This window comes from Rhizobium sp. P2_G9 (assembly GCF_056403475.1).
On the sequence record NZ_JBFUFK010000041.1, the window covers coordinates 1 to 57671 of the forward strand.

General features: G+C 60.3%; 42 protein-coding genes, 2 tRNA genes and 1 pseudogene (1 of these 45 running past the window's edge). 15 read left to right on the plus strand and 30 right to left on the minus strand.

What is annotated here, in order from left to right:
- Positions 1-4: 4 nt before the first annotated feature.
- From tuf to rpsL, 4 genes are all read right to left on the minus strand, one after another.
- Positions 5-1180 carry an elongation factor Tu gene (gene tuf, locus AC1DYF_RS28955; protein WP_477880869.1) on the minus strand — a complete coding sequence of 392 codons (1176 nt, stop codon included), beginning with the start codon at positions 1178-1180 and terminating at the stop codon, positions 5-7.
- Positions 1181-1248: 68 nt separating this feature from the next.
- On the minus strand, positions 1249-3348 hold the full coding sequence (gene fusA, locus AC1DYF_RS28960) for an elongation factor G (RefSeq protein WP_477880871.1): 2100 nt from the start codon (positions 3346-3348) through the stop codon (positions 1249-1251).
- 24 nt (positions 3349-3372) lie between these two features.
- Positions 3373-3843: a 30S ribosomal protein S7 gene (gene rpsG / locus AC1DYF_RS28965; protein ID WP_477880873.1), complete on the minus strand. Its 471-nt coding sequence runs from the start codon at positions 3841-3843 to the stop codon at positions 3373-3375.
- Between the two features lie 28 nt (positions 3844-3871).
- Positions 3872-4243, minus strand: a complete 372-nt coding sequence (gene rpsL / locus AC1DYF_RS28970) for a 30S ribosomal protein S12 (protein WP_477880875.1) — start codon at positions 4241-4243, stop codon at positions 3872-3874.
- A 578-nt stretch (positions 4244-4821) separates the two neighbouring features.
- Here rpsL and AC1DYF_RS28975 point away from each other — a divergent pair.
- Together AC1DYF_RS28975 and AC1DYF_RS28980 are read left to right on the plus strand one after the other, a co-directional pair.
- Positions 4822-5112 (plus strand): transcriptional regulator, encoded by a 291-nt coding sequence (locus tag AC1DYF_RS28975; protein WP_477880877.1) that lies wholly within the window; start codon positions 4822-4824, stop codon positions 5110-5112.
- A 153-nt stretch (positions 5113-5265) separates the two neighbouring features.
- On the plus strand, positions 5266-5973 hold the full coding sequence (locus AC1DYF_RS28980) for an acid phosphatase (RefSeq protein ID WP_477880878.1): 708 nt from the start codon (positions 5266-5268) through the stop codon (positions 5971-5973).
- Between the two features lie 149 nt (positions 5974-6122).
- Here AC1DYF_RS28980 and AC1DYF_RS28985 read toward each other — a convergent pair whose 3' ends face one another.
- From AC1DYF_RS28985 to AC1DYF_RS29045, 13 genes are all read right to left on the minus strand, one after another.
- On the minus strand, positions 6123-7613 hold the full coding sequence (locus AC1DYF_RS28985; RefSeq protein ID WP_477880880.1) for a calcium-binding protein: 1491 nt from the start codon (positions 7611-7613) through the stop codon (positions 6123-6125).
- 202 nt (positions 7614-7815) lie between these two features.
- The gene (rpoC, locus tag AC1DYF_RS28990; protein ID WP_477880882.1) at positions 7816-12027 is read right to left on the minus strand and encodes a DNA-directed RNA polymerase subunit beta'; all 4212 of its coding nucleotides are present in this window, start codon (positions 12025-12027) and stop codon (positions 7816-7818) included.
- A 202-nt stretch (positions 12028-12229) separates the two neighbouring features.
- Positions 12230-16366 carry a DNA-directed RNA polymerase subunit beta gene (rpoB, locus tag AC1DYF_RS28995; RefSeq protein WP_477880883.1) on the minus strand — a complete coding sequence of 1379 codons (4137 nt, stop codon included), beginning with the start codon at positions 16364-16366 and terminating at the stop codon, positions 12230-12232.
- A gap of 251 nt (positions 16367-16617) precedes the next feature.
- The gene (gene rplL / locus AC1DYF_RS29000) at positions 16618-16995 is read right to left on the minus strand and encodes a 50S ribosomal protein L7/L12 (RefSeq protein ID WP_477880884.1); all 378 of its coding nucleotides are present in this window, start codon (positions 16993-16995) and stop codon (positions 16618-16620) included.
- Between the two features lie 63 nt (positions 16996-17058).
- Positions 17059-17580, minus strand: a complete 522-nt coding sequence (gene rplJ, locus AC1DYF_RS29005) for a 50S ribosomal protein L10 (protein WP_477880886.1) — start codon at positions 17578-17580, stop codon at positions 17059-17061.
- Between the two features lie 343 nt (positions 17581-17923).
- The gene (rplA, locus tag AC1DYF_RS29010) at positions 17924-18625 is read right to left on the minus strand and encodes a 50S ribosomal protein L1 (RefSeq protein ID WP_477880887.1); all 702 of its coding nucleotides are present in this window, start codon (positions 18623-18625) and stop codon (positions 17924-17926) included.
- Between the two features lie 2 nt (positions 18626-18627).
- Complete coding sequence (gene rplK, locus AC1DYF_RS29015; RefSeq protein ID WP_477880888.1) at positions 18628-19059, minus strand: 50S ribosomal protein L11; 432 nt, start codon at positions 19057-19059, stop codon at positions 18628-18630.
- Between the two features lie 191 nt (positions 19060-19250).
- On the minus strand, positions 19251-19781 hold the full coding sequence (gene nusG / locus AC1DYF_RS29020) for a transcription termination/antitermination protein NusG (protein ID WP_477880889.1): 531 nt from the start codon (positions 19779-19781) through the stop codon (positions 19251-19253).
- Positions 19782-19798: 17 nt separating this feature from the next.
- Complete coding sequence (secE, locus tag AC1DYF_RS29025; protein WP_477880891.1) at positions 19799-20002, minus strand: preprotein translocase subunit SecE; 204 nt, start codon at positions 20000-20002, stop codon at positions 19799-19801.
- Positions 20003-20170: 168 nt separating this feature from the next.
- Positions 20171-20246 (minus strand) — tRNA-Trp (locus AC1DYF_RS29030).
- A 137-nt stretch (positions 20247-20383) separates the two neighbouring features.
- A protein-coding gene (prfB, locus tag AC1DYF_RS29035) for a peptide chain release factor 2 (protein ID WP_477880893.1) occupies positions 20384-21515 on the minus strand; the annotation gives its coding sequence in 2 pieces (ribosomal slippage) (positions 20384-21445 and positions 21447-21515; 1131 coding nt in all).
- A 180-nt stretch (positions 21516-21695) separates the two neighbouring features.
- Positions 21696-24146, minus strand: coding sequence for a penicillin-binding protein 1A (locus tag AC1DYF_RS29040; RefSeq protein WP_477880895.1), 2451 nt, complete (start codon positions 24144-24146; stop codon positions 21696-21698).
- 184 nt (positions 24147-24330) lie between these two features.
- Positions 24331-25581 (minus strand): N-acetylmuramoyl-L-alanine amidase, encoded by a 1251-nt coding sequence (locus tag AC1DYF_RS29045; RefSeq protein ID WP_477880897.1) that lies wholly within the window; start codon positions 25579-25581, stop codon positions 24331-24333.
- Positions 25582-26246: 665 nt separating this feature from the next.
- Between AC1DYF_RS29045 and AC1DYF_RS29050 the strand changes: the two genes are divergently transcribed.
- From AC1DYF_RS29050 to AC1DYF_RS29080, 7 genes are all read left to right on the plus strand, one after another.
- Positions 26247-29174, plus strand: coding sequence for an Rne/Rng family ribonuclease (locus AC1DYF_RS29050; RefSeq protein WP_477880899.1), 2928 nt, complete (start codon positions 26247-26249; stop codon positions 29172-29174).
- 313 nt (positions 29175-29487) lie between these two features.
- Positions 29488-30249 carry a DsbA family protein gene (locus AC1DYF_RS29055; protein WP_477880901.1) on the plus strand — a complete coding sequence of 254 codons (762 nt, stop codon included), beginning with the start codon at positions 29488-29490 and terminating at the stop codon, positions 30247-30249.
- Between the two features lie 292 nt (positions 30250-30541).
- Positions 30542-30979 (plus strand): type II 3-dehydroquinate dehydratase, encoded by a 438-nt coding sequence (aroQ, locus tag AC1DYF_RS29060; protein ID WP_477880903.1) that lies wholly within the window; start codon positions 30542-30544, stop codon positions 30977-30979.
- 22 nt (positions 30980-31001) lie between these two features.
- The gene (gene accB, locus AC1DYF_RS29065; RefSeq protein WP_477880905.1) at positions 31002-31487 is read left to right on the plus strand and encodes an acetyl-CoA carboxylase biotin carboxyl carrier protein; all 486 of its coding nucleotides are present in this window, start codon (positions 31002-31004) and stop codon (positions 31485-31487) included.
- Positions 31488-31498: 11 nt separating this feature from the next.
- Positions 31499-32845: an acetyl-CoA carboxylase biotin carboxylase subunit gene (accC, locus tag AC1DYF_RS29070; RefSeq protein WP_477880907.1), complete on the plus strand. Its 1347-nt coding sequence runs from the start codon at positions 31499-31501 to the stop codon at positions 32843-32845.
- Between the two features lie 12 nt (positions 32846-32857).
- Positions 32858-33469, plus strand: coding sequence for a leucyl/phenylalanyl-tRNA--protein transferase (gene aat, locus AC1DYF_RS29075; protein ID WP_477880909.1), 612 nt, complete (start codon positions 32858-32860; stop codon positions 33467-33469).
- A 111-nt stretch (positions 33470-33580) separates the two neighbouring features.
- Entirely contained in the window at positions 33581-34471 is an 891-nt protein-coding gene (locus AC1DYF_RS29080) for a DUF2167 domain-containing protein (RefSeq protein ID WP_477880911.1), read from the plus strand.
- Between the two features lie 290 nt (positions 34472-34761).
- Here the strand turns inward: AC1DYF_RS29080 and AC1DYF_RS29085 are convergent.
- Both AC1DYF_RS29085 and AC1DYF_RS29090 read right to left on the minus strand, forming a co-directional pair.
- Positions 34762-35199: pseudogene (locus AC1DYF_RS29085) on the minus strand (DUF2155 domain-containing protein); the annotation flags it as partial.
- Between the two features lie 71 nt (positions 35200-35270).
- Complete coding sequence (locus tag AC1DYF_RS29090) at positions 35271-35666, minus strand: NADH:ubiquinone oxidoreductase subunit NDUFA12 (RefSeq protein WP_477880913.1); 396 nt, start codon at positions 35664-35666, stop codon at positions 35271-35273.
- Positions 35667-35845: 179 nt separating this feature from the next.
- On the opposite strand from AC1DYF_RS29090, the gene hxlB reads away from it, so the two are divergent.
- Entirely contained in the window at positions 35846-36406 is a 561-nt protein-coding gene (gene hxlB, locus AC1DYF_RS29095) for a 6-phospho-3-hexuloisomerase (RefSeq protein WP_477880915.1), read from the plus strand.
- A 7-nt stretch (positions 36407-36413) separates the two neighbouring features.
- Here hxlB and AC1DYF_RS29100 read toward each other — a convergent pair whose 3' ends face one another.
- Both AC1DYF_RS29100 and gatB read right to left on the minus strand, forming a co-directional pair.
- The gene (locus AC1DYF_RS29100; RefSeq protein WP_477880917.1) at positions 36414-36875 is read right to left on the minus strand and encodes an N-acetyltransferase family protein; all 462 of its coding nucleotides are present in this window, start codon (positions 36873-36875) and stop codon (positions 36414-36416) included.
- On the minus strand, positions 36872-38374 hold the full coding sequence (gene gatB / locus AC1DYF_RS29105; protein WP_477880919.1) for an Asp-tRNA(Asn)/Glu-tRNA(Gln) amidotransferase subunit GatB: 1503 nt from the start codon (positions 38372-38374) through the stop codon (positions 36872-36874). Before gatB ends, AC1DYF_RS29100 begins: the two co-directional genes overlap by 4 nt.
- Before the next feature lie 204 nt (positions 38375-38578).
- On the opposite strand from gatB, the gene AC1DYF_RS29110 reads away from it, so the two are divergent.
- The gene (locus AC1DYF_RS29110) at positions 38579-40477 is read left to right on the plus strand and encodes an autotransporter assembly complex protein TamA (RefSeq protein ID WP_477880921.1); all 1899 of its coding nucleotides are present in this window, start codon (positions 38579-38581) and stop codon (positions 40475-40477) included.
- Positions 40478-40486: 9 nt separating this feature from the next.
- Positions 40487-49456 (plus strand): translocation/assembly module TamB domain-containing protein, encoded by an 8970-nt coding sequence (locus tag AC1DYF_RS29115; RefSeq protein WP_477880923.1) that lies wholly within the window; start codon positions 40487-40489, stop codon positions 49454-49456.
- 6 nt (positions 49457-49462) lie between these two features.
- Here the strand turns inward: AC1DYF_RS29115 and AC1DYF_RS29120 are convergent, their stop codons facing one another.
- Entirely contained in the window at positions 49463-49972 is a 510-nt protein-coding gene (locus AC1DYF_RS29120; protein WP_477880925.1) for an N-acetyltransferase family protein, read from the minus strand.
- Between the two features lie 291 nt (positions 49973-50263).
- Between AC1DYF_RS29120 and AC1DYF_RS29125 the strand changes: the two genes are divergently transcribed.
- Complete coding sequence (locus AC1DYF_RS29125) at positions 50264-50518, plus strand: YjhX family toxin (RefSeq protein ID WP_477880926.1); 255 nt, start codon at positions 50264-50266, stop codon at positions 50516-50518.
- 37 nt (positions 50519-50555) lie between these two features.
- On the opposite strand, the gene AC1DYF_RS29130 is transcribed toward AC1DYF_RS29125, so the two are convergent.
- On the minus strand, positions 50556-51023 hold the full coding sequence (locus AC1DYF_RS29130; RefSeq protein WP_477880928.1) for a hypothetical protein: 468 nt from the start codon (positions 51021-51023) through the stop codon (positions 50556-50558).
- A gap of 52 nt (positions 51024-51075) precedes the next feature.
- On the minus strand, positions 51076-51333 hold the full coding sequence (locus AC1DYF_RS29135) for a hypothetical protein (RefSeq protein ID WP_477880930.1): 258 nt from the start codon (positions 51331-51333) through the stop codon (positions 51076-51078).
- Positions 51334-51560: 227 nt separating this feature from the next.
- Here AC1DYF_RS29135 and AC1DYF_RS29140 point away from each other — a divergent pair, with 227 nt between their 5' ends.
- A complete protein-coding gene (locus tag AC1DYF_RS29140) occupies positions 51561-52595 on the plus strand; it encodes a lysozyme inhibitor LprI family protein (RefSeq protein ID WP_477880932.1) in 1035 nt (344 codons plus the stop codon).
- Between the two features lie 101 nt (positions 52596-52696).
- Here AC1DYF_RS29140 and AC1DYF_RS29145 read toward each other — a convergent pair whose 3' ends face one another.
- Together AC1DYF_RS29145 and AC1DYF_RS29150 are read right to left on the minus strand one after the other, a co-directional pair.
- Positions 52697-53839, minus strand: coding sequence for a slipin family protein (locus tag AC1DYF_RS29145; RefSeq protein ID WP_477880934.1), 1143 nt, complete (start codon positions 53837-53839; stop codon positions 52697-52699).
- Positions 53840-54162: 323 nt separating this feature from the next.
- Positions 54163-54227, minus strand: a tRNA-Met gene (locus AC1DYF_RS29150).
- Positions 54228-54613: 386 nt separating this feature from the next.
- Here AC1DYF_RS29150 and AC1DYF_RS29155 point away from each other — a divergent pair.
- Positions 54614-54889 carry a DUF1294 domain-containing protein gene (locus tag AC1DYF_RS29155; protein WP_477880936.1) on the plus strand — a complete coding sequence of 92 codons (276 nt, stop codon included), beginning with the start codon at positions 54614-54616 and terminating at the stop codon, positions 54887-54889.
- Between the two features lie 23 nt (positions 54890-54912).
- On the opposite strand, the gene gatA is transcribed toward AC1DYF_RS29155, so the two are convergent.
- The 4 genes from gatA to AC1DYF_RS29175 all read right to left on the minus strand — a co-directional run.
- Complete coding sequence (gene gatA, locus AC1DYF_RS29160; protein WP_477880938.1) at positions 54913-56394, minus strand: Asp-tRNA(Asn)/Glu-tRNA(Gln) amidotransferase subunit GatA; 1482 nt, start codon at positions 56392-56394, stop codon at positions 54913-54915.
- Positions 56395-56406: 12 nt separating this feature from the next.
- Entirely contained in the window at positions 56407-56868 is a 462-nt protein-coding gene (locus AC1DYF_RS29165; RefSeq protein ID WP_477880940.1) for a GNAT family N-acetyltransferase, read from the minus strand.
- 6 nt (positions 56869-56874) lie between these two features.
- Positions 56875-57162: an Asp-tRNA(Asn)/Glu-tRNA(Gln) amidotransferase subunit GatC gene (gatC, locus tag AC1DYF_RS29170; RefSeq protein ID WP_477880942.1), complete on the minus strand. Its 288-nt coding sequence runs from the start codon at positions 57160-57162 to the stop codon at positions 56875-56877.
- An 89-nt stretch (positions 57163-57251) separates the two neighbouring features.
- Positions 57252-57671: the 3' portion of a metal-dependent hydrolase gene (locus AC1DYF_RS29175; RefSeq protein ID WP_477880944.1), read on the minus strand. 285 nt of this gene lie beyond the right edge of the window; the window shows 420 of its 705 coding nt (coding positions 286-705); its start codon lies off the right edge, out of view; its stop codon occupies positions 57252-57254.

A 57671-nucleotide genomic window follows, 5' to 3' on the forward strand; every position in this document is an offset into this window, starting at 1 on the left:
TCGATTACTCGACGATGGAGGCGACGATGCCGGCGCCGACGGTACGGCCGCCTTCGCGGATAGCGAAGCGCAGCTTCTCTTCCATCGCGATCGGAACGATCAGCTCGACGTCAACGGCCACGTTGTCGCCCGGCATGACCATTTCCGTGCCTTCCGGAAGCGTGACGATACCCGTCACGTCCGTCGTGCGGAAGTAGAACTGCGGGCGATAGTTGGTGAAGAACGGCGTATGACGGCCACCCTCTTCCTTCGTCAGGATGTAGGCTTCCGCCTTGAACTTCTTGTGCGGCTTGACCGAACCCGGCTTGCACAGGATCTGGCCACGCTCGACGCCGTCACGGGTGACGCCACGCAGCAGCGCACCGATGTTGTCGCCTGCCTGGCCCTGGTCGAGCAGCTTGCGGAACATTTCCACGCCGGTCACGGTCGTCTTGGTGGTCGGGCGGATGCCGACGATCTCGACTTCTTCGCCAACCTTGACAATGCCGCGCTCGACACGACCGGTCACGACCGTACCGCGGCCGGAGATCGAGAACACGTCTTCGATCGGCAGCAGGAACGGCATGTTGATCGGACGCTCAGGCGTCGGGATGTAGGCGTCGACAGCAGCCATCAGTTCGCGGATCGCGTCTTCACCGATCTTCTTGTCGCTATCTTCGAGAGCGGCCAGAGCCGAACCCTTGACGATCGGAATTTCGTCGCCCGGGAATTCGTAGGACGACAGCAGTTCGCGCACTTCGAGCTCGACGAGTTCGAGAAGCTCGGCGTCATCGACCTGGTCGACCTTGTTGAGGAACACCACGATCGCCGGAACGCCAACCTGACGGGCGAGCAGGATGTGCTCGCGGGTCTGCGGCATCGGGCCGTCGGCAGCCGAGCAAACCAGGATCGCGCCRTCCATCTGCGCAGCACCGGTGATCATGTTCTTCACATAGTCGGCGTGGCCGGGGCAGTCGACGTGAGCATAGTGGCGGGCAGCCGTCTCGTATTCGACGTGAGCGGTCGAGATCGTGATGCCACGGGCCTTCTCTTCCGGTGCAGCGTCGATCTGGTCATACGCCTTGTATTCGCCGAAATACTTGGTGATCGCAGCGGTCAGCGACGTCTTGCCATGGTCAACGTGACCAATCGTGCCAATGTTCACGTGCGGCTTGTTCCGCTCGAATTTTCCTTTTGCCATTTTTGGCTCCTTAATTCCCAAGCCTCTCGAAGAGGCTGTGATTTCACATCAATTCGTAAATATTCCGATCAACGCTGACCGGAATATTTGGCCTGGATTTCCTGGGCGACGTTGGCCGGAACCGGCGCGTAGTGATCGAAGGTCATCGAATACTGAGCGCGGCCCTGCGACATCGAGCGCAACTTGTCGACATACTTGAACATGTTGGCGAGCGGCACGTGAGCGTTGATCACGACCGAGACGCCACGCGATTCCTGGCCCTGGATCTGGCCGCGACGAGCGTTCAAGTCGCCGATGCAGTCGCCGACATAATCTTCCGGCGTCACGACTTCGACCTTCATGATCGGCTCAAGCAACTGTGCGCCGGCCTTCTTCGCTGCTTCACGGAAGCAGGCGCGGGAGGCGATTTCGAAGGCGAGAACCGACGAGTCGACGTCATGGTAGGCGCCGTCGATCAGGGCAGCCTTGACGCCCAGCATCGGGAAGCCTGCCAGCGGACCGGAAGACAGAACGCTTTCGATACCCTTTTGAACGCCCGGGATGTATTCCTTCGGAACGGCACCACCGACGATCTTGGATTCGAACTTGAACTCTTCGCCTTCCGGGTTCGGCCCGAAGACGATCTTGACGCGCGCGAACTGGYCCGAACCACCCGACTGCTTCTTGTGGGTATAGTCTTCGGTGTGTTCGCGGGTCAGCGTCTCGCGATAGGCAACCTGAGGCTCGCCAACATTGGCTTCGACCTTGAATTCGCGACGCATGCGGTCGACGATGATGTCGAGATGCAATTCGCCCATGCCGGCGATGATCGTCTGGCCGGATTCTTCGTCGGTCTTGACGCGGAAAGACGGGTCTTCGGCAGCGAGGCGATTGAGCGCGAGGCCCATCTTTTCCTGGTCGCCCTTGGACTTCGGCTCGATGGCGATCTGAATGACCGGCTCGGGGAATTCCATGCGCTCGAGGATAACAGGCTTCAGCGGGTCGCAGAGTGTGTCACCGGTGGTGGACTCCTTGAGGCCGGCGAGGGCGACGATGTCGCCTGCAAAGGCTTCCTCGATGTCTTCGCGCGAGTTGGAGTGCATCTGCAGCATGCGGCCGACGCGTTCGCGCTTGTCCTTGACGGTGTTGAGAACCGACGTGCCCTTTTCGAGCTTGCCCGAATAGACGCGGCAGAAGGTCAGCGAACCGACGAAGGGGTCGTTCATGATCTTGAACGCGAGCATGGAGAGCGGCTCGTTGTCGTCGGCATGACGATCGATTTCTTTTTCGGTCTTGAAGTCGATGCCCTTGATCGAGGGAATGTCGATCGGCGACGGCAGGAATTCGACGACGGCGTCGAGCAGCGGCTGCACGCCCTTGTTCTTGAAGGCAGAGCCGCAGAACATCGGGAAGAACTTGACGTCGATCGTACCACGGCGGATGAGCGCGCGAATCTGATCGTTGTCGGGCATGTTGCCTTCGAGATAGGCTTCCATCGCCGCTTCGTCGATCTCGACCACGGTCTCGATCATCTTCTCACGGAACTCTTCGGCGCGAGCCTTGAGGTCGTCCGGAATCTCGACGACGTCCCAGAGGGCGCCGAGCGACTCGTCGCGCCACACGAGCGCGTTCATCTCGATCAGGTCGACAACGCCCTTGAATTCGGTTTCAGCGCCGATCGGCAGCTGGCAGACGACGGCTGTGGCGCCGAGGCGGCTCTTGATCATCTCGACGGAGCGGTAGAAGTCCGCGCCGGTCTTGTCCATCTTGTTGCAGAAGATCATCCGCGGAACGTTGTACTTGTCGGCCTGACGCCAGACAGTTTCCGTCTGCGGTTCGACACCGGCATTCGCATCGAGCAGCGCAACGGCGCCGTCGAGCACGCGCAGCGAACGTTCGACTTCGATGGTGAAGTCGACGTGGCCGGGGGTGTCGATGATGTTGAAGCGGCGCATCTTGCCGTCACGGCCCTTCCAGAAGGTCGTGGTCGCGGCAGACGTAATCGTGATGCCGCGTTCCTGCTCCTGCTCCATCCAGTCCATCGTGGCAGCGCCGTCGTGGACTTCGCCGATCTTGTGGGACTTGCCGGTGTAGTACAGGATACGCTCAGTCGTCGTCGTCTTGCCGGCGTCGATATGCGCCATGATACCGAAATTGCGGTAGTCTTCGATCTTATATTCGCGAGCCATTTTGGGACTGCCTTCCTTCGATGATTACCAGCGATAGTGCGAGAACGCACGGTTGGCTTCCGCCATCTTATGCGTGTCTTCGCGCTTCTTGACGGCAGAGCCACGATTGTTGGCAGCGTCGAGGATTTCGCCGCAAAGGCGGTCGACCATGGTGGTCTCGTTGCGCTTGCGGGCGGCAGTGATCAGCCAGCGGATAGCCAGCGCCTGGCGGCGCTCCGGACGGACGTCGACCGGAACCTGGTAGGTTGCACCACCAACGCGGCGCGAACGGACTTCGACATGCGGCGCGATATTGTCGAGCGCAGTATGGAAGAGGCCGATCGGCTCAGCTTTGGCCTTGCTCTGGGCAGCGTCGAAGGCGCTGTAAACGATCGTTTCAGCGACAGACTTCTTGCCATCATACATGATGGCGTTCATGAACTTCGTGACGATCAAATCGCCGAACTTCGGGTCCGGATTGATCTCGCGCTTTTCTGCTTTATGACGTCGGGACATATTTCTCGTCTCTCAACTGGAGCAATTCTTACTTCGGACGCTTCGCGCCGTACTTCGAGCGGCGCTGCTTGCGGTTCTTGACACCCTGGGTATCGAGAACGCCGCGGATGATGTGGTAGCGCACGCCCGGAAGGTCCTTGACGCGGCCGCCGCGGATCATGACCACGGAATGTTCCTGCAGGTTATGGCCTTCACCGGGGATATAGCCGATGACTTCGAACTGATTGACCAGACGGATCTTCGCGACCTTACGCAGAGCCGAGTTCGGCTTCTTCGGAGTGGTCGTGTAGACGCGGGTGCACACACCACGCTTCTGCGGGTTCTCCTGCAGGGCAGGAACCTTGTTGCGCTTGACCTGTGCCTGACGCGGCTTGCGGATCAGCTGGTTTACGGTAGGCATGAAACCATCCTTAAAACTGTTTTCCTCACTCCTTGCGGAGCATGTTCTTGCCGTTGCCGGCACAGAGCACATGAACGATCATACGCAAAACCGGATCGATCCGCCTGACGTGGCAGATGACCCGAATCAAACAGAGGATGCCCGTTAAGAGCATCATGCGTGCAGCGATCGTGTTTCAACGTGCTATGACGAACCTTGTTTGGGGCGAACTCCAGGACGCGTCGTCCCGAACCAGCCAGCCCCACATCGGCTCTGATGGCGCGGGAAATAAAGCCATTCCCCCGTTACGTCAAGGCCCCGGACAAGATTTTGTCGTCAAAACCCTGGAATGCCCGCCTTGCGCGGCTTGCATGGCGTCCTGAGGCACTAATTTGGGCGTCAATGTCATCATATTCCAGAAGCGGCGGACGAAAAAGACAATATTTCATTGTCTCAGACAGCGTGAGTCCTTATCTTGCGGGGAAATGAGCGGGCGCTTTAAGCGTTTGTACCATTTCGATTCTATAGAGAGTCGCAGTCGAGTCCTGCCGGCCACGGTTTTCCATCTGCCCTGCCCGCATTCCACAGGAGAATCAGTCATGGAAGAACCCGTCAACGACAACGAGCCGCGGCACGGTTTCGTCTTCATCATCATCGGCAAGGCCTATGCGGACGCAGACGGCGAAGGCATCGACATTCATATCCTGCTGCGCGCTCCCGATGACGACACCGCCGTCCGCGATGCCCTCAATGCCCTCTCCGAAGAAGGTTTCCACGAGGCGGACCTCGACCAGATCGGCACGCTGATGGGCGAACCGGACGAGGAGCCGCATCTGTCGGCCTATCAGGGCGCTCTCGAAGGAGAGATCTCGATCATCCGCTTCAATTGAGGGCCTGATCCGTCAATCGTCGCGTTTGCTGGTATCATGCGCCATGCGGTCGCAGAGAGATTATCGATTTTCTTCGGCCGCATCACACCATTGTCATCGAGCTCAAACAATCACTTGGTAGGAACAGCGGTCCGCCTTCCAAGGGAGCTCTCCATGGCCAACATCACCAAAATCCTTGCCGCCGGCATTATCGCCTTCGGCCTCGTCTCGCCCGTCTTCGCCGAAGATGCCAAGCCCTTCGCCGATAATCGGGAAATCGATCTCACCCAGTTGCTCGCGCCGCCGCCGGCCAATGATTCCGAGCTGACCAAGGAAGAGATTGGCGAATTGCTCACTATCCAAGTCACGCGCACCAAGGCGATGGAAGAGCGCGCCATCGCCGACGCGGAAGAAGACATCTGGAGATTCTCCGACGTCATCGACAATCCGAAGTTCACCAAGGAGAACCTGCCGAAATTCGCGGCCTTCTTCGATCGCGTCGCCGCTACCGAAGGCGCAGTGGTCGATCCGGCCAAGGATGTCTGGAAGCGTCCTCGCCCGCATCTGCTCTATCCCGAGCTTGTAAAGCCGGTGGTAAAACTGTCGAAGTCGGGCTCCTATCCGTCCGGCCATGCAACGGTCGGCACGCTGATGGGCATCGTCCTCGCCGAAATGGTGCCGGAAAAGAAGGCGGCGATCATGGACCGCGCTTGGGAATATGCCCATAACCGCGAAATCGGCGGCATCCACTATCGGTCCGACATCGAGGCCGGGCGCATTGCTGGCACCGTAATCGCTGCCACGATCATGACGCATCCTGACTACAAGGCAGAATATGACGCCGCCAAGGAAGAACTGCGCAAGACGCTCGGCCTGAACTAAAACCGTCGTCTGTTGCTCGAAGCCGCCGACGCACGCCGGCGGCTTTCTTGCCACTCGTTCATGCGAGGCGACGATCTCGTCAAACTGCACGAATTCCTGCGCAAGGCGCCGCCGCAGCATTGTGTTGCAGGGCACCTTCCGCAAATATTTCAGGACAGGATGAAATCGTTGGCAGTCAGTGTAATAGCGCCCTTCAGTACGAGATCGAAGTCCGCCCCAGTCTGCCCGTCGACATCACCGTAAACTATGGTGTATTCACCCTGCTGCGTATTCACGATCGTGAAATGCACTTCCCCTTGGGCGGCCGTACCGCCCTCTCCCTTGAACTGCAATCCGCCAATGCCGCTGAAATCGATCTTGTCGTCTTGGGCTTGGGAGAAATCGGCGATGTAATCTCGGTGTCCCTGCTCGGTACCAATCGCCTGGGCATTGTTGAAGACGAACGTGTCTGCACCGGTGCCGCCATAGAACTGCTGCACGCCCGTACCCGCAACCAGCGTATCGTCGCCCGAATTGCCCGCGGCCCAGCCGTCGGCAGAGCCCAGCTTGATCGTGTCATCGAAGGCTGAGCCGGCGATCGCCTCGATGCTCTTCGTCGTTTCCGTATTGCCAAATCCATCGTCGATGATCTGGCCGCCGGACTTCGTCATATCGACATTGACGCCATGCTCGCCGATATTGGTGGACCAGTAGAAACTCACCACATCAACGCCGCCACCCCCATTATAGCTGTCCTTGCCGGCCAAACCATGGAACTCGTTAACTGAGCCATCGCCGACGAAGGTGTCATTTTTCGCCGTGCCGTCGACATCCCAGATGTTCTTGACCGTGTCCTTGTCGCCGAAGCCATCAATGATATAGCCCTTGTCGAGCCGGGCATTGATGCCGGCATCTGCGCCATAGACTGCGTCGCGGTCATAGCGCGCGGTATTCTCGCCGGCGCCTCCGTCGATGACATCCTTGCCCTTCAGGCCCATGAAGGATTCGTCCGCACTGCCGCCGGTCATCTTGTCATTGAAAATAGATCCGCGCAGTTCTTCGATACTGCCGGTCAGCTTGTCCTTGCCGCCCCAACTGTCCGTGATCACACCGGTTGCGAGGTTCGCGGTAATTCCATGTTTCGCGTCGGAGAAGAAATAGGTATCCTCGTAGCTAACCGTGTCGAATCCGGCACCGCCCTTGAATGTATCGTTGCCTTCCGAACCACTGGCGAATCCGCCCATCCTGCCGAAGGTGATCATATCGTTTCCATGATCGGTGCCGACGCTCATCGTGTCTATGACGGTGTTGCTGCCGTAGATCTTGTCGTTGCCAGCGGAAAGCGCGCTCAGGAAATTGAATATGCTTGGAWCGCTCGCCAGCGCGCTCGCCACGGTCTTGGCAATGTAATCTCCGCCCGTGACCGAAAGCAAAGTGCCGTCATCGGCGTTGTCGAACGTGACGGACTTGATGGAGCCTGCGGTGACGGCGTTGCCTTTTGTCTTGAGGCCGCTGCCCGTCAGCGTGACGGTGTCGCCATTCTTGTCTTCATAGACGACCTGCGTCGTCGAGTGCGACTTGAGCTCCAGGCTCGCATCGTCATAGACATCCTGCAACTGCGTGAATTGCGGCAACGCATCGCCGAATTTGAACACTGCCATCTCAACCTCCCGCCCATTGTACCAACGGCGACCCCGATCGCGCTGCTACAATAGACCGAAAGATTTCGTTAACAATTAGACCTGCTGACGCAGGCGCTATACGAGGTTGGATTTCTTGAACAAAGTACGTCGAAGCCACCAAAAAGAAAAAGCCGCCGAAATTGCTCTCGGCGGCTTTCCATTATTCTAGATTGTCGTTCGCTTACTCTGCGGCCGGAGCCTGCTCTTCCGAGTTCAGGTTCTGCAGCATCGGGGTAGCATCCGAAGCGCCTGAACCACGCTTGCGCTCTTCGAGGATCATGTCGTCGCGGGCCATGGCGATCCGGCGGATCTGGGTCATGGTGCCGCCCGTACCGGCCGGGATCAGACGACCGACGATGACGTTTTCCTTGAGACCCTGCAGCGTGTCGCGCTTGCCGGCAATCGCAGCTTCCGTCAGCACCTTCGTCGTTTCCTGGAAGGAAGCGGCGGAGATGAAGGACGGCGTCTGCAGCGACGCCTTGGTGATGCCGAGAAGAACCGGCTCGCCATAAGCGGGCTTCTTGCCTTCCTCGACCAGGCGTTCGTTGACCTCTTCCAGTTCGATCCGGTCGACATTGTCGCCCGTGATATAGCCGGAATCGCCCTGCTCGGTGATCTCGACCTTCTGCAGCATCTGGCGAACGATCACCTCGATGTGCTTGTCGTTGATCAACACGCCCTGCAGACGGTAGACTTCCTGGATTTCGTTGACCAGGTAGGAAGCCAGAGCCTCCACGCCCTTGATCGCCAGAATGTCATGCGGCGCCGGGTTGCCGTCGAGGATGTAGTCGCCCTTCTCGATGAAGTCGCCTTCCTGCAGATGGAAAGGCTTGCCCTTCGGGATCAGGTATTCGACCGGCTCGACACCGTCTTCCGCCGGCTCGATGATGACGCGACGCTTGTTCTTGTAGTCGCGGCCGAGGCGGATCGTACCATCGATTTCGGCGATGATCGCATGATCCTTCGGACGGCGGGCTTCGAACAGTTCCGCGACGCGCGGCAGACCACCGGTGATGTCCTTGGTCTTGGCGCTTTCCATCGGCGAACGGGCGAGCACGTCACCCTGGCTGACCTTCTGGCCCGGCTCGACCGAAAGAATGGCCTCGACGGACAGGAAGTAGCGGGCATCACCACCACGGCTAAGCTTCAGGATATGGCCGGACTCATCCTTGAGGACAATGGCAGGCTTCAGGTCGGAACCACGCGGGGTCGAACGCCAGTCGATGACCTGGCGCTTGGTGATACCCGTGCTTTCGTCGGTCGATTCCGTCACCGACAGACCGTCGACGACATCTTCGAACTCGATCCGGCCGCTGACTTCGGTCAGCATCGGACGGGTATAGGGATCCCATTCCGCAAGGCGCTGGCCGCGCCTGACCTTGTCGCCTTCGTCCACATGCAGGCGCGAGCCGTAGGCGACGCGCTGCGAGGAACGTTCCACGCCGCGTTCGTCCAGGATCGTCACCGAAATGTTGCGGCCCATGGCAACCAGGTTGCCGTCGGAGTTGCGCAGCACATTGCGGTTCTTGATCTGGATCGTGCCTTCATAGGACGCTTCCAGGAACGACTGGTCGACCACCGTTGCCGTACCGCCCAGGTGGAAGGTACGCATGGTGAGCTGCGTGCCCGGCTCGCCGATCGACTGCGCGGCAATGACGCCCACAGCTTCGCCGATATTGACGGGGGTACCGCGTGCAAGGTCGCGGCCGTAGCAGACGCCGCAGACGCCGGTGCGGATTTCACAGGTCAGTGCCGAACGGATGCGGACGGACTGGATACCAGCCTTTTCGATCGTGACGACATTGGCTTCATCGATCATCTTGCCGGCATCGACGATACGCTCGCCGGTGACCGGGTTGTCGATGTCATCCAGGGCCGTGCGGCCGAGGATGCGCTGGCCGATCGAGGCCACGACCTGACCGGCATCGACGATTGCCGTCATGGTCAGACCCGACTGGGTGCCGCAATCGACATGCGTGACGATGCAATCCTGCGCCACGTCGACGAGACGACGCGTCAGGTAGCCCGAGTTCGCAGTCTTCAGCGCGGTGTCGGCCAGACCCTTGCGGGCGCCGTGGGTCGAGTTGAAGTACTCGTTGACGGTCAGGCCTTCCTTGAAGTTCGACGTGATCGGCGTTTCGATGATCGAGCCATCCGGCTTGGCCATCAGGCCGCGCATGCCGCCGAGCTGCGACATCTGCTTCGGCGAACCGCGGGCACCCGAGTGGCTCATCATATAGATCGAGTTCATCTGCTTCTGGCGACCATCCTCGCGGAATTCGACAGCCTTCAGACGCTCCATCATCTTTTCGGCGACCTTTTCAGTCGCCTTGCCCCAGGCGTCGACAACCTTGTTGTACTTTTCGCCCTGGGTGATCAGACCGTCATTGTACTGCTGCTCGTATTCCTTGACGAGGTTTTCGGTCTCGTCGACGATCGTGTACTTGTCCTTCGGGATGACCATGTCGTCCTTGCCGAACGAAATGCCGGCGCGGCATGCATGGGCAAAGCCAAGCTGCATGATGCGGTCGCAGAAGATCACCGTGTCCTTCTGGCCGCAATGACGGTAGACCGTGTCGATCATCTTGGAGATGTTCTTCTTGGTCATTTCCTGGTTGCAGGTCTCGAAGGGAACGTTGACGTTCTTCGGCAGCAGTTCGCCGATGATCATGCGGCCCGGCGTCGTCTCATAGATCTTCGAAACCGGCTTGCCTTCAGCATCGATGGTCTTGAAGCGACCCTTGATTTTGGTGTGCAGCGTGACGACCTTGGTTTCGAGCGCATGCTGCAGTTCGCCGAGATCGGAGAACACCATGCCCTCGCCCGGCTCGTTCTGAGCGACGATCGAGAGATAATAGAGACCAAGCACCATGTCCTGCGACGGCACGATGATCGGTGCGCCGTTCGCCGGATGCAGGATGTTGTTGGTCGACATCATCAGCACGCGGGCTTCGAGCTGGGCTTCGAGGCTCAGCGGCACGTGCACGGCCATCTGGTCGCCGTCGAAGTCGGCGTTGAAGGCGGTGCAGACGAGCGGATGCAGCTGGATCGCCTTGCCTTCGACCAACATCGGTTCGAAGGCCTGGATGCCCAGGCGGTGCAGCGTCGGCGCACGGTTGAGCAGCACCGGATGCTCGCGGATGACCTCGTCGAGGATATCCCAAACTTCAGGCTTTTCCTTTTCAACCAGCTTCTTGGCCTGCTTGACGGTGGAAGAATAGCCCTTGGCGTCAAGGCGCGCGTAGATGAACGGCTTGAACAGTTCGAGCGCCATCTTCTTCGGCAGGCCGCACTGGTGCAGCTTGAGCTCCGGACCCGTCACGATGACCGAGCGGCCGGAATAGTCGACGCGCTTGCCGAGCAGGTTCTGGCGGAAGCGGCCCTGCTTGCCCTTGAGCATGTCGGAGAGCGACTTCAGCGGACGCTTGTTGGCGCCGGTGATGACGCGGCCACGGCGGCCGTTGTCGAACAGCGCGTCCACAGCTTCCTGCAGCATGCGCTTTTCGTTGCGGATGATGATGCCCGGCGCGCGCAGTTCGATCAGCCGCTTCAGACGATTGTTGCGGTTGATGACGCGGCGATAGAGGTCGTTGAGATCAGACGTCGCGAAGCGGCCGCCATCGAGCGGCACCAGCGGACGCAGGTCCGGCGGGATCACCGGCACGACCTTCATGATCATCCATTCCGGCTTGTTGCCGGAGTCGATGAAGCTTTCGACGATCTTCAGCCGCTTCATCAGCTTCTTCTGCTTGAGATCGGACGTGGTATCCGCCAGGTCGCTGCGCAACTCGCCGGCGATCTTCTCAAGTTCCATCGCCGCCAGCATTTCGAGGATGGCCTCGGCGCCGATCATGGCGGTGAACTGGTCCTCGCCATATTCGTCGACGGCCAGCATGTACTCTTCTTCCGAGAGCAGCTGGTTTTCCTTGAGCGCGGTCAGGCCTGGCTCGGTGACGATGTAGTTCTCGAAATAGAGAACACGCTCGACATCCTTGAGCGTCATGTCAAGCAGGGTCGAGATGCGCGAGGGCAGCGACTTCAGGAACCAGATATGCGCGACCGGAGCGGCGAGCTCGATATGGCCCATGCGTTCGCGGCGCACACGCGACAGCGTCACTTCGACGCCGCACTTTTCGCAGATGATGCCCTTGTACTTCATGCGCTTGTACTTGCCGCACAAGCATTCATAGTCCTTGATCGGGCCGAAGATGCGCGCGCAGAACAGGCCGTCGCGCTCCGGCTTGAAGGTACGGTAATTGATGGTCTCGGGCTTCTTGATTTCGCCATAAGACCAGGAAAGAATCTTCTCTGGCGAGGCGATCGAAATCCGGATGGAATCGAACACCTGTGCCGGGGCCTGCGGGTTGAAAAGATTCATGACCTCTTGGTTCATGCCTATCTCCTTGGGGGCGCCAAACCCTTAAAATGGAAGTCGGGGCTCATCTCGGGCAAGATTCACCGCTTCCGAAATCTCTTGACACCGCGTCACCGCGGAATTCCACCGATCGGTCCGTCCGAGGCGCTGGCACACGAAACGGACAAAACAGTGGCACCGCGCGCAGTTTTCTCCCGCGCGCGGCTGATAATCGTCAATTTTACTCTGCCGCGTCGGGCAGTTCGGCCGTCGCTTCTTCGACCAGTGTATTTTCGAGCTCGACTGACAGGCCGAGCGAGCGCATTTCCTTGACGAGAACGTTGAAGCTCTCCGGAATGCCCGCTTCGAACGTGTCGTCGCCGCGCACGATCGCTTCGTAGACCTTGGTGCGGCCGGCTACGTCGTCCGACTTCACCGTCAGCATCTCCTGCAGCGTGTAGGCGGCGCCATAGGCTTCGAGCGCCCAGACTTCCATTTCGCCGAAGCGCTGGCCGCCGAACTGCGCCTTACCGCCCAGCGGCTGCTGGGTCACGAGCGAGTACGGACCGATCGAACGAGCGTGGATCTTGTCGTCGACCAGGTGGTTGAGCTTCAGCATATAAATGTAGCCCACAGTCACCTGACGGTCGAACTGTTCGCCGGTACGACCGTCATACAGCGTCGACTGACCCGTTTCCTTCAGACCGGCATCCGCCAGCATCCGGTTGATGTCGGCTTCATGCGCACCGTCGAACACCGGCGTGGCGATCGAGACGCCACGCTTGGACTGCTCGGCCAGACGCAGGATAGACGCATCGTCGAGATCCTTGACCGGCTCGGCCTTCGGGCCGGTGCCCATCAGGTCGTTCATCCGGACCTTCAGCGGCTCGATATTGCCCGACGCCTTGTAGGCCTCGATCATTTCACCGATCTTGCGGCCCATGCCGGCGCAGGCCCAACCCAGATGGGTTTCAAGGATCTGACCGACATTCATGCGCGACGGCACACCGAGCGGGTTGAGCACGACGTCGACCGACGTACCATCCTCGAGGAACGGCATGTCTTCCACCGGAACAATGCGCGAGACCACGCCCTTGTTGCCGTGACGGCCGGCCATCTTGTCGCCCGGCTGGATCTTGCGCTTCACAGCGACGAAGACCTTGACCATCTTCATGACACCCGGGGGCATTTCGTCGCCGCGCTGGACCTTCTCGACCTTGTCCATGAAGCGCTGTTCGAGCAGCGACTTGGACTCGTCGTACTGGCCACGCAGCGCTTCGAGCTCGCCCTGGACCTTTTCGTCCTCGACGGCGAACATCCACCACTGCGAGCGGGGATATTCGGCGACAACAGCCTGGGTCAGGTCGGTGCCCTTCTTGAAGCCCTTGGGGCCGGCAATGCCGACATGGCCGCGAAGCATGCCGATCAGACGGCCATAGACGTTGCGGTCCAGGATCGCCTGTTCGTCGTCGCGGTCCTTGGCGAGACGCTCGATCTCCTCGCGCTCGATCGCCATGGCGCGTTCGTCCTTCTCGACGCCGTGGCGGTTGAAGACGCGTACTTCGACGACCGTGCCATAGGTGCCCGGGGGCATGCGCATGGACGTGTCGCGAACGTCGGAGGCCTTTTCGCCGAAGATGGCGCGCAGCAGCTTTTCTTCCGGTGTCATCGGGCTTTCGCCCTTTGGCGTGATCTTGCCGACCAGGATGTCGCCCGGCTGCACTTCCGCACCGATATAGACGATACCGGCTTCGTCGAGATTCTTCAGCGCTTCTTCCGAAACGTTTGGAATGTCGCGGGTGATTTCTTCCGGACCAAGCTTGGTGTCACGCGCCATCACTTCGAATTCTTCGATGTGGATGGAGGTGAACACGTCGTCGGCGACGATCCGCTCGGAAAGCAGGATCGAGTCTTCGTAGTTGTAGCCATTCCACGGCATGAACGCGACGAGCGCGTTGCGGCCGAGCGCCAGATCGCCGAGATCGGTCGACGGGCCGTCGGCGAGGATGTCGCCGCGGTTGACCTCGTCGCCCACGGTGACCAGCGGACGCTGGTTGACGCAGGTGTTCTGGTTCGAGCGCTGGAACTTCTGCAGCCGATAGATGTCGACACCGGACTTCGACGGATCGAGGTCTTCGGTCGCGCGGATAACGATACGCGTCGCATCCACCTGGTCGACCACGCCGCCGCGGCGGGCACCGATAGCGGCGCCGGAGTCACGGGCAACGATCGGCTCCATGCCGGTACCGACGAACGGGGCTTCGGCACGCAGAAGCGGCACGGCCTGACGCTGCATGTTCGAACCCATGAGCGCGCGGTTGGCGTCGTCGTTCTCGAGGAACGGGATGAGCGCCGCCGCCACCGAAACGACCTGCTTCGGCGAGACGTCCATCAGGTTGATGTGGTCGCGCGGTGCGAGCATGACTTCGCCGGCGTGACGGCAGACGACGAACTCTTCCGAGAACGAGCCGTCGGCATTCATCACCGAATTGGCCTGCGCGATGTAATACTTCGCCTCTTCCATGGCGGAGAGGTAGATGACATCGCTGGTCAGCTTGCCGTCGACCATCTTGCGGTACGGGCTTTCGATGAAGCCATACTTGTTGACGCGCGCAAACGTCGCCAGCGAGTTGATCAGACCGATATTCGGGCCTTCCGGCGTCTCGATCGGGCAGATGCGGCCATAGTGGGTCGGATGCACGTCGCGGACTTCGAAGCCGGCGCGCTCGCGGGTCAAACCACCGGGTCCAAGCGCCGAAAGACGACGCTTGTGGGTGATTTCCGACAGCGGGTTGACCTGGTCCATGAACTGGCTGAGCTGCGAGGAACCGAAGAACTCGCGCACGGCGGCAGCCGCCGGCTTGGCGTTGATCAGATCCTGCGGCATGACCGTGTCGATCTCGATCGAGGACATGCGTTCCTTGATCGCGCGCTCCATGCGCAGCAGGCCGAGACGGTACTGGTTTTCCATCAGTTCGCCGACCGAACGGACGCGGCGGTTGCCGAGATTGTCGATGTCGTCAATCTCCCCCTTGCCGTCGCGCAGGTCGACCAGCATCTTGACCACGGCCAGGATGTCGTCCTTGCGCAGGATGCGCACGGTGTCATCGACCGTGAGATCGAGACGCATGTTCATCTTGACGCGGCCGACAGCCGACAGGTCATAGCGCTCCGCGTCGAAGAACAGCGACTGGAACATGGCCTCGGCCGATTCCATCGTCGGCGGCTCGCCCGGACGCATGACGCGGTAGATGTCGAACAGAGCGTCCTGACGGTTCTCGTTCTTGTCGACGTTGAGGGTGTTGCGGATATAGGCGCCGACATTGATATGGTCGATATCGAGCACCGGAATCTCGTCGAAACCAGCATCGAGAATGACGCGCAGCGTCTTCTCATCGATCTCGTCGCCGGCTTCAAGATAGATTTCACCCGTGTTCGGGTTGACGACGTCCTCGGCGAGATAGTTGCCATAAAGCTCGTCATCGGTCGCACGCAGCGCCTTGATGCCCTTGTCGGACAGTTGGCGAAGCAGGCGCGGCGTCAGCTTCTTGCCGGCCTCGACCACGACTTCGCCGCTGTCGGCGTCGATAAGATCGGAAATGACCTTCGAGCCCCTCAGCGTGTTCGGCTGGAACGGCACGCGCCAGGCTTTGCCATCCCGGTGATAGGTCGAATGAGTGTAGAATGTCGACAGCATGTCTTCGCCGTCCATGCCAAGCGCCATCAGCAGCGAGGACACGGGAATCTTGCGGCGGCGGTCGATACGCGCATGAACGATATCCTTGGCGTCGAACTCGATGTCGAGCCAGGAGCCGCGATACGGGATCACGCGTGCAGCAAACAAGAGCTTGCCTGACGAATGGCTCTTGCCCTTGTCGTGGTCGAAGAACACGCCCGGCGAACGGTGCATCTGCGAGACGATGACGCGTTCGGTGCCGTTCACGATGAACGTACCGTTATTTGTCATCAGCGGCATGTCGCCCATATAGACGGACTGCTCCTTGATGTCCTTGATGGACTTGGAGCCGGTATCCTCATCGATATCGAACACGATCAGGCGCAACGTCACCTTGAGCGGCGCTGCATAGGTCAGGTCGCGCTGGCGGCATTCGTCGACGTCGAACTTCGGCGGCTCGAATTCATAGGAGACGAATTCCAGCATCGCCGCGCCCGAAAAGTCGGTGATCGGGAAAACGGACTTGAAAACAGCATTCAGCCCCTCGTCCGGCCGACCGCCTTCCGGCTCTTTGACCATGAGGAACTGGTCGTAGGACGCCTTCTGCACCTCGATGAGGTTGGGCATCTCTGCGACTTCGGGAATCTTTCCAAAAAACTTGCGTACGCGCCTACGACCATTAAACGAAAGGGTCTGAGCCATCGTCGCTCCTTATCAATTTGCATCCGGGCCTGCAACGGACGCAGCACGCTGGCCAGGCGGCTCCGTCTATCATGGATCATTCAATCTCGTTCCACTTCCCAAGACGCCAGGCCGGATTGCCATGCGCTCGGTTCGGAACCATCCTCTTGAAGAACCCATTACCCAAAAGCCGATTTACCGGCTTTTGGGTAATCAGTACCACCAGATCATGGATGAGAGTGGGCGGTGCGCCCACTCTCAAACACAACAAATTACTTGACGTCGACCTTGGCGCCGGCGCCTTCAAGCTTCTTCTTGATGTCTTCGGCTTCAGCCTTGGAGACTGCTTCCTTGACCGGCTTCGGAGCGCCGTCAACCAGGTCCTTGGCTTCCTTGAGGCCGAGGGCCGTGATCGCACGGACTTCCTTGATGACGTTGATCTTGTTGGCACCGGCTTCGACGAGGATAACGTCGAATTCGGTCTTTTCTTCAACGACGGCAACCGGGGCAGCAGTACCGCCAACAGCAGCAACAGCCACCGGAGCAGCGGCGGAAACGCCCCACTTTTCTTCGAGCAGCTTGGAGAGCTCAGCAGCTTCCAGGACGGTCAGGCTGGAGAGGTCGTCAACGATCTTTGCGAGATCAGCCATTTTCATATTTCCTTACGTTTGGTTCGAACTTGGTTCTAGTTGATGTGACAGCGAAGTACCGCCTCAAGCGGCTTCTTCGTCCTTCTTGGCATATGCCGCGAAAACGCGCGCAAGCTGGGCTGCCGGAGCCTGAACGACAGCAGCGATGCGGGTAGCCGGGGTTTGGATCATACCCAGCAGTCTCGCACGCAGTTCGTCCAGCGACGGCAACGTCGCAAGTGCTTTTACGCCTTCGGCATCGAGAGCCGTCGCGCCCATGGCTCCGCCGATGATGACCAGCTTGTCGTTGGTCTTGGCGAAATCAGAGGCGATCTTGGGAGCCGTAATCGGATCATTCGCATAGCAAATGAGCGTCTGGCCCTTGAAAAGATTGTTGATCTTTTCAGACTCCGTGCCCTGAAGAGCGATCTTGGCCAGGCGGTTCTTCGCGACCTTGACGGTGCCACCCTGTGCGCGCATCTTCGAACGAAGATCGTTCATCTGCGCGACGGTGACGCCGGCATAACTCGCCACGACCACCGAACCGGAAGCCTTGAAGACTTCGTTCAGTTCCGAGACGAATTCGCGTTTTTCCGCTCTTTCCACTGTCTCACTCCAGTTAAGCAGGACCGCTATTGTTATATGTGCGGACCCTGCCGGTTTGCCTTTGCCGCTTGGGATATCGATCCCAAGCAACGCTTGAGGATCCTGTCCCCCCGCGCCTGTCTCCTTCCGGAAACAAGGGCACAAGGCATCCAAGGTTCGAACCGTTCTTTGCGAGCATTCACTCGCGGAAACCGGATCTTACCCGTCTCATGCAGGCGAAGTGATTAAGGATAAACCACCTGCAATCTCGGACAGGAAATACGATGGGGGTTAGCCCATCATTCCCGGCCCGAAGGCCGGGAATTCTTGACGGAAGCCTGATGGAAGGCTCCCCGAAACCAAATCAGGCAGACGCCGTCAGCGTTGCCGGAWCGACCTTCACGCCCGGACCCTGGGTCGAGGAGATGGCGATCTTCTTCAGATAGTTGCCCTTGGCACCGGTCGGCTTGGCCCGGATCACCGCATCCGCGAAAGCGCGGATGTTCTCGGCGAGCGCCTTGGCGTCGAACGAGGCCTTGCCGACGCCGGCATGGACGATACCAGCCTTCTCGACGCGGAACTCGACGGCGCCGCCCTTGGACGCCTTGACGGCGCCGGCGACATCGACGGTAACCGTGCCGACCTTCGGGTTCGGCATCATGCCGCGCGGGCCGAGCACCTTACCGAGACGACCGACGAGCGGCATCATGTCCGGGGTTGCAATGCAGCGATCGAAATCGATCTTGCCGCCCATGACGGTTTCGAGCAGGTCTTCGGCACCGACAATATCCGCACCGGCAGCCTTGGCTTCGTCAGCCTTGGCGCCACGGGCGAACACGGCGACGCGGACGTTCTTGCCCGTGCCGTTCGGCAGGTTGACGACGCCGCGGACCATCTGGTCGGCATGGCGCGGATCAACGCCGAGATTCATGGCGATCTCGATCGACTCGTCGAACTTGGCGACCGCACGTTCCTTGACCATGGCGACAGCTGCGTCGAGGCCGTAGGACTTGTTGGGATCCACGCCTTCGCGGATCTTCTGGAGGCGCTTTGCAATCTTCGTCATGATCAACCCTCCACCGTCAGGCCCATGGCGCGGGCGGAGCCTTCGATCATGCGCATCGCGCCTTCAACGTCGGCAGCGTTCAGATCCTTCATCTTGGCTTCGGCGATCTTGCGGACCTGGTCGCTGCTGAGCGAACCTGCCTTTGCGCCCTTGCCCGGAGTCTTGGAACCGGAGGTGATCTTGGCTTCCTTCTTGAGGAAATAGGACACCGGCGGCGACTTCATCACATAAGTGAAGGACTTGTCCTGGTAATAGGTGATGACGACCGGAATCGGCATGCCCTTTTCCATTTCCTGCGTCGCTGCGTTGAACGACTTGCAGAATTCCATGATGTTGATACCGCGCTGACCCAGCGCGGGGCCGATCGGCGGGGACGGATTGGCCGACCCGGCCTTGACTTGCAGCTTGAGGCTGCCAGCGACTTTCTTAGCCATTTCTCTGCCTGTTCTCTCTGATTCTTCGCTCCGCAATGCGGAGTCCAGAACCGGTTATAGCCGGATGCCCGGCTCGAATGCCGGCGCATCGCCGGCGGCTGCGGTTGCGTGGTACGGCTTTTGAATGACCCGGCTAAGGCCCTCGCCTTCCACGCGCAAATAGGCGACGGCTAGCCGTCGCCTAAGCTCAATCAGACCTTTTCGACCTGACTATATTCCAGCTCGACCGGGGTCGCGCGGCCGAAGATCGACACTTCGACCTTGAGGCGCGACCGCTCCTCGTCGACATCCTGAACGATGCCGTTGAACGAGGCGAACGGACCATCGGCAACGCGAACCTGCTCGCCGATTTCGAAAGACACGGACGGCTTCGGATGCTCGACACCATCCTGCACCTGATTGAGGATGCGTTCTGCCTCGGCGTCGGGGATCGGAACCGGCCTGGAGTCGGAACCGAGGAAACCCGTGACCTTCGGCGTGTTCTTGATCAGATGATAGGCTTCATCCGTCAGGTTGGCGCGCACCATCACATAGCCCGGGAAGAACTTGCGCTCGCTGTCGACCTTGCGGCCACGGCGCACTTCCACGACCTTCTCGGTCGGAACGACGATCTTCTCGAACAGGTGACTCAAGCCTTTCTGGCGAGCCTTGTCCTCGATCGACTCCGCAACCTTCTTCTCGAAATTCGAATAAGCGTGGACGATATACCAGCGTGCCGCCATCTTTATCTCCACTCAGCTCAGAACAGATTGACGTTCAACAGCGTGCTGATGACCCAACCCATCAGCCAGTCGGCGGCAAAAAAGAAGACAGCCGCAATCCCGGCCATGATGAACACCATCATGGTGGAAATCGTCGTCTCGCGCCGCGTAGGCCAAGTAACTTTTTGCGTCTCGGAGCGCACTTGCTGCAGAAACGTAAAGGGATTGGTTTTGGATGCCATTGACTGCTCACGCCATAACGGCGCGTAAAGCTGACTGATTCAGCCCCACGCACCGCGTGTCTGTTTGAACCCTACATAAACTCCGATTCCCCTTTGCACAAGGGGTTGACGAAGTTTTTCACATATGCCGTTGCTGCAGCCATCGCCGCGCATTCGCCATCGTCCGATTGGCAGGGGCAGAGGGGCTCGAACCCCCGACCTGCGGTTTTGGAGACCGCCGCTCTACCAACTGAGCTATACCCCTTCACCCTTCCCCGCCGAAAAATCGAACCGGAGACAGGACTGCGGCTTGTTATTCAATTTGAATTCGAATGACAAGCTATTTTTGAGAAGAAAACGTCCGCCGAAGGATTTCCGGCGGACGGAGTTCTGTAAATAACCTTACGCCAAGTCGTCGACCACGGCATCCGCACCACCGGAGATGCGATGCGCCAGCGCCGCTTCCATGAACGGATTGAGCTCGCCGTCGAGCACATCGCCGGGCGCTGTGCTTTCCACACCGGTCCTCAGGTCCTTGACCAGCTGATAGGGCTGCAGGACGTAGGAGCGAATCTGGTGGCCCCAGCCGATATCGGTCTTCGATGCGGCTTCGGCATTGGCCGCAGCTTCGCGCTTTTCCAGCTCGGCTTCATACATGCGCGAGCGCAGCATTTCCCAGGCCGTGGCGCGATTCTTGTGCTGCGAACGTTCCTGCTGGCAGGCAACGACGATGCCGGTCGGGATATGCGTGATACGCACCGCCGAATCGGTCGTGTTGATGTGCTGGCCACCGGCGCCGGAGGCGCGGTAGGTATCGATGCGGCAATCGCTCTCGTTGATGTCGATCGTGATCGAATCGTCGACCACCGGATAGACCCAGATCGAAGAGAACGAGGTGTGCCGACGGGCATTCGAATCATAGGGCGAAATGCGCACAAGCCGGTGAACGCCCGATTCGGTCTTCATCCAGCCATAGGCATTGTGGCCCTTGACCAGGATCGTCGCCGACTTGATGCCGGCTTCTTCGCCGTCATGCATTTCCAGCACCTCGACCTTGAAGCCCTGACGCTCTGCCCAGCGGGTATACATCCGGAGCAGCATGTTGGCCCAATCCTGGCTCTCGGTACCACCGGCGCCCGAATGGACTTCGACGTAGGTATCGTTGCCGTCGGCTTCGCCGGAAAGCATCGCCTCGACCTGGCGGCGGTTTGCCTCCGTGAGCATCACTTTCAGCGCGTTCTCGGCGTCGGAAATGACCTCCTGATCATTTTCCATCTCGCCGAGCTCGATGAGCTCGACATTCTCCTGGAGCTGCTTCTCGAAGGAGCGCACGCCCGAAATGTCGTCGTCGAGCTGCTGGCGCTCGCGCATCAGCTTTTGCGCTTCCGACGCGTCGTTCCAGAGATTGGGGTCTTCGGCCTTGTTATTGAGCCAGTCCAGTCGTCTTACCGCCTGGTCCCAGTCAAAGATGCCTCCTCAGCAGGCTTACGGCCTGCTTGATTTCGTCGACCACATTGATGATTTCACTGCGCATTCAAAACCCACCATTCGAACCGTAAAAACGGCCCGTCCTTTAGGGAATCATGTCTCTGATGTAAAGGCTGCGACCGATAAAACCGGTGGGCGGCTTAAAGCATGTCTCGCGAAACTGTGCGGCGGTTTCGCGAAAAAGACCTGCGCAAACAAATACCTGAAGCAGGTCCCGCGACATGCTTCAGAAGAGCCCGCCCTTCTGGCTTTGAACGGCGTCTTTCGCCTGCTGCGACTTGTTGAGGATTTCCTCGGGCGTTTCGTTCGCGTCTGCGCCGATCACCGACAGCACGTCGGCGGGGCCGGTGCCGGGCTTGAAGGCTTCCATGATCGTGTTCGGATCGCCCGCCGTCGCGGCCATGCCGGTCTTGCGGTTGACGGCGATCAGCTTCATGCCGTCAGGCATGATGAATTTTTCCGGCTTCTGGTTCTTGGTCACGGCTTGCATGAATTCGTTGAAGATCGGTGCCGCGAGCGCACCGCCGGTCATGCCGCGGCCGAGCGGCGCGGGGTCGTCAAAACCGATATAGAGACCGGCGACGAGGCTGGGCGTGAAACCGACGAACCAGCAGTCCTTCTCGTCATTGGTTGTACCGGTCTTGCCGGCGACGTCGGTGTCGAGCTTGATCCTGCCATAGGCCGTACCGTGCTTGATCACGCCTTCCATCATCGTCGTGATCTGGTAGGCGGTCATCGGGTCGAGCACCTGCTCGCGATTGTCGACGACCTCAGGCTCATCCTGGCTCGTCCAGTCATTGGGATTGCAAAGCTGGCAGATACGCTCCTCATGCTTGAAGATCGTCTTGCCGTAGCGGTCCTGGACACGGTCGATCAGCGTCGGCTTGATCTGCTTGCCGCCATTGGCGATCACCGAATAGGCCGAGACCATGCGCAGCACCGTCGTCTCGCCGGAGCCGAGCGCCATGGCCAGCACCGGCTGCATATGGTCATAAATGCCGAAGCGCTCGGCATATTCGGCAACGACATTCATGCCCATGTCGTTGGCAAGCCGGACGGTCATCAGGTTGCGCGACTGCTCGATGCCGAAGCGCAGTGTCGCCGGGCCGGCCGGCGCCTCGCCGTCATAGTTGGACGGCTTCCATACCTGGCCGCCAGTGACGATCTCGATCGGCGCGTCGAGCACCACGGAGGCCGGTGTGTAGCCGTTGTCCAGCGCCGCCGAATAGACGAACGGCTTGAAGGACGAACCCGGCTGCCGCATCGCCTGCGTCGCCCGATTGAACTCCGATTGTGAATAGGAGAAGCCGCCGACCATGGCCAGCACACGGCCCGTCTGCGGGTCCATGGCGACAAGACCGCCCTGCACTTTCGGCGGCTGGCGCAACTGGTAGCCACCGTCGTCCAGCGCCTGGACATAGATAACGTCACCCGTGTCGACCACGCCGGTCGGGTCCTTGGCGGCCTTGCGATCACTCGCTGACGGGCGGTAAGCCCATTTCATGTCCTTGGCATCGATGCGGCCGGTCTTCCGGTCTGCGGCGATCTTGCCGCCGCCGTCGACATCCGGCCTTATGCCGATATCCACACCGGCATTGTCCGCGGCAAGTACCACGGCGAGCTTCCATTCCGGCACGTCACGGAGCGGCGGCAGCTTGGCAAGCGGCACGCCCCAATCGGCGCCGGCGTCGATATGTGAAATCGGACCGTGGAAGCCGTGACGCTCGTCATATTCCACAAGTCCGTCTTGCAGCGCCTTGCGGGCAAAGAGCTGCAGCTGCGGATCGAGCGACGTGCGCACCGAGAGCCCGCCTTCGTAAAGCGCCTTCTCTCCATATTTGTCCAACAACTGCCGGCGGACCTCGCTGGCGAAATAGTCGGACGCGGGCAGATAGGCATTGCTCTTGCTGGAGACGACGCCAAGCGGCTCCTTCTTGGCTGTCTCGCCGTCGTCCTTGGTGACATAGCCGTTCTCGACCATGCGGTCGATCACCCAGTTGCGGCGCTCGAGCGCGGCATCCGCATGCTTGAACGGATTATAGCCCCTTGGCCCCTTGGGCAGCGAAGCGAGATAGGCGGATTCGGCGATCGAAAGATCCGTCACCGGCTTGTTGAAATAGGTCAGCGCGGCACTGGCGAGCCCATAGGAATTCAGCCCGAAGAAGATCTCGTTGAGATAGAGTTCGAGAATACGGTCCTTCGAATAGGCCTGCTCGATGCGAAAGGCGAGGATCGCTTCCTTGACCTTGCGGCCAATCGTCTGGTCCCGAGTCAGGAAAAAGTTCTTCGCCACCTGCTGCGTGATCGTCGAAGCGCCCATCGGCCGCTTGCCGGAACCCATATTCTGCAAGTTGAGCAACACGGCACGGGCCATGCCCTGGAAGTCGACGCCGTTATGGGTGTAGAAATTCTTGTCTTCGGCCGACAGGAACGCCGCCTTGACGCGGTCGGGAACGGCCTGGATCGGGATGAACAGCCGCCGCTCATGCGCGAATTCGCCGATCAGGGAGCCGTCATCGGCATGCACACGCGTCGTCACCGGCGGCGAATAGCTGGCCAGCACTTCGTAATCCGGCAGATCGCGCGTCACTTCGCCCAGATAAAGCGCGAGCACTGTCGCGGCGGCCAGAAACAGCACGCATCCGATACCGAAGAAATAGCCGATCAGTCTAATCATTGAACTCTTTCCGCGGCTGACCCGGATGCCGGCCTGCATGGCCTGACTCGGCGCCTTGTACTCCATCCGCCATCACGACACCAGCATCGAGGCATAGCGTCGTGAATGTGAGAAAAATAGGGCTGACAGTGCCTTTTCCGGAATGATACACCTCGCAGGCTGCAATTTCCGCGACAAGCGTAGCCTATCCGCCACGCCCGGTGCCGGATGCATCCAGATAGGTCTTGATTGCGTTGGTCAGCCGTTCCGCCATCGTCTTCTGCCAGTCCGGATCGACAAGCAGTTTTTCATCATCGGCATTCGACAGAAAGCCGAGCTCCACCAGGATCGACGGCACGTCCGGCGCCTGCAGGACGCGGAAGCCGGCATGCCGGAGCGGATTGTTGATCACGTCGATCTGACCCTCGAAGGATTTCAACACGTTTTCCGCCAGCTGAATCGAAAAAGCCTGCGTCTCCCGCCGCGTCAGGTCGACCAATATGTCGGTGACTTCAGCCGGTTCGTCCTTGATCTCGACGCCGGCAATACCATCCGACTTGTTTTCGCGTTGCGCCAGGTTGGCAGCCAGCGCATCCGACGCCTTGTCGGAGATCGTGTAGACGGTGGCGCCGCGGATATCCTTCTGGCGCAGCGTGTCGGCATGCAGCGAGATGAACAGTTTTGCGCCGCGCTGACGGGCGATGACGACACGCTCGGAGAGCGAAATGAATGTGTCGTCGTCGCGCGTCAGAAAGGCATGAATGCCCTTTTCCTGGTTGATACGGTCGGCGAGCGCCTTGGCGAAGGCCAGCGTCACATCCTTTTCGACGACATTACCGCTCGCGCCGAGCGCACCGGTGTCGATGCCGCCATGGCCAGCATCGATGGCAATCAGGAAATCCTCGGATTTTGGCGGCGCATCCTTGTCGCCAATGCGATCCATCTTGCCGCCGGCCACCTTTTCGGTGCCGTTCCACGTCTGCATCTTGATGAGATCGGCAAAGACATGTTGCGGCACCACCTCGCAGTCGAGCACCAGCCGGTAGCCCTTGCCCGGCTCATTCGGCTGCACGGCAGCGAGCATGGCTTTTACCGGCCGGCGGGCGCTCAGCACGATTCGCGACTGCTGCTCGCCCATCCGGCCGTAACGGATATCCTGAAACAGCCCCTTCGCCTCGAGATCGGCCGGCGCGAAGCCGAATGCCGTCTCGTTGAGATCGACGATCAGGCGGTTGGGCTTGGCGGTGTAATGCAGCGAGAATTCAGGCTTGCGATCGAAATCGATGACGATACGGGTGCGCGCATCGTCGCCGGCGATACGGGCGGCATAGGCGATCAGCGGTTCGGTCGGCTTGGCATTGTTCGACAGCGGCTCGTCTGCGGCCCGGCCCGGGAATGCCAGCGCGATAGTGGCAACGAGTGCCAGGAGGATCGTCTGCGCAGTCTTCCACATCATAGTACCGGCAAGCCGTTTTCTCGTTTGCGATCCCACGGACAGGGCTCGAACGTCCGCCGCGCGCCCCTCGATTCGATCAGGGCATAGCCTTCCATGGCAGGTGAGACAAGTGTGAAGCTGGTCGCAGCCTGTTGAGCCAATTCAAGGATTTCCAAGAAACAGTGCATTCAATTCATCAATATTGTGACGGATTTGCGTCACCTCTTGATATTCGACGGGATAAAACATAGAAGGATATGCAAGGTGAAAGGCGAAGACGGGATACGTCTCTCGCAAGGCTGCCAGGACGTTTGGCGCCGGTTACGCGAGATCATCTGCCGTCGACACGTGCTCACCCCAGGCTCAATCCGATCATGCGGGCAATCCGCATGTTGTTTCCGGCGCTACGCCGCTTCACGCCCGTGTGTTCGGGCATTTCATTGGACCGTAAGGTCTTGGGTATTGGCATTCTCGCTTGGTATTTCGACGTTGGCGCAAGGGACAGAGTTAGTAGCGGCATACAGAGTAGGATCGGCTCGTCCGATTCTCCGCCGCCCCTTGGCGATTACGCCTTCCGATGCCAGGAGAGGCAGAAAATTCGGCAATCGTCATTCGGCACGTTCCTTGGCTCCTCCGGGCGCCAGCGAGCCACCGCCAGACCTCGCTTGCCGAGGAGTTTTACTTACATGGCAGACAAGATGCTCATTGACGCGTCTCACGCTGAGGAGACGCGCGTCGTTGTCGTACGCGGCAACCGCATAGAAGAATTCGACTTCGAATCGCAGCACAAGAAACAATTGCGGGGTAACATCTACCTCGCAAAGGTAACCCGGGTCGAACCCTCCCTCCAGGCCGCCTTCGTCGATTATGGCGGCAATCGCCACGGCTTCCTGGCCTTCGCGGAAATCCACCCCGATTATTACCAGATCCCCCTCGCCGACCGTCAGGCGCTGTTGCGCGCCGAGGCCGAGGAGCATCGTCGGGACGAGGAGTTCGAATCGGTTCCCACTGCATCGAACAGAGGCAGAGGCGGCCGTCCGTCAGACGAAGACAGGCATCCGGCTGCGGTTCTGGCGTCGGACGATGCACCGCAGCCGATCATTGAATCCTGGCAGGGCGAAATAACCGGTGTCGCCACCGAGGGCCTCGGCGACGATGCTGCCGAAACGCCGGAAACAACGGAACCGGAGGCCGTAACCGAAGCTGTGGCTCGGGACGTTGTTCCGGCAGAAGAGGCCGCGCCCGCAGAACCGGCCGAAGAAAAAAAGCCGGTGGAGAAGGCCAAGCGAGTCCGTAAGCCTCGCGCCCGAAAGCCGAAGGCCGAAGCATCCACAGAGGCCGAACCGGCTGCGGAAAGCGCCGAGCCCGAGGCTCCTGCGTCCAACGGCGGCAATGACGACAATGGCTCGACGCCGCCGGCTATGGCCATGGTCGCCGATATCGACACGATCTCGGAAGACGCGCCACGTCGCGGCAATGACGACGACGATGATGACGATGAGGATGACGGCGAAAAGGAAGTCATCGAATCGGTCGGCGCCGAAGACGCGATGGAAGAGGTTCCGGATCGCATTCAGCGCAAGCCGCGCAAGCAGTACCGCATCCAGGAAGTCATCAAGCGCCGCCAGATCCTGCTGGTCCAGGTCGCCAAGGAAGAGCGCGGCAACAAGGGCGCCGCTCTGACCACCTATCTGTCGCTTGCCGGCCGCTATTCGGTGCTGATGCCGAACACGGCACGTGGCGGCGGCATTTCCCGCAAGATCACCAGCCCGCAGGACCGCAAGCGCCTCAAGGAAATCGCCAAGGACCTGGAAGTGCCGAACGGCATGGGCGTGATCCTGCGCACAGCCGGCGCCAACCGTACCAAGGCCGAGGTTAAGCGCGACTTCGAATATCTGATGCGCCTGTGGGAGAATGTCCGCACCAAGACGCTGCAGTCGACGGCGCCTTGCCTCGTTTACGAGGAAGGCAGCCTGATCAAGCGCTCGATCCGCGACCTCTACAACAAGGACATCGGCGAAATCATCGTTTCCGGCGAGGAAGGTTATCGCGAAGCGAAGGATTTCATGAAGATGCTGATGCCGAGCCACGCCAAGGTGGTTCAGCCGTATCGCGACATCCATCCGATCTTCTCGCGCGCCGGCATCGAGGCACAGCTCGACCGCATGCTGCAGCCGCAGGTGACGCTGCGGTCCGGCGGCTATATCATCATCAACCAGACCGAAGCGTTGGTCTCCATCGACGTCAACTCCGGTCGTTCGACCCGCGAGCACTCGATCGAGGACACGGCGCTGCAGACCAATCTGGAAGCGGCCGAGGAAGTCGCTCGCCAGCTCCGTCTGCGTGACCTTGCCGGCCTCGTCGTCATCGACTTCATCGACATGGAGGAGAAGCGCAACAACCGCCACGTCGAAAAGCGCCTCAAGGATCACCTCAAGAACGATCGCGCCCGCATCCAGGTCGGCCGCATCTCGCATTTCGGCCTGCTCGAAATGTCGCGCCAGCGCATTCGCGCCTCCGTGCTCGAGTCGACGATGCAGACCTGCCCGCATTGCGGCGGCACCGGCCATATCCGTTCGCAGTCGTCGGTGGCGCTGCACGTGCTGCGCGGCATCGAGGAATTCCTCCTCAAGAGCACGACCCACGATATCGTCGTCCATACGCAGGCCGATACGGCGCTCTACTTGCTCAATCACAAGCGCGTTACGATCGTCGATTATGAGAACCGTTTCGGTGTCTCGATCATCATCGAGGCGGATGGCGCGCCTGGCGGCCCGCACTTCACCATCGAGCGTGGCGAAGCGGTCGAAAACCCGGTGAAGATCGACCAGCTCATCCACTTCCCCGTCGAGGAGGAAGAGGAGGACGATATTCCGGTCGAGGAAGAGGAAGTCGACGAGGCCGAGGAGAAGCCCGTCGCTGCTCAGGCCGCACCGGCGCAGCAGTCCAGCCAGCCGCAAAGTGGTGAAGGCGCCTCGAAGAAGAAGCGCCGCCGCCGCCGCCGCAGTTCCGGCAGCAAGCCCACCACGACATCCGAGGCGACATCCACTCCGACAGATGGAACTCCGTCGTCGGTGACGCCGGAACAGGCGGCCGCGGACGAGGAAAATGACGCCGACGAGGATGACGACGGCGACGAGGACGAAGACGAGACCGAGGGTGAAGARACCTCGGTAGAGACCGATTCCTCTGCCGCCGAAGCAGCGGAAAACGAAACCGCTGCCGCGACCTCCAGCCAATCGAAGAAGCGCAGGCGCGGCAAGCGCGGCGGACGTCGTGGCCGCGAGGGCACCCCGGGCGAAGGCGCACAGGGCGACGAGGCTGCCGAAGCGATCGAAGCGGATTCTTCCGACGATGACGACGACGCGGCGGATGCTGAGCCCGAGGCCGCGGCTCCGATCGCTGCCGCGCAGCCCGCTGCCGCCGAGCCGGTCGCATCAGTCGCCGAGACCGAGGATGCCACGGCCGAAGAGAAGCCCCGCCGCAGCAATCGCGGTGAAGCTGCGCTGAGTTCTTCGACCAGGGCGGTCGTCACGTCGTCGAACACCGAGCGTAGCGAGGAAGAAAACAAGCCGAAGAAGGCAGGCTGGTGGCAGAAAAGGGGGTTTCTTTGATGCCGTCTGGCGCCTGATCACTGGCAAGCAATGATCCGGAAAACCCGCCGCAAGGCGGGTTTTTTGCTGTCGTGCAGCATGCACGTCCTTACATCCTTCGCATTTACCGTCTGGCCGCAAGATGCTGAAACGGCAGAACTGCCAAACGAATTTCAGAAAACTGGCAATTGACTGCCCAGCACAGCATGAAAACGCTGATCACAATCCCGCGAGAATTCGCCGGCTCCGGAAAATTATGTTTCGTGCAACCGTTTATGCGTTATAGACTTTCCGCAAATCGGACTATTTCGGCAGCCTGCCAGAGGACAATTGCATGACATTCAAGACCCTGCTTTCGGCCACGGCCATGTCTCTGGTCGTTGCGTTTGCGGCTTTTTCGCCCGCCAACGCCTTCGACGACGGACAGAAGAAAGAGATCGAGACGATCGTCAAGAATTACCTGCTCGAGCATCCGGAAGTGCTCGTTGAAGTGCAGCAGGCGCTTGAAAAGAAGCAGGACGCAGCCCGCATGGCGCAGGCCAAGGATGCTGTCGAGCAGAACAGGAAGCTGATCTTTGACGACGGCTATGACATCTCGCTCGGCAATCCCAAGGGCAAAGTCACCGTCGTCGAGTTCTTCGACTACAATTGCGGCTACTGCAAGCACGCCATTTCCGACATGGATGCGGTGATCAAGAAGAACCCCGATGTTCGCTTCGTCCTCAAGGAATTCCCGATCCTCGGGCCGGATTCGGTCGCTGCCCATCAGGTGTCCGACGCCTTCCGCCGTATCGCGCCGCAGAAATACGTTCAGTTCCATCGCGAACTCCTGGGCGGCGAGGAGCATGCAAGCGAGGCGCGCGCACTCGAAGTGGCGCAATCGCTCGGCGTCAGCGAGGATCAGATCCGCGCGCAGATGAAGAAGACCAACAATGAGAAGAGCGTCGGCGAGACCTATGCGCTGGCCCGCAAGATCGGCATTACCGGTACGCCCACCTATGTGATCGGCGACGAGGCGATCTTCGGCGCGGTCGGTGCCGAAACCCTGGATACAAAGATCACCAATGTCCAGCAGTGCGGCAAGACGACCTGCTGAGTAGGTGGAAACTCCTGTCATGAAATCCGGGCGTCGCTGGTCTATCGCGACGCCTTTCGTGTCGCTGCATTAGGGTGCGTTACCCCTCCCGGGTTTCGGTGATGTGATTCCTGAAGCAGTGGATTTTTTTGTAGATTTGACGACAATATGCTGTAAAGCTAAAGCTTTAGAACCAAATCCTGTGATTATCTATCGCCGCGCGCCCTGAAACGGCGATGCTGCGCGCATATCCTCTTTTCCTCCTGCAGCGCACAGTCTATAGGAGGGCATCGCGTGAATTCGGAAAGCGTGGATGGCCCACCTCATATTCGTCCTGAACGGCCCCAATCTGAACATGCTGGGAAAGCGGGAACCGGGTATCTATGGGGGCAAGACCCTCGATATGATTGCCGACGAGTGCCGTGAGACCGGTAAGACACTGGGCTTCGATGTCGACTTCCGGCAGACGAACCATGAAGGCGTATTGGTCGACTGGCTGCATGAGGCCAATGACAAGGCCGCTGCCGTGCTCCTCAATCCCGCCGCCTATGGCCACACGTCGATCGCGCTCCACGACGCGATCCGGGCCATCGCCACACCGGTGATCGAGCTGCACCTTTCCAACATTCACGCGCGCGAGGAATTCCGCCACAAGACATGGACTGCGCCTGCCGTCAAAGGCGTGATCTGCGGCTTTGGCGCCGATTCCTATCTGCTGGCGCTTCAGGCAGCCAGAACTCTGGTGAAATAACCATAATTGGGAAAATCGAAAAATGGTTGAAAAGAAGACGGGCATTGATCAGGCGCTGATCCGCGATCTCGCCAATATCCTCAAGGATACCGATCTGACCGAAATCGAAGTCGAACAGGACGACCTGCGCATTCGCGTCTCGCGCACCCGCGAGAACACTTATGTCGCGGCACCCCAGTTCGCAGCCTATGCGCCGCCGATGATGGCCGCACCCCAGATGGCCGCCGCACCGGCAGCAGCCGCAGCCCCGGCGGCAGTGCCCGCGCCGGCCGCCGGCTTTACGCTCACGTCCCCCATGGTTGGCACCTGCTATTATGCCCCGGCTCCGGGTAGCCCGCCCTTTGTTGAAATCGGCGCCACCGTCAAGGAAGGCCAGACGGTGCTGATCATCGAGGCGATGAAGACGATGAACCAGATTCCGGCACCGCGCTCCGGCAAGGTGACACAGATCCTGGTCGGCGACGCGTCGCCGGTGGAATATGGCGAACCCCTCCTCGTGATCGAATAGGGGACGCGCGCATGATCTCCAAAATCCTGATAGCCAACCGCGGCGAGATTGCGCTGCGCGTGCTGCGCGCCTGCAAGGAGCTCGGCATCGCCACCGTCGCCGTACATTCGACGGCGGATTCGGATGCCATGCATGTCCGGTTGGCCGACGAGAGCGTCTGCATCGGCCCACCGCCCTCGCGTGACAGCTATCTCAACATCCACCAGATCGTCGCCGCCTGCGAAATCACTGGCGCCGATGCCGTTCATCCCGGCTACGGCTTCCTGTCGGAAAACGCCAAATTCGCCGACATCCTCGATGCCCATGGCGTCACTTTCATCGGCCCGACGGCCGATCATATCCGCATCATGGGCGACAAGATCACTGCCAAGCAGACGGCACAGGACCTCGGCATACCTGTCGTTCCTGGCTCGGAGGGCGAAGTCGCGACCGAGGCGGACGCGATCCGTACAGCCAAGGAAATCGGTTATCCCGTACTGATCAAGGCCACCGCCGGCGGCGGCGGCCGCGGCATGAAGGTCGCCAAGACCGAGGCCGACCTGCTCGAAGCCTTCAACACCGCCCGTTCGGAAGCGGCCAATGCCTTCGGCAACGACTCCGTCTACATGGAGAAATATCTCGGAAAGCCGCGCCACATCGAAATCCAGGTATTCGGCGACGGCGAAGGCAATGCCGTGCATTTGGGCGAGCGCGACTGCTCGCTACAGCGCCGTCATCAGAAGGTCTGGGAAGAGGCGAATTCGCCGGCGCTCAACCTTGAACAGCGGATGAAGATCGGACAGGTCTGCGCCGACGCGATGAAGAAGCTGAAATATCGCGGCGCTGGCACGATCGAGTTCCTCTATGAGAATGGCGAATTCTATTTCATCGAAATGAACACCCGCCTACAGGTCGAGCACCCGGTCACGGAAGCGATCACGGGCATCGACCTGGTGCACGAACAGATCCGCGTCGCCTCCGGCGCAGGCCTTTCGGTTACCCAGGCCGACATCGAGTTCCAGGGCCACGCCATCGAATGCCGCATCAATGCCGAGGACCCGCGCACCTTCGTGCCCTCGCCCGGTACGATCACGCATTTCCATGCCCCCGGCGGCCTGGGCGTCCGCGTCGATTCCGGCGCCTATGCCGGTTACAAGATCCCACCCTACTATGACAGCCTGATCGGCAAGTTGATCGTGCATGGCCGCACGCGCGTCGAATGCATGATGCGGTTGCGCCGGGTGCTCGACGAATTCGTCATCGACGGCATCAAAACCACCCTGCCCTTGTTCCAGGATCTCGTGTCCAATCAGGACATCGCCAATGGCGACTACGACATCCATTGGCTCGAAAGCTACCTTGCGCAGGATGCGCATTAACGGACGACCGTGATGGCGCGGTATCTCAATCCCCCCGCGGTCACGCCCGAAATCCTGCTCCGCGCCTATTCCGCGGGGCTCTTTCCCATGGCGGAATCAGCCGACGACCCGGAAATCTACTGGGTCCAGCCGGAAGTGCGCGGTATCATCCCGTTCGCTGACTTCCACGTGTCGAAAAGCCTCGCCAAAGCGATCCGCCAAAAACCCTTCGACATCCGCTTCGATACTGCCTTCGAGGCCGTCATGGCGGGTTGCGCCCAAGCGACCGAAGATCGCCCGACGACCTGGATCAATCCGCTGATCCGCAGGCTCTATACCGAGCTCCATCGCCTCGGTTACGCCCATTCCGTCGAAGCCTGGGAGAATGACCAACTGGTCGGCGGGCTCTATGGCGTTTCACTCGGCTCGGCTTTCTTTGGCGAAAGCATGTTCTCGCGCCGCACCAATGCCTCGAAAATCTGTCTCGTCCATTTGGTGGAGCGGCTGAAGCAAAAAGGTTTCACTCTGCTTGACACCCAGTTCACCACCGAGCATTTGAAAACCTTCGGCGCCATCGACATGCCGCGCAAGGCTTATGAGCGGCTGCTCGAACAGGCGATGCATTCGGGGGATGTGCCTTTCTGAGTCAGATTCAGGTTGATCCGCACGCCACGATTGCTACAGTCATGACAACTGATAGAGCATAGCATGCGTAGTATCGTTGTTGGATTGATTGCATTCGCCTTCCTGCCCGCTTTGGCCGAAGCCAAGACCTACCAAGAAATGTTCCACCGGCCGGCTCCAACGATGCGGGACGGTTTGCTGGGCACACTGGATTTCAGGGAAGACAAGCTGCCGCTGCCCCCAGCCTATGCCGCGCTCAATCCGGCCGGAGATTTTTACTTCCTCAATGCCGTTGACGCAGCGAAAGTGCTGACCAAGCTTTGGGGTAATCCGCCGGACGCTGCCGACGGCGTGTTGGGGATGGTCTTCCCACGGCAGATGTCACCTGAGGATCCGCAAGCTTGGGGCGCACTGATTGACTATTCCGATGACGGTTATGTCGCAGACACCGACGCGCAATCGATCGACTACGACAAAGTGCTGTCCGATCTCAAGCAGGAGACGGAACAAGACAACGTCGAGCGCAAAGCCAAGGGCTATGAACCGATCAAGCTCGTCGGCTGGGCATCGCCACCTCATTACGACAGCAGCCTGCACGCGCTCCGCTGGGCGCGCGACCTGCTGTTCGGCAACGATATGAATGCACCGCATACGCTGAACTACCAGCTGCGTATTCTCGGCCGACAGGGTATCCTCGAAGTCAACTTCATTGCCGGAATGGATCAGCTACACACCATCGAGACGCAGGTCCCACGCGTCGCCGGTCTTGTCTCCTATGACGCCGACAAAAAATATGAGGCACATGAGGAGGGCGACAAAGTCGCAGCTTACGGGCTGGCTGGACTGATCGCCACGGCAGTGGGCGCGAAGGTGGCGGCCAAGGTTGGTCTGCTTGCTATTGCGCTGGTCTTTCTCAAGAAAGGTGCCGTGGTCATCGCGGTGCTCGCCGGCGCGATCTTCAAGCCGATCGCCAAGCTTTTCAAGCGCAAGCCAAATCAGCCGCCACCATACGACTCGGTCTGAACAGGCTCCACAGGCGTGCAGGGCAATTGCCCTGCCGGCAGAAGCATCACAACACCAGGCAACTATTGCTGGTTGGTGCCGTTATTGTTGTCATTGAAATCGTTGGTGCCGAGATCATCCGTGCTGGGATCGTCGGCGCCAACATCATTGTTGTCGCCGTTGTTCGTCCCCAACTCGTCGCTGTCATTGGTGCGGAGATCGTTGTTGGTCTTCTGCTTATTGTCCGCGCCGGCATCGGTGCTGGCGCCAGTATCCGTGCTGGTATTTGCCTGCGGCTGCTTCTGATCGCCAGCATTGGACTTGGTCTCGTTCGGTGCCGGCACATCCGAAGACTGCTTGCAGCCCGTCAGCCAGATATCATAGATCGGATGGTCGACGGCGTTGAGGCCGGGTGAAGCGGCAAACATCCAGCCGGTGAAGATGCGGCGGATCTTGCGGTCGAGTGTGATCTCGTCAACCTCGACGAAGGAATCGACCTTCTGCGCCTCGGACTCCTCATGGGTGTAGCAGACGCGCGGCGTGACCTGCAGTGCACCGAACTGCACCGTCTCATCGACATAGACGTCGAAAGACGTTGTGCGGCCGGTGATCTTGTCAAGGCCGGAGAACACCGCGACCGGATTCTTGACCTTCGCGGCGGACGCGATTTGCGGCGCGCAGAATAGCCCAAGAGCGGCGATTACCGCTGCACCCGCCGCTCTCAATCTGGTCGCTGTTGCTGATCTCATCAATCCATCCGCCAGCCGGTTCCCAATCCAGCCATTCGTTACAAAGCGATTATGGCCGGAAGAAGAGAGCCCTAGTTGCGCGGCGTCCAGGCGTCGTAGTCGCCGGTAACACGCGGGCGCTCGCCGCCGGCGGCAATGGAGCCCTTCGGCCGATAGGCGAAGGCGGTGCCGGTCAGATTGGCCTGATGTGCCTTCTGCCATTCGCGCGGCTTGTAGTCTTCCTTGGAAGGCGGCGTGTCGGTGCGATGATGCATCCAGCCGTGCCAGCCCGGCGGGATCGCCGAGGCGTCCGCATAACCGTTATAGATCACCCAGCGCTTCTGCAGGCCATAGGAACTCATCGGCCCTTCGTAATAGACATTGCCGAATTCGTCATCGCCGACGCGCTTGCCGAAGCGCCAGGTGAAGAAACGGGTGCCGATCGTCTGACCGTTCCACCAGGTGAGAATCTGCAGGAGAAGCTTCATGTCGCAACAGCCTTGAACGGTGCGGTTTGCGCCGGAACGGCGCCTACGGAGTCACCCGCTTATGCCGCCTGTCATCCGAATTGTCCAGTGATGTTTCGGCAAAATCAATCGGTTTCGCACTTGCCTTCATGTCGCAGCAGAACCATTCTCGGCGCCCGAGAACCTCACGGGAAATCATCATGAACACGATCGCTGCGATGGGCGCCAGGGCACTCTCCGAACTCGGCCAGTGCCTCGACCGGATCGAAGACAACGAGGTCGCCGATCTGGTCGAACTGCTGGCGGCGTCGAAGCGCATCTGCATCTATGGCTGCGGCCGCGAAGGCCTGATGATGCGGGCGCTCTGCATGCGCATGTACCATCTCGGCATGGACGTGCACATGGTGTTCGACATGACGACGCCACCGGTCGGCCCGGGCGACCTGCTGCTGGTCAGTTCCGGTCCGGGTTATACCGCAACCGTGCTGACGCTGCTCGGCGAAGCACGAAAGGCGGGCGCGAGAACCGCCTGCATCACCGCCGAGCCAGGTTCACGGGTGACCGAGCTCTCGGACCATACCCTTGTCATTCCGGCGCAGACCATGGCCCGGGATGAAAACGCGCCCACCTCTTTCCTGCCCATGGGCAGCCTGTTCGAGGGCGCACAATTCCTGTTCTTCGAAATCCTGGTGATGAAACTGCGCGATCGGTTGGGCGAGACGGCGGAGAGCATGCGGGCACGGCACACCAATCTCGAATAGACCTTCCTCAGAAGGCCAGCTCTTTTTCGAAGATCGACACTTCGGACGTATGCGGCCGGTCCACACCGTGTTTTGACCAGCCAACTTCGGCAAAACCCAGCCCCGAGAAAAACCGCTTCGCGACCTCGTCCTGCCGGCCGATCTCTACCCGCATGCGCTTGGCGTCGGGAAAACAGGTTTCGAGCTCGGCGAAAAGATCGCGTCCGAGGCCCTGCCCTTTGAATTCCGTAGCGACGATCAGCCGATGCAGGATGACGACGTCGCTTTCGCCCGCCGCCATCGCAGCATAGCCCATGCCGCCAATGCGTCGGCCGTCATCGGCGAGCACGAATTCCGAATCAGGCCGCGCCAGATCGGCTTTGAGGTTCTGAACCGAGCGCGCCGCTTCTGGCTCACGCGCCTCGATCAGCTTGGCAACGGCAGCGAGATCGCCCTCGCCGGCCGAGCGGATGAAGAAGATCGAGCTCACTCTTCGATGCCGAGCTTGGCCTTGACCAGGGCCTGAACGGCCTGCGGGTTGGCCTTGCCGCCGGTGGCTTTCATCACCTGGCCGACGAACCATGCAGCCATGGTCGGCTTGGCCTTGACCTTGGCAACCTGGTCCGGATTGGCCGCGATGATGTCGTCCACCGCCTTTTCGATAGCGCCGGTGTCGGTGACCTGCTTCATGCCGCGGGCTTCGACGATCTCCCTGGGATCGCCGCCCTCGTTGAGCACGATCTCGAACAGGTCCTTGGCGATCTTGCCGGAAATCGTGCCGTCGCGGATCAGGTCGATGATGGCGCCGAGCTGATCGGGATCGACCGGCGTCTCTTCAATATCCTTGCCGGTGCGGTTCAGCGCGCCGAGCAGATCGTTGATCACCCAGTTCGCAGCTATCTTGGCGTCGCGGCCATCGGCCAGCTTCTCGAAGTAATCGGCGATCGCCTTTTCCGACACCAGGACTGAGGCGTCATAGACGGTCAAGCCGAGATCCTTGACCAGACGCTCCTTCTTGTCGTCGGGCAGTTCCGGCAGGCCGGCGAGCAGCTCGGCGACAAAAGCATTGTCGAATTCGAGCGGCAAGAGGTCCGGATCGGGGAAATAGCGATAGTCATGCGCATCTTCCTTGGTGCGCATCGAGCGCGTCTCGCCCTTGGCAGCGTCGAAAAGCCGGGTCTCCTGGTCGATCGTGCCGCCCTCTTCGAGAATGGCGATCTGGCGGCGCGCCTCATATTCGATCGACTGGCCGACGAAGCGGATCGAGTTGACATTCTTGATCTCGCAGCGCGTGCCAAATTCGCCGCCCGGCTTGCGCACGGAGACGTTGACGTCGGCGCGCATCGAGCCTTCGTCCATGTTGCCGTCGCAGGTGCCGAGATAGCGCACGATGGTGCGGAGCTTGGTGAGGTAGGCCTTGGCCTCGTCGGACGAGCGCATGTCGGGCTTGGAGACAATCTCCATCAGCGCCACGCCGGAACGGTTGAGGTCGACATAGGACAGCGTCGGATGCTGGTCGTGCATCGACTTGCCGGCATCCTGCTCCAGATGCAGGCGCTCGATGCCGATCTCGATATCCTCGAACTGGCCCTGCCGGTCCGGGCCGAGCGAGATGATGATCTTGCCCTCGCCGACGATCGGGTCCTTGTATTGCGAGATCTGGTAGCCCTGCGGCAGGTCCGGATAGAAATAGTTCTTGCGGTCAAAGACCGAGCGATGGTTGATCTGTGCCTTGAGACCAAGCCCGGTGCGCACGGCCTGCTTGACGCATTCTTCGTTGATAACAGGCAGCATGCCGGGCATGGCCGCGTCGACAAGCGAGACATTGGAATTCTGCGGCCGTCCGAACTCGGTAGAGGCGCCGGAGAACAGCTTTGATTTGCTGGTCACCTGCGCATGCACTTCCATGCCGATCACCACTTCCCAGTCGCCGGTAGCCCCGGCAATGAAGCGCTTCGGATCGGGTGTACGGACGTCGACTAAGCTCATCTCTCGGCCTTCTCGCATGCATCGGTTCGATCCCCTCCGGTAGAGCAATTGATGCAAACAGGCAAGCTTTTCAGTACATCAGCAGCCGGGCGGAAAGATATGCCACGCCCGCACGTTGCGCTCGGCCCAAAAGGCCAATATGGGGTTTTCATAGAATTTTCTTTCTGTTAGCGTCCGCAGCACAGGAACGAGACTATAGAGGCCATGCGTAGGTTAAGGGCACATATTCGGGCCTCGACTGTCCTTTTTGCTTTCCTTCTGGGCGGAGCGGCGCTGACTGCTGCCAGCCAGGCCCAGGCCTTCGAAATCTTCGGCTGGAAGTTTTTCGAAAGCGACAAGGACGCGCCTGTCTCCGATCCCGTCAACTATGCGCTGACCTTCAACAGCGGTGCCGACAAGGACCTGGGCAAGGTTCTTGAAGACGCCTCCCTGCTCTACACCGACCAGAAAGAAGCAGTTTCCGGCGACCTCGGCCTAGTGATCAAGGCCAGTGATGACCGCAAGCGCCTGCTCGCCGCTCTTTATGAACAGGCCCGCTATGGCGCCGTCGTCACCATCAAGGTCGCCGGCACCGACATCGACAAGCTGCCCGCCGTGCCGCTCTTCCCGCATGAATATCCGGTGCCAGTGAGCGTCAGTGTCGACCCCGGCCCGGTTTTCCACATCAAATCCGTCACGCTCACCGGCGATGCCGCAAAATTCAAGCCGGATGACTACGGCCTGCCGGTTGGCGCCGACGCGAAATCGAATGTCATCGTGCTCGCCGCCGGCAAGATGGTCGAGGATCTCGAGGCCGATGGCCGTCCGCTCGCCAGGCTGACACAGCGCCAGCTCGTCGCCAATCACGACGACAACACCACCGATATCACCATCGGCGCCGAAGGCGGCCCGGTTGCCGATTACGGTGACACCGTCGTCACCGGTTCGAAGAATGTGAAGGAGGATTTCATCCGCGACTGGTCGCGGCTCGACAAAGGCCGCCGCTACTCGCCGCAGGAGGTCAAGGACGCCGCCGAACGCTTGCGGAAACTCGGCGTCTTCTCCTCGATCATCATCACCAAGGGCGATCGGCTCGACAAGCAGGGCCGCATCCCGATGAGCGTCCAGGTGTCGGATGGCAAGCAGCGCTATTTTGGCGGCGGCGTGCAGTTCTCGTCGATCGACGGCCTCGGCCTGCAGGGCTATTGGGGACACCGCAACCTCTTTGGCGGGGCCGAATCGCTCAAGATCAGCGGATCCATATCCGGTTTCGGCCAGACCCTGGATTACAAGGATCTCGACTATAACTTCTCCATCTTGTTCTCCAAGCCGGACGCCTTCAGCGAAATCACCACCTTCAATGCCGGGATCGTCGCCAGTGCCACCCATCCCGACACCTACCAGTCCGCGGCACTTTCGACCTTTGCCAATGTCGGCTTCGATCTGAGCCGCATCGATACGCTGACCGCGGGCGGCGACGTCACCTGGAGCGAGACCGACGACGTGTTCGGCGACAACAAATATCTGGTCGTTTCAGCGCCGCTGAACTGGCTGAGAGACACGACCGACGATCCGCTCGATCCKAAGTCGGGCTACAAGCTTAACCTGAAGGCCCAGCCGAGCTACGAGATCAACAACAGCCTGCCCTTCACCTCGATCGAAGGCAGCGTCTCAGGTTATTATCCTATCGGGCAGCAGGACGATATCGTGCTCGCCGGCAAGCTTTCCATGGGCACGCTGCTCGGCGTCGGCGACATTTCCGAGATTCCGGCACTGCGGCGCTTCTACGCCGGCGGCGGCGGATCGGTGCGCGGCTATGGCTTCCAGGAAATCTCGCCGCGCAACAATGATGGCGATGCCTTGGGCGGCGAATCCTATGTGCTGGCGTCGATCGAGCCGCGCATCAGAATCAATGACAAGTTTGGCATTGTGCCCTTCCTCGATGTCGGCACTGTCGGACGGCAGCCCTATCCTGATTTCAGCGACATCCGCGCCGGTCTCGGCATCGGCATTCGTTATGCGACACCACTGGGGCCGCTCAGGCTCGATGTCGCCCTGCCCCTCAAACGCTATGACGGCGGTGCCACATTCGGCATCTATGCCGGCATCGGCCAGTCATTCTGAGAGGCGGCGATGTTGCACTTCCTTGGCAGATTCATCCGCGGATTGCTCACCGGTCTCGTGATTATTGTCGTGCTGCTCGCGGTAGCGATCGGCTATCTCGGCTTCACCGCCTCGGGCAACCAGTTCCTCGCCGACCGCGTCGCCGAGCAGGTCTCGACGCCGGACATGCAGATTTCGCTTGAAGGCGTGAGCGGCCTGCTCGAAGGCCGCCTGCATCTCGACCAGGCCACGCTTGCCGACACAAAGGGCAAATTCGCCGAGGCCAGGGATATCGACGTCTTCTGGACGCCATCGGAACTGCTGCGCCTGCGCTTCCACGCCGACAGGATCGCCGCCGAGAAACTCAGCGTCGCGCGCGCACCAATCAAGACGCTGCCTGAAAAGCCCTCTCAGGCCGCAGGCTCCTTCTCGCTGCCGGTCGAAATCAAGGTGGACAGTTTCGACCTGCCGATGATTGCGCTCGGCAAGGCGATTGCTGGGCGCGACACCATGCTCGGCCTCCGGGGATCGGCCCAGGCGGTTGCCGATCGCATCGCGCTCGATCTGAACATTGCCGAGAAGGATCGGCTGAACGCCACCGCCAAGGCTTCCGTCACCTATGCCGTCAACACCAAGCGCCTGACGGTGGACAGTTCGGTCGAGGAACCGCAGGGTGGCCTGCTCGCCCGTCTGCTTTCCTTGCCCGGCGAGCCGCCGGTCGAAATCTCCGTCAAAGGTGACGGCACGCTCGACAACTGGACAGGTGAGATCAAGGGCGCCGTCGATAGCCAGAACGTGCTGTTGATGAATGGCAGTCACAAACTCGTCGACGGCAATGTGCATGAAGTCGCGCTGATCGGCGGCGGAGACATTGCCGAATTCCTGCCACCGCAATTCCGCACGCTGTTTGCCGGCGAGACCAAGATCGATGTCGACACCCGTTTCGCCGAAACCGGCCTCATCGATATCCGCTCGGGATCGATCACCAATGACAGTTTTGCGTTGATTGCCAATGGCGCGCTCGATCCGAAAGGCGAAGCAAAGCTGACCGGCAATCTCATGCCGGCCAGAGACAAGGACAGCGTTCACCTGGACCTGCCGCTCGCGTCGGGACCGGTCTCGGTGGACCTCAGCAAGGCAAGCCTGACGCTGAACGGCGCATTCCGCAAGGCGACAATCGATATCGCTGCCGATCTCGCTGATCTGACGACGCCGCAGGCGCAAGTGGGCAAGATCAGCCTGACAGCGCATTCCGACGCGTTCGACTTTGGCGGCAAGACCGGAAAGCTGTCCTACCAACTCGGCGCTGCTGCACTCGATCTCGCCAATCCCACCGCCGCCAAATTGGTCCAGGGTCCGCTGAACCTGCGCGGCACCGCCGATATCAAGCCGGACGTGATCACGCTGGCCGGTGCAGAACTAGAGAGCGCCAAGATCGGCGGCAAATTCTCGGGCAGTTTCGCGCTCGCCAACCAACAAATCGCCGCCGACTTCAACCTCTTCCTCCTGCCACAAGACCTGCTGCCGCCGTCAATCGCAACGAAGCTTTCCGGCACTGTCGGGCTCTCAGGCCATGTCAGCGCCACGCTGCCTTCGGCCTTTGCAGTACAAAACCTGCAGCTCACATCGAACCTGATGACTGCCAGCGGCACCGCCTCGCTCGACGGCGATGCCCTGACAGCCAATCTTGTCGCCGACGTACCCGACCTCGCGCCTTTCGCGTCTCAGGCCTCCGGCAAAGCAAGCATCGCCATCGACGCTTCTGGTACGGTGGACAAGCCATCGGTCATCGTCCATGTCGCATCGGATGAGATCGCCTTCGCCGGCAAGGCGCTCCAGGCAATCGACGCAACAATCGCCAATCCGTCACTCGACCTGAAGCAGCCTAGCGCGAAAATCACGCTGTCCGCGACCTATCTCGGCCAGACGATCAAGACGGAAGCCGAAGCGCGGTTGAACGACGGACTGGTCGCCATTCCTTCGCTGAAGACCGACATCGGCGCCAACAGCCTTGTGGGCGCGCTCAGCCTCGACACCACCTTCCTGCCGTCAGGGCAAATTGCCTTCGATCTGCCCGATATTGCCAGCCTGGCAAAGCTTGCCGGCCAGACAGCCGATGGCGCCCTGAAAGGCACGATCGACCTCACCGCGAAGGATGGCAAGCTCGCAGCCAAGATTTCCGCGAATGGCCCCAGGCTGACGACGTCAGGCATTGAGATCACGGCTCCCAGCCTCGCATTGCAGTCGTCCGACCTGCTGACGCAACAGATGTCCGGCCACATCACGGCAGAGAAGATCGCGTCCGGCAGCAATCATCTCGATCAGGTCGCGCTTGATCTTGCGCTCGCTGGCAAGCAGATCGATTTCGCATTGGATAGCAGGTTCGATTCTGGGCCACTCACCGTCAAGGGCGCGGTTCTGCAGCAGGATCAAGGCCTTGTCGTCAAGCTTGCATCTTTCTCAGGCACCCCCCGACAAGTTTACGTTGGGTTAGCCCAGCCGACAGAAATCTTGGTCCAGGGCGGGACAGCCCGGCTGCAAGATCTCACTATTGCCGCCGGCGACGGAACTATCGTCGTCAACGGCACCGCCGGCAAGCTGCTTGACCTGACCGTAAAAGCGAAGGACGTGCCAGTTGCGCTAGCCAACAGCTTTGCCAAGGGCCTCGATGCAAGCGGCCATATCTCTGCAAACGCAACCATCACCGGCAAGGCGGCCAAGCCAAGCATCAAATTCGATGCGGACATAGCCGGACTTGAGACCAGCCAGACCCGCAGCGCCAAACTGCCGGCTCTGACGATATCGACAAAGGGCGAATTCGCTGACAATGCGCTCACCGTCACAGCGACGAGCAACGTGCGTGATCAGACAGCGAACGCCAAGGCCGACGTTGCGCTCACGGACGGCGCAGTCTCCATCCCATCCTTCACCGCAGATGTCGGCGCGAGCCGCTTCGCCGGTGCGCTCGCCCTGGATCGGCAGTCGCAACCGTCGGGCCGTATCACGTTCGATATTCCTGATGCCAATGCGCTCGCCGCGATCGTCGGCCAAAAGGCCGAAGGTGCGGTGAAAGGCGCCATCGAGATCGCCTCGAAGGACGGCAAGACCGACGCCAAGGTCGACGCGACCGGCACGATCCGCAACCAGGCCATCAAGGCACTGGTAGAGGCGACCATCGACAAGGGCGCGCTGGCTCTGCCCTCGCTTCGGATCGATATCGGGCGCAATCTGCTGGCCGGCGCCGTGACGCTCGACGAGAAATTCCTGCCCTCCGGCAAGATCAGCTTCGATTTCCCGGATGTCGCGCTACTGGCGGCGATGGCCGGACAGAAGGCGGAAGGATCGCTTAAGGGCGCCGCTGATATCAACTCGGCAAACGGTCGAGTCGACGCCAAGGTCAATGCACAGGGCAATCTGAGGGGTCAGACCATCGATCTGAATGCCGACGTGGTTTCTGATAAGGGCCGCATCTCGCTGCCTTCGCTCGATGCCACCATCGGCCCCAACAAGCTGTCCGGCGGCATCACACTCGACGCTGCGTTCCTGCCCTCCGGCAAGCTCGATTTCGATTTCCCCGACCTTGCACTACTGGCCTCCATGGCAGGGCAGAAAGCCGAGGGCGCGGTCAAGGGCACGGCCGATATCTCGTCGGCGGACAAGAAGATCGACGCCAAATTGACGGCAACCGGCCTGATCCGCAATCAAGCGATCGATATCCGGACCGACTTGATGTCAGACAACGGCTCGATATCCATCCCATCACTTACCGTCAATGTCGGCAAGAACACGCTGACCGGTGCGCTGTCCCTGGACAAAACCTTCCTGCCCTCCGGCAGGCTGAGTTTTGATTTCCCCGATATCAACTTGCTCGCCGCCTTCGCCGGCCAGACGGCAGATGGCGCGCTGAAGGGAAATGCCGATCTCATCGCCACCAATGGTAAGATCAGTGGCAAGGTGGCGGCCGCCGGCACGACGATCACAACAGACGGGGTGCAGATCGTCCATCCCGAAATGGACGTCACTGTCGCCGACCTGGCCGCCGGCCAGCTTTCCGGACATGTGAAGGCCGAGCAGCTTTCTTCAGGCGCAAATCGCCTGGATTTGCTGGTGCTCAACTTTGGACTGGCGGACCGCCAGACACAATTCGATCTCACCGGGCAATATGATGCGCGTCCCCTGAGCGCAGCCGGTCGGTTAGCGCCGGGCGAAGGCGGTCTCAAGCTGACGCTGTCCGAACTGTCGGCGATGCCACGCAATATTCCGATCAAGTTGGATCAGCCCAACAATATTCGTATCAAGGATGGCGCCGTCAGTATCGACAATCTCTCGATCGCGCTTGGTGATGGATCACTGGTGGTCAACGGCACCGCCGGAAAGACGCTGGACCTGACGGCGCGGATCGAGCAGCTGCCGCTCGCACTTGCCAATGCCTTCGCCCCCAATCTCGATGCCAAGGGCCACCTCTCGGCCAACATCAAGGTGAGCGGAGAGGCCTCAACGCCCGCCATCACCTTCGACACGCAAATCCAGGATTTTGCGACGAACCAGACGCGAAGCGCCAAGCTGCCGGCACTTGCCATCACCGCCAAGGGACAGTTTGTCGATAACGCGCTTTCGGTGACGGCGGACACAGCGCTCCGTGACCAAGCCACGCATCTCTCCGCCAATGTGACGCTGGACCAAGGCCAAGTGGCCGTCCCCACATTCCAGGCCACCATCGGCAGAAGCAGTTTTGACGGCACGCTCGCCTTTGGTCCGAAATTCCAGCCGGCAGGCCACGTGACCTTCGACATTCCCGATGCCGGCGCACTTGCCTCCGTGATCGGCCAGAAGGCAGAGGGCGCGCTGAAGGGCGGCGCGGACATCACCTCCGAAAATGGCAAGATCGGCATCAGGCTCGACGCCGATGGCACAGTGCGTCAGCAGGTGATCACGGCACTGGCTGACATCAGCCTCGACCATGGTGCTCTTTCCCTGCCCTCACTGAAGCTCGATGTCGGCGCCAACAATTTGAACGGCGCGATCACGTTGGGCGCGGATCTCCTGCCAACCGGCAAGCTGGATTTCGACTTTCCCGACCTTGCTTTGCTCGCCGCCATGGCGGGCCAGAAGGCTGAAGGCGCCTTGAAGGGCACTGCCGACATCGCTTCGACCGCCGGCAAAGTGGACGCCAAGGTTGCAGCCACCGGCCTGATCCGCAATCAGGCGATCGACATCAACACACATATCGTTTCCGACAAGGGTGCGATCTCCATTCCATCGCTCGGCGTCAATGTCGGCACGAACACGCTGACCGGTGCACTATCCCTGAACAAAGCCTTCCTGCCGACCGGCAAGCTGAGCTTCGATTTCCCAGATATCGGCCTTCTCGCCGCCTTCGCCGGTCAAAAGGCAGACGGCACATTGAAGGGCAATGCCGATATCATCACCACCGATGGCAAGATCAGCGGTAAGATCACCGCCATCGGCACGACGATCACCACAAATGGGGCGCAGATCGTTCACCCCGAAGTGGACCTCACCATCGCCGATCTGGCTACCGGCCAGCTTTCCGGACATGTGAAGGCCGACCAGCTTTCGTCCGGCGCCAACCATCTCGATTCGCTGGCGCTGAATTTCGATCTGGTCGATCGACAAACCCAATTCGATCTCTCCGGCCAATATGACGCTCATCCGCTCAGTGCATCCGGCCAGTTGGCGCAGGATGACGGCGCACTGAAGCTGACACTGTCCGAATTCTCGGCGGCGCCGCGCAATGTTCCGGTCAAGCTCAGCCAGCCGAAAGACATCCTGTTCAGGGGCGGCGTTGTCAGCCTCGATCATCTCCTGATCGCGCTCGGCGATGGGTCGATCACCGTCAATGGCACCGCGGGCAAGACGCTTGACCTGACCGCGCAGATCGATCGGCTACCGCTCGCGATTGCCAACGCTTTTGCGCCCGGGCTGGATGCCGCGGGCCTGATGTCGGCCAATATCAAGGTGAGCGGTGATGCCTCGACGCCGGTCATCGCCTTCGACACCAGGATCGCAGATCTCGCAACCAGCCAGACCCGGAATGCCAAATTGCCGGCACTCGCTGTCACCGCCAGGGGACAGTTCGCCGACAATACACTTTCGGTGACTGCAGACACGGCTCTGCGCGGCCAGCCCACGCATCTTTCCGCAAACGTGAAGCTGGACGACGACCAGGTCGCCGTGCCCACATTCACAGCCACGATCGGCAAGAGCAGTTTCGGCGGCGCGCTTGGCTTCGATTGGAAATTCCAGCCGGCTGGCCACGTGACCTTCGATATCCCGGATGCCGGCGCGCTTGCCGCCATCGTCGAGCAGAAGGCCGAGGGCGCACTGAAGGGCCGCGCCGACATCACGTCCAGGGATGGCAAGATCGGCATCAAGCTGGATGCCGACGGCACAGTCCGCCAGCAGGCCATCAAAGCGCTGGCGGATGTCAGCCTCGACCATGGTGCCGTCTCCCTGCCCTCGCTGACACTCGATGTCGGCAAGAACAGGCTCAACGGCGCGATCACGCTCGGCACGGATTTCCTGCCGACCGGCAAAGTCGATTTCGATCTGCCCGATCTCGCTTTGCTCGCCGCCATGGCTGGCCAAAAGGCGGAAGGCGCGCTCAAGGGCGCAGCCGACATCACTTCGACCGCCGGCAAGATCGACGCCAAGGTCGCGGCGACCGGCACGATCCGCAAGCAGGCGATCGACATCCATGTCGAAGCGGTCCGCGACAATGGCAAGGTGGCGCTGCCGGCGCTGAAGCTCGATGTCGGCAAGAACACACTGTCGGGCGCGCTTACCCTCGGTCCGGACTTCCTCCCGACCGGCAAGATCGATTTCGACCTCCCGGATGTGGCACTGCTGGCGGCCTTTGCCGGCCAGAAGGCCGACGGCACGATCAAGGGTTCGGCCGACTTCCAGTCGCAGAATGGCAAGATCAGTGGCGCCATCACCGCCAGGGGTCCCAGGCTTTCCGCCGGCGGTGCCGAGATCGTCAAACCGATGGTCGATCTGAAGATCGCCGATCTCGCCAGCGGCCAAATTTCCGGAAAAGTCACCGCCGACCGCGTGGCGTCGGGCACGAATGTGATTGCAAGGCTAGCACTCGACATTGACCACGCCGGCACCAAGACCGCTTTCGACCTGAAAAGCCTCTATGACGCGTCGCCGCTGACGGCGAAGGGGGCGATTGAGCAATTGCCCGATGGCCTGAATGTGTCCCTCGACAGCTTCGCCGCCGCTCCGAAGAGGATCCCGGTAAAGCTTAACAGGCCGACCTCCTTCGCCATCAAGAATGGCACCTTATCGCTCACCAGCCTGTCGATCAGCGCCGGCAAGGGCTCGATCACCTTGACCGGCAATGCCGGCAAGGCGCTCGATCTCACCGCCAGGGTCACCGCCCTGCCCGCAAGCATTGCCAATGCCTTTGCCCCCTCGCTCGGCGCCGATGGCACGATCTCGGCGACGGTCACCGCCAAGGGCGATCCCACCGCGCCCGTCGTGACTTTCGACACCGCGTGGCAGAACGCCGCCATCAGCCAGACACGCAGCGCCGGTCTCAAGAACTTCTCGGTCACCGCCAAGGGACAACTCGCCCGGAACATCCTGACGCTCGATGCCAATGCGCGCAGCGGCGACGGCCTGTCGCTGAGAGCCGGCGGCACCGTGGCGATCGCCGGCAGCAAGGCGCTCAACCTGAAAATCAACGGCCAACTGCCCTTCCCGGCTTTGGGCGGACTTCTGGCCACGCAGGGCGTCGATCTTCGCGGCAATGCGAGGTTCGACATTGCCGTCAGCGGTTCGACTGCAAACCCGTCGATCTCCGGCCGGATTTCCACCAGCGGCGCAACCTTGACCCTGATCCGCCAGAACCTCACGGTCAACGGTCTTGCCGCCACCGTCGACCTCGACGGCAAACAGGCCCGCGTCGCCAACCTGAGCGGGAAACTCTCCGGTGGCGGCACGCTCAACGTCTCGGGAACCATCGGCATCACACCCGCCTCGGGCTTTCCCGCCGACCTGAAGATCGCGCTGAAAAATGCTGTCTATACCGACGGCAAGGTTTTGGCCGCCAAGCTGAACGGCGATCTGACCGTCACCGGCAGCCTTATCAGAGGTCCCACGGTGGGTGGACGCGTCGATGTGCGTCGCGCCGACATCACCATCCCGCAAAAACTGCCGGGAACGCTGGCGCAGATCCAGATCAAGCACAAGCATCCATCGCGCGCCGTTGCCATCCAGGCAGCCAGGATCAAGGAAAACCAGCCTGGCACCAAGACCGGCAAGGATGCCGGGGGGGTGAATTTCGATCTTACCATCTCCGCGCCGAGGCAAATTTTCGTCCGCGGCCGCGGCATCGATGCGGAACTCGGCGGCAAGATCATGATATCAGGCAATGCCGGCGCCCCCGACGTCACGGGCGGCTTCAAGATGCTGCGCGGGCGCCTGTCGATTGTCGGCCGCAGGCTGGATTTCACCGCGGGCCAGATTTCCTTCGGCGGCAACCTGACGCCGGCCATCGATATGACTGCGACGTCGACGGTCGAGGCGACGACGGTCAGCGTCATCGTCAGCGGCCTCGCCAACAATCCGAATGTCACCTTCTCGTCGTCGCCCTCGTTGCCGCAGGACGAGGTGCTGGCGCTGCTGATTTTCGGGCGCAATTCAGCAGAACTGTCGCCGGTGCAGATCGCCCAGCTCGCCGATGCCGTGTCGACGCTGGCCGGCGGCCAGTCGAATTCGCTGTTCAACCGGCTGCGCCAGGGCCTCGGCGTCGACGATCTCGACGTGGGTACGGACGAAAACGGCAAGAGCAATGTCTCGGTCGGCAAATACCTCAACAAGCGCACCTATCTGCAGCTTCAACAGGATACCACCGACAACACCACGAATGTCATCATCAATCTCGACATCGGCAAGGGCGTGAAATTGCGCGGCGAAGCGGGCTCCGACGCCTCGACCGCCGGCGGCGTGTTCTTCGATAAGGAATACTGAGTCCGGTCAGAACTCCGCGTAGACGGACGGCTTTTCCTGCGCCTCCAGCGGTTTGACCAGCCCAACCGTGTCGACGTCGCGGTCGAGCTGCGGCGACCAGACAGCTGTCATCCAGCGGATGGCATAGCCCTGGCGCTGCAGGAATGCGATCGCATGCGCATTCTGCGAATGCGTCTCGATGCGCACATTGTCATAGCCTTGCGCGGCAGTCTCCTGCTCCTGCTTGGCGAGCAGCGTGCGGCCCACGCCCTGCCCCTGCCAGACCGGATCGACCCAGAGATCGGTGATGTGATTGTCGAAATTCTCCCGTGCCGCCCAGGCAAGGATCTGCCCACCCTGTTCGGCAATATCGATGGTGAGAAAGCTGTTGCGGGTGAAATTGGCGAAGGCGCGCTCCGCATTTTCCCACATCAGTTCGGCGTCCACCCAGCCGGCAACCGCGCTCGCCCAGGCGCGCATGCCCACGGCGGCGATGTCTGCCGCTTCGTCTTCGCGTGCGCTGCGGATGGTCGGCATCGGCGCTCCTGTTGAGACAGTCCCCGTTATCAATCGAAACCCGGAAAACCTTGCCGGTCAAGGCCTTCCGGCAATTATCCTGGGTTGACGCCGGAGCCGTAGCGGCTAAATTGAAGCTCTCCCAAAGGAGTTCTGATGTCCAACTTGTCTGAGATTGCCTGACGGACCCTGCCCGCGATTTTGCGATCGAAAGATGTTCGATCGCCACGCGCGCAGCGGAGAACATGCATCCCGGCCCCAGAGCATGCTCTGCCAGGCGCCGGACCATTTCTCTTGTCCGGACATCTCATCATGGATATCACCCGCGCCGAACAGCGCATCCTGCACCTGCTCGCCCAGGGCGGCTGGATCGAGCATCTTCGCTCGAAGACCAAGATCGACCACGTCGCCTGCTTCAATCGGGAAGGCTGGCGCTATCCCAGCCTCGACCTCGACCTGTTCCGCAAGCTCAAGCGGTTGAAGGCGATCTCGTCGTCAAGGGGCCAGCCCTATCGCATCACCGAACGCGGACTGGTGCTCGTGCGCTCGCAATTGAACAACCGTTGACATGGGCGAAGGTCCGCATGCTATCGCGGACCTTCCCTCAGGGGTGAATGTTGACATTGCTGCGCTCGAGATAGGCCAGGATCTTGGCCTTCCAGTCGTCGATCATGGCGGGAAAACCCTCGACGAAAGCGGATATCGTTGCATTGCCGGCTTCGGACAGAGCGGTCAAGGTATAGCTCACCTTGACTTCGGTCTCGTGCTCGGAGACGGCCCGGCACCTGACTTCGACGAACACCGAACGGGAGCCTGGCGTCACCCGGCTATAACGGACGGAGTGCGCAACCATGTCGAAATCGATCATGGTCCAGTATGTGACCTCATCGCCATGGCCGGTGGTAAACACCATGCCGATCAGTGTCTCGCCATTGGCCGGATAAAAATAATGCGGATTCCAGTCGGCAATCCAAAGGCGCTCTCCCTCGGGCGTGAACAGCGGGAAAGCCTGATCGGCGGAGAGCGGCAGGGTGATTGCGTGGTCGACATTGGCATGCGCTGCAGAAAACATCCTGATGTCCTTCTCACTGGTGATGCATTGTCCGCCATTCGGCTCTGCTTGCTTATCGATCCCGCAGACGGTGGCTGTCTTCCGCCGTGAGATCGAGTCCATAGATTTCCTTAAGCCGCGCAATCACATCCAGCGTTTCCGCCGAGAATGCCATCCGCCCCTCGAAGGCATGCAGAACAATGCCCTCGATCAGGTCACTCAGCGTCATGTCCTTGTGCTCGGCAAGCGCCTTCATCACCTTGACGAGCCGCTTTTCCAGCCGCACGCCGGTTTGAATGCGCTCGACAGCTCCCGGTTCATTTTCTGGCATGGCGACACTCTGTCATATCTTGGTACATTGGTACCAATATCAAGAAACTTCGCCAGCGCAAACTGAAAGTCGTTGCTGTCCCGGCATCGCGACAGTGAATTTCCTCAATTTACGCGATCGAAAGAGCTGTGCCCCATTTTGACAAGGTATCCCGTCGGGCCGACTCCGGATCTCCCGACAGGTCGCCAACGCAAATCTTTTATCATATGCAATCAGGGTTGTTCGGCATGCTTCGCCTTCTGCAAGGTCTCGCCTTCATCTGTCTTGTCATGTTCGCGCTGCCGGCGCACGCGCTCGATTGTTCAAGCGCCGCGGAAACAAAAGATGATCTCGTAACCGCCATTTGCAGCGATCCGAGATTGAAGCAAGCCGACCAGGAAATGAACCGCGCCTATGACAGCCTTTACCACGGACGAGACAAAAACCAGCAGCGTGCCATCAAGACGTTGCAGAAATCATGGCTGTCGACGAGGGGAAATTGCGAAACAGCGGATGTGGAGTGCCTGCTGGTGATGATCCGCAGCCGTACCGATTTCCTGAGAAGTGCTGATGGCATAGGTCCCATGAGCCAGGGAAAACTGGTCTTCAAACGCTACTATGTTCCATTCGGAACGGATGCCGGTGTGACCGATATCACGCTCTTTGAGTTCGAAGATCCCGATACCGCCGGCAAAAAAGCATTCAATGCCGCCGTGGAGAAAACCTGGCAAGAATATGCCGGTGATCGCCGCACTGGCAACGCGCCGTCTGCCAAGGACGACAACAGCGCCAGTCCCGATTATTACGATTGCAGTCGCTGTGCCGTGGAAAAGACCATGGAACAGCCCTTTCAAACGAAGAACTTTATCTCCGCGCCGCTTCACGACCAATCCAGCTCAGGCATTCATGACTTCGACTCCACCTCTTACATCAATCAGTATCTGGACAAGGGCCAAAAACTCACCCTTGGCGATTTGCTCAGGGAGGAAGACGTGCCGGTTCTTGCCAAGCAATGCCATGATCGGATCATGGCCGACCTGGGAGACCAATCGTCGCTGCCGGCGGCCATGGTAGACGATAGCGGGGCGGACTTTGGGCCATCCAGCGAATTCATCGGTTACTTCCGCGATCCGGCCAACTGGGAATTCGATGGAAAATCCATCACCTTCTCTCTGCCGTTCAACAACGACGCGACGAGCTGCACCCTGCCCTATGAGGCAATAAGGCTCCATCTGGCCGAGGGCGCGGCGCTTCCGAGTGCCGTGGACCAAAAGGTCAAGTAAAGAGCAATCAACCGCTTGCTCCGACATATCCGCCTTCGCAGGCAGCGAAAACCCGCCCGGATCGATTCCGGGCGGGTCCGTTTCGAGCGGCGTTTTCCAGATCAGCTGTCGCGCAGCCGAACCAGGTCGTTCATCAGACCGCCGGTTCCGTTATGGATCGTCAGGCGCTCCACCTTGCCGGCGATCGATTCCAGCGCCTCCAACTCCTTGAGACGCAGCATGATCGGGTTCTCGGCCATGACCTTGGCGGTGTTGAGCAGCGAGCGCGTGGCGTTGGTTTCCTCGCGCCGGCGGATCACGTTCGCCTCAGCCTGCTTTTCGGCAGCGACGACCTGGTTGAGGATGTCGCGCATCTCACCCGGCAGGATCACGTCCTTGAGCTCGATGGTCGACACGTCCAGGCCGATCCGAGCCATTTCCTCGCGGATCTGGCCGGCAACTTCGGTCGTGACCGCCGCCTTGCGCTCGAGGATCTGGTCCAGCGTCAACGTCCCGAGCATTGCGCGGAAGGCATGCTGCAGCGCCCGGTAAAGCACATCTGCATAGTCCTTCACCTCGGTGACGGCCTTGACCGGATCGGTGACCCGGTATTCGGCCGTCAGGTTGACGCGGATCGTCACCTTGTCGCGGGTCAAGAGTTCCTGGCCCGTGACATCGAGCGGCTGGCGCTTGAGCTCGATGGCCTTGACGGTCACCATCTTACCGATACTCCAGAAGCCGTGCAGACCGGGCTGCAACATGCCATGGAAGACACCGTCGATATGGACGAGACCAACTTGACCATCCTGCACCGTGATCGGCATCAAAAGCTCGGTCCGTTTGGCGCGGGCAAGACGACGCACGATCGCCGGATCGACCGCAAGATCGGCAGCGATATCGAACGTCGTCATGGCCCAGGGACCGGTCTCGGTCCAGACCGCCAGCTTCTGGTTCGGCGCCAGCGTCACAAAGACGACGCCATCCCGCTCGATCAGGCCGACTTCATCGGCTTCGGTCCGGAAGACGGTGAGATAGCGCTCGGCCACCTCCGGCAAACGGTCGAACAACGGCTTCTCGTAGACCGAATTGAAGATCGGCGCGCCAATATCGAAGCGCACGATCTCCAGATCCCGCTCCTTCGCCATGATCACGTGCTCGCCCGGACCATAAAGGCCCATGAGCTTGCCCTTTTCGAGCACGATGAGGCGTTCGGTTTCTTTGGCGCGGACGCGCGTGCGTCCGAGTATCTTTTCGAGAATGGTCATTGTTCTTCACTCCTGCCGGTCTACGTCACGTCCCGGACTTCCTTTCTATTCGTTCGTTGATGATGATCCGGGGACCGGTGGCATGCGGCGTCACGAAACGGTCGGGAGCGGAGCGGAAGGCAGCCAAGCGAGCCACGGGAACGTATTCCCTTAGCCGGCTAAGTCGCGTTCCGCCCATCACCGCCATTCGGCAATGGCGCACGGCGTCAGGCTTACCACTGGGCCGCATCTCTCGATACAGCCAGCTTCCAACTGTCGACATTCCGGTCCCCGGACCGTATTGGACAACACCTTGGCGAGGTGAGCTGATTTTCAGTCAGCGTTGGAGAAGGAGTCGAACCTTCGACAGTCGGGGTATGAGTCCGATGCTCTATCCACTGAGCTATCCATGGTGCAGACAACCGGATTCGAACCGGCGACCTCCGGTATTCCTACCGGTGCTCTACCACTGAGCTATATCCGACTAGCCCCTTCCTCCGGAGAAGCATCCGCATACAGAACGGCAAAGCCGCCTGCACGGGTGGACGGGAAACGCCAACCGCTGATACCGCTCCAGCTTTCGGCCGGGAGGGCGCGTATAGAGCCAAGCGATATCGCAGACAAGACGGAAAATGTCGTTTTGTAAAACTGCCGGGTGAGCTGTCTCCGAAATGCGCCAGTCTGATCAAACGATCATGCGACATTCATTCCGCGCCGGCTTCGATTCATTGCATCTTAACAGGATGCATCTTTAGTTGCTGGGTGCCCACCCAACTCGCAACTGTCTGTGCCCTTTTGGCCATCAACGCGTTCACACTGTTCGCGTTCTGGTCCGACAAGGTTTCTGCGCGCAATGGCGAGAGGCGCACCCCGGAAAGCACCCTGCTTCTGCTTGCCTTCCTGGGAGGAAGTGCAGGCGCAATCCTCGGTCAGCAAGCCTTTCGCCACAAGACGAGGAAAGAACCGTTCCGCTCGCGGCTACGCGCGATCATCGGCCTCCATATGGGCCTTTGCCTGATGGCGGCAGGCTACTTTCTGGCAATGGCGCTCTCACAATGGGCGCTCGCCTGACGCTAAACGCCCAGCAAACTCTGTCACCACCACTTTTCCGGCGAGAACCGGCCCGCAGCCTGTTCGATGACATGGGCGGTACGAAACAGCATTTCCTCGTCGAAAGGCTTGCCGATCAGTTGCAGGCCGAGCGGCAGACCCTTCTGATCAAGCCCGGCGGGAACGGCAATGCCCGGCAGGCCGGCCATGTTGACCGTCACCGTGAACACGTCGTTGAGGTACATCTTCACCGGATCATTGGCCATATCCTGGTCGGCGATGCCGAAGGCAGACGATGGCGTGGCGGGCGTCAGGATCGCGTCGACGCCGGAATTGAAAGCCAGTTCGAAGTCACGCTTGATCAGGTTGCGGACTTTCTGGGCGCGGATGTAATAGGCATCATAATAGCCGGCTGAGAGCACATAGGTGCCGATCATGATGCGGCGCTTGACCTCCTGGCCGAAGCCGGCGGCGCGCGATTTCTCATACATGTCGTTGATATCCTTGCCCTCGACGCGCAGGCCGTAACGGACGCCGTCATAGCGGGCAAGGTTGGACGAGGCTTCCGCCGGGGCAACGATATAGTAAGCCGGCAAAGCATATTTGGTGTGCGGCAGCGAAATGTTGACGATTTCGGCGCCCGCATCCCTAAGCCAGGCAATGCCCTGCTGCCAGATATCCTCGATCTCGGACGGCATGCCGTCGATACGATATTCGTTGGGAATGCCGATCCGCTTGCCCTTGATCGACTGGCCGATGGCAGATTCGTAATCCGGCACCTGGATATCGACGGATGTCGTGTCCTTGGCGTCGACACTGGCCATGGATTTCAGCAGGATCGCGGCATCGCGCACGTCGCGCGCAATCGGTCCGGCCTGGTCGAGCGACGAGGCAAAGGCGACAATGCCCCAGCGCGAGCAGCGGCCATAGGTGGGCTTGATGCCGACCGTGCCGGTGAACGCAGCCGGCTGGCGGATCGAGCCGCCAGTGTCGGTTGCGGTCGCACCGGCGCACAGGAAAGACGAAACCGCGGCAGCGGAGCCGCCCGACGATCCGCCGGGCACCAGATCGGCATTCGAGCCCTTGGCGCGCCAGGGGTTTTTCACCGCACCGTAATAGGAACTCTCGTTGGACGAGCCCATGGCGAATTCGTCCATGTTGAGCTTGCCCAGCATCACCGCGCCGTCATCGAAAAGATTCTGGCTGACAGTCGACTCATATTCCGGCTTGAAGCCGTCGAGCACATGGCTGCAGGCTTGGGTGTGCACACCCTTGGTGGCGAACAGGTCCTTGATCCCGAGCGGAATGCCTTCCAGTGCACCGGGCTTGCCCGCAGCGATGCGTGCGTCGGAGAATTTCGCCTGCGCACGGGCAAGGTCCGGCGTCACCTTCACATAGGCGTTCAGCTTGTCATTGGCCGCCTCGATCGCATTGAGATAGGCATCCGTCAGTTCGACAGCGGTGATCTCCTTCGCAAGAAGTTTCTCGCGGGCATCGGCAATGGTCAGGCGGGTCAGATCGGTCATCGGATACTCGTCTCAGGCGGAAAGCTGCTTGTGATAGAAAACGGAAAATTGCGTGTCGGGATAATCGAGTACCGGCCCACAGCGGGTAAAGCCGGCCTTCTCGTAGATTGCCCAGGCTGCATGATGCTGGTCGCCGGTCTCGATCACCAGTTCCTCGAGCCCATCGGAGATCGCTGCACTGAGGATCTCACCGAGCACGCGTCGGCCAATACCCTGCCCCTGCCATTCGGGCCGCGTATACATGCGCTTGACTTCGCCGATGCGCTTGTCATGGCGCTTCAGCGCACCGCAGGCCACCGGCCTGCCACTGTCGCGCGCGATCCAGACGGTGACATCTGGCTCGGCCATCTGCTCGACCGTCAGGTGATAGGAATGTTCCGGCGGCGTGAGCGTCAATAGATGTGCATTGAGCTCCGCGACCAGTTCGCGGACCTCATCCTGCAGCGGGCTCTCCGTCGTCAGCGTGATGGCCAATGGCGCTTACTCCACGACCTTGGGCACCTGGAAGAAATTCTTGTCGGTGACCGGCGCGTTGGCGACGATACGATCGGCGATGTCGCCGTCGGTGACGGCGTCCGCACGCTTCTTCATCGCCATCGGCGTCACAGACGTCATCGGCTCGACGCCATCGACATCGACCTCGGAAAGCTGCTCGACGAAACCGAGGATACCGTTGAGCTCGCCCATCATCTTCTGGGCTTCCTCTTCGGTCAAAGCCAAGCGGGCCAGCTTCGCCACCCGCTTCACGGTCGTCACATCAACCGACATGTCCCACTCCAGTAACATTCGTCCCCGCACGCTATAAAGGCGCACGGGGATGGGTGCAACGGGTTTTTGGGCGTTCGGTCGCCGTAGCGTCAGACAGTCACGGTATCGCCGACGGCCGGCGCCTCGACCTTGGTCTTCGAACCGTCCATGCCCGATACAAACTTTTCCGGCGTCGGGTCGATAATGCCGAAAGTGCCGTAGTGGCAGGGAATGGCGGTCTTGAAATCGAAGAAACGCTGGCAGGCCAGCGCCGCCACCGCACCACCCATGGTGAAGCGATCACCGACCGGCACGATGCCGATGTCCGGCTGGTGCAGCTCGTTGATCAAGGCCATATCCGAGAAGATGTCGGTGTCGCCCATGTGCAACAGCGTCGGCTCGTCGTCGAAATGCAGCACCAAGCCGTTCGGGTTGCCCAGCGCGTGGGAAACGCCATCTTCAGTCAGATGAGCGGCTGAATGAAGCGCATTGGTGAAGGTCACCGAGAAACCACCGGTATGGATCGTGCC

Excerpts from the sequence above, each read along its gene's own strand:
- AC1DYF_RS29040 (WP_477880895.1), bottom strand. The coding sequence starts at position 24,146 with ATGATTAGACTGATCGGCTATTTCTTCGGTATCGGATGCGTGCTGTTT.
- gatB (WP_477880919.1), bottom strand. The coding sequence starts at position 38,374 with ATGAGCTTAGTCGACGTCCGTACACCCGATCCGAAGCGCTTCATTGCC.
- AC1DYF_RS29140 (WP_477880932.1), top strand. The coding sequence starts at position 51,561 with ATGCTTCGCCTTCTGCAAGGTCTCGCCTTCATCTGTCTTGTCATGTTC.
- rpoC (WP_477880882.1), bottom strand. The coding sequence starts at position 12,027 with ATGAACCAAGAGGTCATGAATCTTTTCAACCCGCAGGCCCCGGCACAG.
- rplL (WP_477880884.1), bottom strand. The coding sequence starts at position 16,995 with ATGGCTGATCTCGCAAAGATCGTTGACGACCTCTCCAGCCTGACCGTC.
- AC1DYF_RS29125 (WP_477880926.1), top strand. The coding sequence starts at position 50,264 with ATGGATATCACCCGCGCCGAACAGCGCATCCTGCACCTGCTCGCCCAG.
- AC1DYF_RS29055 (WP_477880901.1), top strand. The coding sequence starts at position 29,488 with ATGACATTCAAGACCCTGCTTTCGGCCACGGCCATGTCTCTGGTCGTT.
- AC1DYF_RS29145 (WP_477880934.1), bottom strand. The coding sequence starts at position 53,839 with ATGACCATTCTCGAAAAGATACTCGGACGCACGCGCGTCCGCGCCAAA.
- AC1DYF_RS28980 (WP_477880878.1), top strand. The coding sequence starts at position 5,266 with ATGGCCAACATCACCAAAATCCTTGCCGCCGGCATTATCGCCTTCGGC.
- rpsG (WP_477880873.1), bottom strand. The coding sequence starts at position 3,843 with ATGTCCCGACGTCATAAAGCAGAAAAGCGCGAGATCAATCCGGACCCG.
- hxlB (WP_477880915.1), top strand. The coding sequence starts at position 35,846 with ATGAACACGATCGCTGCGATGGGCGCCAGGGCACTCTCCGAACTCGGC.
- accC (WP_477880907.1), top strand. The coding sequence starts at position 31,499 with ATGATCTCCAAAATCCTGATAGCCAACCGCGGCGAGATTGCGCTGCGC.
- aroQ (WP_477880903.1), top strand. The coding sequence starts at position 30,542 with ATGGCCCACCTCATATTCGTCCTGAACGGCCCCAATCTGAACATGCTG.
- AC1DYF_RS28975 (WP_477880877.1), top strand. The coding sequence starts at position 4,822 with ATGGAAGAACCCGTCAACGACAACGAGCCGCGGCACGGTTTCGTCTTC.
- rpoB (WP_477880883.1), bottom strand. The coding sequence starts at position 16,366 with ATGGCTCAGACCCTTTCGTTTAATGGTCGTAGGCGCGTACGCAAGTTT.
- AC1DYF_RS29045 (WP_477880897.1), bottom strand. The coding sequence starts at position 25,581 with ATGATGTGGAAGACTGCGCAGACGATCCTCCTGGCACTCGTTGCCACT.
- gatA (WP_477880938.1), bottom strand. The coding sequence starts at position 56,394 with ATGACCGATCTGACCCGCCTGACCATTGCCGATGCCCGCGAGAAACTT.
- rpsL (WP_477880875.1), bottom strand. The coding sequence starts at position 4,243 with ATGCCTACCGTAAACCAGCTGATCCGCAAGCCGCGTCAGGCACAGGTC.
- nusG (WP_477880889.1), bottom strand. The coding sequence starts at position 19,781 with ATGGCGGCACGCTGGTATATCGTCCACGCTTATTCGAATTTCGAGAAG.
- AC1DYF_RS29130 (WP_477880928.1), bottom strand. The coding sequence starts at position 51,023 with ATGTTTTCTGCAGCGCATGCCAATGTCGACCACGCAATCACCCTGCCG.
- accB (WP_477880905.1), top strand. The coding sequence starts at position 31,002 with ATGGTTGAAAAGAAGACGGGCATTGATCAGGCGCTGATCCGCGATCTC.
- AC1DYF_RS29115 (WP_477880923.1), top strand. The coding sequence starts at position 40,487 with ATGTTGCACTTCCTTGGCAGATTCATCCGCGGATTGCTCACCGGTCTC.
- AC1DYF_RS29120 (WP_477880925.1), bottom strand. The coding sequence starts at position 49,972 with ATGCCGACCATCCGCAGCGCACGCGAAGACGAAGCGGCAGACATCGCC.
- rplK (WP_477880888.1), bottom strand. The coding sequence starts at position 19,059 with ATGGCTAAGAAAGTCGCTGGCAGCCTCAAGCTGCAAGTCAAGGCCGGG.
- AC1DYF_RS29090 (WP_477880913.1), bottom strand. The coding sequence starts at position 35,666 with ATGAAGCTTCTCCTGCAGATTCTCACCTGGTGGAACGGTCAGACGATC.
- aat (WP_477880909.1), top strand. The coding sequence starts at position 32,858 with ATGGCGCGGTATCTCAATCCCCCCGCGGTCACGCCCGAAATCCTGCTC.
- gatC (WP_477880942.1), bottom strand. The coding sequence starts at position 57,162 with ATGTCGGTTGATGTGACGACCGTGAAGCGGGTGGCGAAGCTGGCCCGC.
- AC1DYF_RS29135 (WP_477880930.1), bottom strand. The coding sequence starts at position 51,333 with ATGCCAGAAAATGAACCGGGAGCTGTCGAGCGCATTCAAACCGGCGTG.
- secE (WP_477880891.1), bottom strand. The coding sequence starts at position 20,002 with ATGGCATCCAAAACCAATCCCTTTACGTTTCTGCAGCAAGTGCGCTCC.